The sequence below is a fragment of the Mesorhizobium sp. WSM4823 genome (assembly GCF_055811195.1).
Map to the genome: position 1 here is coordinate 114,796 of NZ_JBVVQL010000012.1, position 54,621 is coordinate 169,416.

Below are 54,621 nucleotides of genomic sequence, written 5' to 3' on the forward strand. Positions count from 1 at the left end.
GAAAGATCGTCGCCCAATCAACCTACGGCGCCCGGCCCGGCGACCGATGCGGCGACCTGAACGTCCTCCACGAGTTGGAGCAGAAACTGCATGCCCAGCCGATCCCTGCCAGCATCATCCGGGCGGCATATTATATGAGCAACTGGGATTTTGCTCTTGGAACTGCGGAGCAGGATGGTGTGGTGAACACATTTTTCCCGGCGGACTTCAGATTGCCGATGGTGGCACCGGACGACCTCGGGCGCACCGCCGCCCGCCTGCTGAAAGAGCCAATCGAACAGACAGGTATGCACTATGTCGAAGGCCCGGCGCGCTACACTGCGTCCGATGTCGCAGCTTGTTTGAGCGACGAATTGCAAAAAGACATTCAGGTGGTGACGGCTCCGCGCGAAAAATGGCAAGAAACTTTTGAGGGCATGGGCTTTTCCAAAGCCGCTGCCGAATCGTATGCGCGCATGACCGCCGTTACTCTGGACGAGCTAGAATTGCCCACAAATCCCGAGCGTGGCACGGTTTCCCTGCAACGCTACATTTCCGATCTGGTGGCCCGACGAAATTAGCGCCGCAAAAAACGGCGAATACCTCTGTATTCTCAATCCGTTACCGGAACAAACTACACTATTAAATCCTCTATTCTGATCGGCAGATCGCGGATACGCCTGCCGGTGGCGTGATACACCGCGCTTGCGACTGCGGCTGCTGTTCCGACATTGCCGAGTTCGCCCAAGCCCTTGACGCCGGCCGGGTTGACCGCGTGATCGACTTCCGGGACGAGGATCACCTCAAGCTGCTTTATGTCGGCGTTGACCGGCACCAGATAGTCCTGCAGGTCGCGGTTGACGTAGCGGGCGTGGCGCCGGTCGATTTCGGTCGCCTCGTGCAGGGCCTGGCCAATGCCCCAGATCATGCCGCCCATCAACTGGCTACGCGCGGTGCGCGTGTTCATGATGCGGCCGGCGGCAAAGGCGCCGACGATGCGGGGAACCCGGATTTCCCTGGTGTAGCTGTTGATGCGCACTTCAACGAATTCTGCACCATAGGCGTATTTCACCGAATCCTCGTCCTGATCGCCGCCGTGGAATTCCGGCTGCCCCGCGTAAAGTTTCTTCAGCGCCTCAGGCGACGAGCCTTTCGGTGCAAACTCGGCATATTCCTCGAGCGCGCCGATCTGCATCGCGTTGAAGACGTCGGACAGTCTGGCCGACTTGCCGCCATCGGTGACGACGGCCTCCTTTTCCATTTCCAGCTTTGCGTTGCCGGACCCCGCCAGCGGTCCGCCCTCCCCGACAGCAGCGGCGAAGAGTTTTTCGCGAATCGCGTCGCAGGCTTTCAGAACCGCCGAGCAGACACTTGCAGTCGAAATCGAGCCGCCCGAGACTGGCGCCGGCGGCAAGGTGCTGTCGCCCATCTCGACGCTCACCTTGTCGATATCGACGCCAAGCCGTTCGGCCGCCATCTGCCCCGCCACGGTGCGCACGCCGGTGCCGATCTCGTGCGAGCCGGACTGGACACGAACATGGCCGTCGTCGGTCAGGCGGACACGGGCTGCGCAGGGCGCTGCGGCGGTAGGATAGATGGCGGTCGCACAGCCCATGCCGACAAGCCAGTCGCCGTCTCGCATCGAACCGACCGCCGCTTCGCGCTTTGACCAGCCGAAGGCCTCTGCGGCCTGGTCATAACATTTGATCAGCGACCTGCTGGAAAATGGCTTACCGCCGATCGGCTCCTTTTCCGGCTCGTTGATGCGGCGGAATTCGACCGGATCCATGCCGAGTTCCACTGCCATTTCGTCCATGGCGTTCTCGAGCGCATAGACGTAGGGCGTCTCGGGCGGCGAACGCATGTAGCCGGGTGTGTTGCGGTCGGCATGCACCAGCGACACATGCGTCAGCACCGAGCCGTAATTATACATGCGGCTGGTTGCCGAGGTGCCGCCGACGACATAGGGATCCGGTCGCGAGGTCACTTCCCAGCCTTCGTGACCGAAGGCGGTGATGCGGCCATCCCTGTTCGCGCCGATACGGATGCGGTGACGGGTCTCCGCCCGGTAGGTTTGTGTGTCGTAAGCCTGCATGCGGCTGACCACGCAGCGCACCGGCCGGCCGACCCGGCGGGCCGCGACCGCCACGATCGCCGTGCGGGCGGTCATCGGCCCCTTGGAGCCGAAAGCACCGCCGATATAGGGACTGACGATCCGTACATTGGCCGGGTCGATCTTCAATTGCCGTGCCAGTTCGGTCTTCCAGCCGGTGACGTTCTGGCTTGGCTCGTGCACGGTGAGCTGATCGCCCTGCCACCACGCCGTCGTGGAAAACAGCTCGATCGGATTGTGGTGCTGGGTCGGCGTCGAGTATTTCTGATCGACCTTCACCGCAGCCGCCGCATAGGCTGCGTCGAAATCGCCGGCTTTAAGGTCGTCCTTGTACATCGGACTTTTGCCGGCGGCAGGCTCGATCGTGGTTCCCCGGGAATCGAAGCTGGCGCTGGGTGTTTCTTGCGCATAGTCGGCGCGGATCAGCATAGCCGCCTCCGCCGCCGCTTCGAATGTCTCGGCAACCACCAGAGCGATGATCTGGCCGTCATGGAAGATGGTCTTGTCGTGCAGCGGAGCGATCGAGCTTGCGCCGGTATTGCCGAATTCCGGCTTGTCGACCTGGTCCATGTCACCGACGCTGACGATATCGAGGACACCGGGCACCGCTCGAGCTTCCTTAAGCCGGAGACCGGAAATGCTGCCCTTGGCGATGGTGCTAGTGGCAAGCACGCCGTAGGCGACATTCGCGGTCGCAAGGTCGGCTGGATAGCCGGCCTGGCCGGTAACCTTCAGGCGGGCATCGATCCGGGGAACGGGATTCCCCATATTCTCTTTCGGCGCGGGGGCAGCTTGGTTCATGATGAGACCTTCATGTCGCGTGTTTCGAGCAAGGCTCGCACCAGGGTGCTTTTGCCGAGCGGGATCTTGAATGCGTTGTGTTCCCTTGGCTTCGCCTCGACGAATGCGGCTTCGGCAGCAGCCTCAGCGGCATTGCGATCGAGCACCTTGTCTTGCAATGCCTCTTCAGCCGCTCTTGCACGCCAGGGTATGGTCGCCACGCCGCCAAGCGCTATGCGGGCCTGCCTGACCGTGTCGCCGTCCATATCGAGAGCGACGGCCGCCGAGGCCAGCGCAAACGCATAGGATTCGCGGTCGCGTATCTTCAGGAAGCGGGAGCGGCGGCTCCAATCGCGGAAAGGCACATTGATGGCTACGATGACTTCGTCGGCCGCCAGATCCGTCTCTATGTTGGGCGTATCGCCGGGCAGGTGGTGCAGCTTGGCGAAGGGTATCCTGCGCAAGCCCTCCCTCCCCTCGGCTTCGACAACGGCATCGAGCGCGATCAAGGCCTGGGCGAAATCGCCGTGATAGGTAGCGATACAGGCGTCGCTGGTGCCGAGGACCGCATGCTGCCGGTTCAAGCCTTCCAAGGCAGCGCAACCGGACCCCGGCTCGCGCTTGTTGCACGGCCAGGATGTCTCGCGAAAATACTCGCACCGCGTCCGCTGCAGCACATTGCCGGCCAGGCTGGCCATGTTGCGGATCTGGCCGCTGGCCGCCAATTTCAGGCTTTCGGCAAGCAGCGGGCAACGGCGCTTGATCTCGGCCCTGTCTGCCGCTTCGCCCATGCGAACCAGCGCGCCGAAACGGATGGTGTCGTCGCTGATCCTGATCTGCCGCAAGGCCGGTTCGGCCAGACCGTTGAGGTCGAGCAGACGCTCGGGCTGCGCAACGCCAAGCTTCATGTAATCGGCCATATTGGTGCCGCCGGCGATGAATTGCGCGTTGGCCTGCGTCGGGGGAACGCGCGCATCGGTAGAATGCGAGGCGGCGGCGACGGCCGCGGAAACATTGGTCGGTCTTTCGTAAGCGAAGGGGCGCATCTCAAGCCCTCCTGGTCTCGTCTCGCGCCTGGACGATGGCCGCGACAATGTTCGGATAGGCGGCGCACCGGCACAGATTGCCGCTCATATATTCGCGGATGTCGTCTTCCGAACCGGCGTGGCCCTCGTTGACGCAGCCGATGGCTGACATGATCTGGCCTGGCGTGCAGTAGCCGCACTGGAAAGCATCGTTGTCGATGAAAGCCTGCTGCATCGGGTGCAGGGTCCCGTCCATGGAAGCGATCCCTTCCACGGTGGTGACTTCCCGGTCCTGGTTCATGACGGCGAAACTCATGCAGGAAAGCACACGCTTGCCGTCGACAAGCACCGTGCAAGCCCCGCACTGGCCGTGGTCACAACCCTTCTTTGTGCCCGTCAGGCCGACATGATCGCGCAGCGCGTCAAGCAGGCTCGTGCGATTGTCGAGGGCGAGATTGTAGGCTTGCCTGTTGATGCGCATCGAAATCGTCGACAGATCGCGCGGCCCGGTCGAACTTGCGGTTGATTGTTCGGCCGCTTTCACCGACTTCGCCAGCAACGGCGCAGCTGCGGCCGCCGAAACGGATCCGGTCATGAAGCCGCGTCGGCTGAGGACGGGCAGTGTGGGTTTGCTGGGGGATTTGGCATCGGACATGGCTGGCTCCAGGCTGGCTGCGTCTCAAGCGGGCCAAACCATCCGCTGGAGGCAAGGTTCCCTGTCTCTCACGCGCCTGTGATCGTTTCTCCTCCAGTCGCGCAATCCCATCGCCCGCCTCGAATTGGCATTCGGAACTCTCCAGCCGTCTTTTCGTTCACACTCGATCGACGAAAAGACGACAACCAAAAGCCGATATGGCGTCTGGAGTGAAATCATGAAATCGCAGCTTGTCGCCGAAAGCGCCGGACAAAGGACGTTCGTGGTGGTGCTTGATCCCGGCGAAGAAGCATTCGCGGCGCTTACCTCTTTCGCGGTCGATCAGGACATTGGCGGCGCCTCGCTGACCGCGCTCGGCGCCTTCGAAAGGGCGACCGTCGGTTGGTTCGACTTCAACCAAAAAACCTATCGGAAAATCCCAGTCCAGGAACAGTGCGAGGTGCTCAGCGCGATCGGCGATGTCGCGATCGGCGACGACGGCAAGCCCAGCCTTCACGTCCACGCGGTGCTCGGCTTGCGCGATGGCACCACGCGGGGCGGACATCTGCTCGACGGCATCGTTCGGCCGACACTCGAAGTCACATTGGTGGAAGCGCCTGGGCATATGCGCCGCAGGAAGCGTCCGGAACTCGGCATCGCCTTGATCGACCTGGACTCTTGAGATCCAAATGCGGACCAGCGCTGAAACTCAGGTCCGTCCTTTGTTTTTTGATTTCTCGGGCGCGGTCTCGGGTGCGGCTTCCCAGCCGAATACGCTGCGACCGCCGAGCAGATGCGACTGATCGAACTCCCCGGCAACGATTTCCTTCAGGCTGGGGCCGGTGACGTAGCGTTCGACCTGGCGTGATTGGTCGTCCAGCCGCTTCAAGGCACCGATTTCTTCGTCGCGGCCGAGCCTGGCCCTATGGACGGCGGATTTCAGCACGCCGATCGTCTCGTCATAGACCTTCAGCGGCACAGGAAATGGATGCCTGTCCTTGCCGCCATGCGCCAGCGAGAAACGACCGGGATCGGAAAAACGGCACGGCGCGCCATGCAAAACCTCGGCCACCAGCGCCAGCGCCCGCACCGTGCGCGCACCGACGCCGGGGACCAGAAGAAGTTCGGAAAAATCGGCCGCGCCACGTTCGGCAGCCGCCGCCATGTTCCCATGAAGACGGCGCATGACGACATCGCTTTCGCGAACGTCGTGGTGCGCCGGCATGATCAGGTGCGGCAGCATCGGCTGCTGTTGCGGCGCCTGCTCCGGAGCCGGGCCGGGTTCCAGCGCGGCGAATTCCCTCAGGATGCGATCCGGTCCGAGGTCTTGCAGCAGCTCCAGTTGTCCCTTGCGCGACGCGTCGGCGCGGCGGTCGGTCAGGTTGACGATCTCGCCCTGGTTGGCGCCCTCGATGGCGGCATGCGGCTGGTCGACAAAGCTCTTCAGGCCTTCCGACAGCCAGTGATAGCGGCGCGCCACTTTGCTGTCGCCGTTCATGCCCTGCTGCACCACGACCCAGTCGCCGTCATCGGTCACGATGAAGCCATGTAGATAGAGATCGAAGCCGTCCTGAACGGCGGCGCTGTCAACTTTGGCGACGAGACGGCTGGCCGTCGCCAGGCCTGTTCCGTCGAAGCCGACGCGCTCGCCGATGACGGCAAGCTCGTGCGGGGTCTTGCGTGAATGCGCCCCGCGGCCGCCGCACACGTGGATGCCGAGTTCGCCGGAGAGCGGAGCCAAACCGCGTTTCAGGGCACCGATGACGCTGGTGGTGATGCCGGAGGAATGCCAATCCATTCCCATGACGGCGCCAAACGACTGGAACCAGAACGGATGCGCCAACCGGCGCAGTAGCTCCTCGCGACCGTAGTGGTGAATGATCGCCTCGCACATGACCGCGCCAAGGCGCGTCATGCGGTCGCCGAGCCATTTCGGCACGCGTCCACCGTGAAGTGGGAGGTCTGCGCTTCCCGATCGTTGTGCCAAATCTTGCCGCCTGTTGCCGATCTATGCCTTGCGCTCAACAGATAGGTATCGAAAGCGGGGTGAAGAAGCGATAATGTCCGTTTCGAGCTGCCGATGCTGCCTGATTGGTGCCAGGCCCGCTTGGCAATCAGTGTAGCGGTTATCAGGTAGATTCGCTGACGAGATTAGGCCCATTCGGGTTCCATCGGCGGCGTTTGCCGGTTACCGGTCGGCTGGATTTCCGACCGCCGGATCGCGCCGCCTCGAATATCTCTCCACACGCGGCAGATCGTCACGAAATTCCACCCACGGCAGCTTCATGTCCCAATAGGCGTGAGCCTGCGGCGCAAAGCGTTCGGGGTGGTCGAAGAAGCCGATCGTCAGGTAGAGTTCTTCGGGAAGCCCGTGGTCGAGATAGGCAATGGATGTCCCGCAATCGGCGCAGAAGGTGCGGAGCACGCCTCGGGTTCTCGAGAACGTCTTCGGCGTGCCGGTCAGCAATCTGAATTGGGCCGGTCGATATCCGACCCAGACCGTCAGCGGGCTTCCTATGGCCTTGCGGCAATCGTCGTCGTGATCGGAGCAAATCCAGAACGGGTCGCCATGCATCTCAGCCGTTATCGAACCGCAAAAACAGGAGCCGGTCTCGATTCTGGTCATCGAACTATCGCTTCTGATCGAGGCGGCCGTTCGGCCGCAGGGTGCGCAGGGTGATCGAATAGCGGTGCGCGGCAACCGGAGGTATGCTGTGCTCCCATTCGGTACGCGCCGGACCCGTCATCAGGTAAGCCGACCTTGGCTCGACGATGATGGTCTCGCGGTCCCATTTCGTGCCGTTCTTCCGGCGGAGCCGAAAGCTGCATGGGGCAAGCAGGGAAACGCCGGCTACGGCATCGAAATGCGGCTTGTCGCGATGCCAGCCGATACCGGCGCCGGGTCGGTACTCGTTGATCAAAACCTGCACGAAAGCATCGACGGGCAGCCGCGCAAATGCCGCCACCTTCTCCCTGAGCGGCATCAGAAAAGCTGGGATCGCCGGCGCCTCGACGACTTTGCGCTGGTCAAAATCGTAGCGCAGGCCAAAACCGGCGACGCGCCGGTTTGCGAGATGGCCATGAAAATCAAAGGGCTGGAAGGCGAGACTTTCGAGCTGCCGCACCAGCTCAGCTTCTTCCTCGACGGTGATCAGCTCTGGCAGATAGTGAAATCCCTCCGGCAGACCATCTAGCGCATGAAAATCGGGCGCACGAAAATCGGGCGCGCCAAACAGGTCGCCTTGGCCGGCGCCTTCCGGCTGCTTGGTTTTGAGCGATGGCATCAACCCTAATTGGTGAAGCTGGCCGGCGACGGCAAGGCCTTGGAGGCGCGGAGCCGGCCGGACCCTCGCCTCTTATCTTGCGCTAGATGGAACCGGCTAGATGGAACCTGGCTTGCCAGGGCGGGTTATTTGTACAAACGCGTCGAGCATTAGGGTCGAGTGTCGGGAAATGCCTTCAACTGCTATCCAAAGCATAAATTACGATCCGGCGACGAGAACCCTCTCCGTATGGTTTGTCCCAAGCGGATACCGCTACGACTACGACGACGTGCCGCCACAGACCTACGCCGCATTCCGCAAAGCCACATCAAAAGGCCGGTTCTTCAACGCGTTCATCCGAGACCGGTACAGACACCATCTGGTCGAGCAGAGCCAGTCGGGGTGAGACCGGCGCCCTTGTCGCCGAGAATGCATCCGAAAAGCGATGGCTTGCTCGTAGAAACCGGCCGGTCGACCGCTCCTTCATTGTGCCGGCGGCGTACCTGGTTGATCGCCGCCCGTCGACGACTTGGGCGTAGGATCCTTGTCAACCTCGGGACTTTGCTCGACGGTATTTGTGTTGCTCTGTGTCGGTTCAGTGCTGCTGGTGCTGCCCTGTATCGGTTCCGCCTCGTTGCTGCAGCCCGCTAAAGCAAAAGCCGCCAGCAGAACCGACAAAAACGACAATCTCGTCAACCGCAATTTCGTCATGCCAACCGCTCCTTCCTGCTCGACAACGGCGGGTCGTGAATTTGGTTGCAGCGGAATGATTATCTGGGTTGGCCGAGGACCTTCTCATCGCCGTGAAGGAGCCAAGGAACAAATCTGCGCGCCGCCACGTTGCATTTCCAGTGCAAACGCTTGTGACAGTGAGGCTGTTGTCTTGGCGCCGAGAGCAAACTGGAAGGGCTTCCTGAAAATTGGAGAACTCAGCTGCCCGGTGGCACTCTATACGGCTGCCTCGACTTCAGAGCGGATCGCCTTCCACACGATAAACCGCGCCACCGGCCATAGGGTGCATCGCGCGTTCGTCGACAGCGATAGCGGCAAACCCGTCGAGAAGGACGATCAGGTCAAAGGCTATGAGATCAGCTCGGGCGACTACGTCGTGCTCGAACCCGATGAGGTCGCAGCCGCCGTCCCCGAGAGCGACAAGACGCTGTCGGTCTCGGCCTTCATCGGCTGTTCCGATGTCGACGACGTGTATTTCGACAAGCCGTATTACCTGGCCCCGCCGGACAAACACGCGGAAGAAGCATTTGGGCTGATCCGCGAAGGCATGCGCAGGAAGAAAGTCGCTGCAATCGCCCAGACCGTCCTGTTCCGGCGCGTCCGGACCCTGCTCATCCGGGCCTATGATGAAGGGCTGGTCGCAACGACGCTGAATTTCGACTACGAGGTGCGCTCGGCGGAAGAGGCCTTCGACAACGTGCCCGACATGAAGATCAAGGGCGAGATGCTCGAACTGGCCGAACACATCATCAAGACCAAGACGGGCAAATTCGATCCGACCAAATTCGACGACCGATATGAGGCGGCCCTGGCCGAACTTGTGAAGGCGAAGCTCGAAGGCAAGAAGATCGCTGTTCCGAAGCCGGCCAAGCGAGAAAAGGTCGTCGATCTTATGGATGCGCTGCGCCAAAGCGCCGGCGTTGGCGGCAAACAGCCCTCGACAAGAAAACCAGCGGCAAAGTCAAAGCCGGCGCGACACGCGAAGGCGAAGCAGACGGCGCCGCGTCGGAAGGCCGGCTGACCGATGGCGCTCGAGACCTACCGCAAGAAGCGCGATTTTTCGGTCACCCCGGAGCCGCAGGGCCGCAAGGCGGCGAGGACGGGGAACAGCTTCGTCATCCAGAAGCATGATGCGACGCGGCTCCACTATGATTTTCGTTTGGAAATGGACGGCGTCCTGAAGAGCTGGGCTGTCACCAAAGGGCCGAGCCTGATCCCCGGCGAGAAGCGTCTTGCCGTCCATGTCGAGGACCATCCCTTGGAATATGGCGGTTTCGAAGGTACCATCCCGAAGGGCGAATATGGCGGCGGCACCGTCATTCTGTGGGACAGAGGCACTTGGGCGCCGATCGGCGACGCGCATCGCGGCTATGCGAAAGGCCATCTCGATTTCGAACTTCACGGCGAGAAGCTCGGCGGCCGCTGGCATCTTGTGCGGATGGCCGGAAAGCCGAGGGAAAAGCGCGAGAACTGGCTGTTGATCAAGGGCGACGATGAGGCTGCACGCGCCGAAGGCGATCCTGACATTCTGGACGAGCGGCCGGAGTCCGTCGCCACCGGCCGTAAGATCGAGGATGTCGCCGGCGAGGCGCCCGGCTGGTCGTCGAAGACAGGACGCATCGGCAAGCGCCGCGGCCGCACGAGGGCCGCTCCACCGGAAAAACAGCCCGCCCCCGCCAACGTTCCGGAGCCATCAAAGATCAAGGGTGCCAAGAAGGCAGCGCTTGCCGATTTCGTCGAGCCGACGCTGGCGACTCTGGTCCCGTCAGCGCCGTCCGGAGAACGCTGGCTGCACGAGATCAAATTCGACGGCTACCGGCTGCAGGCCAGGATCGAAGCCGGCCGCGTCAAACTGTTGACGCGGAGCGGTCTCGATTGGACGAAAAAATTCGGCAAAGCGGTCATTTCGGCGCTGGCCGATATCCCTGTCGGAACGGCGCTGATCGACGGTGAACTCGTGGTCGAGACCTCCGCCGGCGCATCGGATTTTTCCGCGCTGCAAGCCGATCTCAGCGAGGGCCGCAGCGATCGCTTTCGCTTCTACGTCTTCGACCTGCTTCATCTCGACGGGTACGATCTGCGCGACGTGGCGTTGATCAAGCGCAAGGAGCTGCTGGAAAAGATCATCGGCGGGGATAACGGTATCATCAGCTACAGCGGACATTTTGAGGAGAACGGCGTTCTGGTCCTGCAACACGCCTGCCGGCTGAGCCTGGAAGGTGTCGTCTCCAAGCTTCGCGATGCGCCTTACCGCGCGGGCCGCAGCAAGAACTGGGTGAAGTCGAAATGCTCGGCACGGCAGGAATTCGTCGTCGCCGGCTATGTCCCCTCGACAACTTCGCGCAACGCGATCGGTTCGCTTGTCCTGGGTGTCTATGACGACGGCAAGCTTCATCATGTCGGACGCGTCGGCACCGGCTACACGGCAGCGGTCGCGCAGAGCCTCTTCAAGAAGCTCGAGCGGATCCGTATTCCGTCGAGCCCGTTCGACGAGCGGCTGACCGCTGAGGAGGCGCGGCAAGCCCGCTATGTCAGGCCGGAACTGGTCGCCGAAATCGAGTTCCGCGCCTGGACCGCCGACGGCAATCTGCGCCACGCCTCGTTCCGCGGGTTGCGCGAAGACAAGCTGGCGAAGGAGATCGTCCGCGAAACGCCGAAGACGAACAAGGCGGCACCCAAACCTCAGCGCCGGACCGTCAAGCTCACCCACCCCGACCGCCTTTATTGGCCGGACCAGGGCGTGACCAAGGAGGGGCTCGCCGACTATTATGCCGAAGTCTGGCGCCATGCATCGCCCTACATGGTCGGCCGGGCACTGGCGCTGCTGCGATGCCCGAATGGCATTTCGGGCGAGAAGTTCTTCCAGAAGCATGCCTGGAAGGGTCTCAATCCAAATATCGTTCTGGTCCACGATCCCAAGGACCCACCCGACGAGCGGCTGATCAGCATCAATGACCTCGATGGGCTGATCGGCCTTGTCCAATCGGCGGCGCTGGAGATCCACCCCTGGGGCTCGATGGTGAGCGATTGGGAGCGTCCGGACACGATCATCATGGACCTCGATCCCGGCGAGGGCGTTGCCTGGGAGGCGGTGATCGAAGCCGCCGTCGAGACCCGCGACCGGCTGAAGGATGCAGGGCTTGTCCCCTTCATCAAGACCTCCGGCGGCAAGGGTCTGCACGTCGTGGCGCCATTGAAACCGAAAGCGGAATGGCCTGAAGTTAAGGCCTTCACCAAGGCGATTGCCGACGCCATGGCCTCGGACAATCCCAGCCGCTACGTCTCGACCATCACCAAATCGAAACGACGCGGAAAAATCCTCGTCGACTATCTGCGCAACCAGCGTGGTGCGACCGCAGTCGCACCCTATTCGACAAGAGCCCGACCGGGTGCGGCGGTGTCGATGCCGCTTTCCTGGGACGAGCTCGGCCCCGGCATCGGACCGGCTTATTTTACCGTCGAGAACACACCCGTCCGGCTTGCCTCGCTATCGTCGGATCCCTGGCAGGATTTCCGCGCGGCCGCAGCGCCGATCGAAGAACCGGGAAGCCGGCGCAAGAAAGCGGCTTGAGGCCTGCCTTACGAAGGGCATGCATCGGGGCAATCAGGCGATCTGCTCAAACGTGCATTGTTCCGGCGCCTTGTCGGGCCGCCAGCGCAGGAATTTGGTGCCATGCCGGAAACGGTCGCCGGTAACGTGATCGAAGCGCACTTCCACCACCAATTCGGGACGGACCGGTTCCCATTCGCCGCTGCGCTCGGTGCTCCAGCGGCTCGGCCCGCCCGGCGCCTTTCCGGTGAAGCCGGGGGGCTCGCGCATGGCTTCGAGCTTGCGGGTAAGCTCGGCCCTGTCGTCCTTGGCAATAGTCGAGGTAAAGCCGACGTGATCGAGCTTGCCGGCCTGGTTGTACAGACCCAGCAACAGAGAGCCGACCTGCGGGCTGTTGCTGAGATAGCGAAAGCCGCCGACCACGCAATCGGCCGACCGCAACCGCTTTACCTTCACCATGGCGCGCACCCCCGGTTGGTACGGACCGTCCAGCCGCTTGGCGACCACGCCGTCTGTCGCCCCATGTCCGGCACCCCCTAACCAGGAGCGGGCTTCCTTCACATCGCGCGTACAGTGCGAAAGCACAATGTTCCTGCGGTTTGCCGAAGCGACGAAAGCCTCAAGGATCACTCGCCGTTTTTTCAGCGTCCGCGCCAACCAGATGGTTCCGTGCTCATCGCAGAGCATGTCGAACAGGACGATGTGCGCCGGGGTTTCGGCGGACAGCTTGCGGATCCTGCTCTCGGCCGGATGAAGCCGCATCTGGAGGGCGTCGAACGAAAACTTGCCGTCGACCGAGATGACGATTTCGCCGTCGACGATGAAACGGGACGACGGCAGTCCCTTCAACGTCGCGACGAGTTCGGGAAAATACCGTCCGAGCGGCTTGCCCGACTTTGCGCGCAACTCCACAGCGTCGTCCTGCCGGAATGCCAGGCAGCGAAAACCGTCCCATTTGCGCTCGTATTGCCATCCGTCTCCTTCAGGAATCGCATCAGCGGCCTTGGCTTCCATTGGAGGCGTATCGAGCGGCAGAGGGAAGCCGCCGTCGCGAGGGATGACCTTCATTGTGCTGCCTTTGTCCTCCCGAGCAACTCCGTGCGCCTATTTTGGCTTTCCGGCCTCCGAGCCGATGCTCTTGCGCAGCGCATCCATGATGTTGATCACGTTGCTGGGCGGTTGCTCGGGCTTGGCCTTCGCCTTGGCCGGCCGTTTCTTGCCCTTCTTCTTCGAGGCAATGATCTCCAGCAGCCGCGCCTGGACGGGATCTCCGGTCATGGCGGGATCCCACTGCCTGGTTCGCTCATCAATCAGCGTCGAGACCATGTCCATCATTTTCGGGTCGGGTTTGGCGTCGTCGATCTTGCCGAAATAATCCTCGGGATCGCGAACCTCGTCACCATAGCGCAGTGTCCACAACACAATGCCCTTGCCTCGGGGTTCGAGCATGACGGCGCGCTCGCGGCGATACATGACCAGTCGCGATATTCCGACCGTCCCTGTCGACTGCATGGCGTCGCGAATGACGGAGAATGCCTCCTCCCCGACCGGGTCGTCAGGGGTGAGGTAATGGGGCTTGTCGTACCAGATCCAGCCGATGGAGTCGGCATCGACGAACATGTCGATGTCGATGGTGCGGGTGCTCTCAAGCGCAACCGCGTCGAGCTCGTCGTCCTCGAGCAGCACGTATTCGTCCTCGCCGCGCTGGTACCCCTTCACCTCGTCGTCTTCAGCAACGGGCTTGCTGCTGACGGCATCGACATATTGGCTGACGACCCGATGCCCGCTCTTGCGATTGAGCGTATGAAACCGGACCTTTTCGCTCTCGGTGGTAGCGGGCGTCATCGCGACCGGACAGGTCACCAGCGAAAGCTTCAGATAGCCTTTCCAGAAAGGACGTGGCGCCATCAGGGAACCCCGGCAGATGTAAAACAGCCGAACGCACCAGGGGTATCGATTGTTCCAGCTGCGTTTCGTCGCGCCCAAGGCTCGCGAGCAAGATCGCTCGTCTTCGACCCTCAAGAAACCTGATGCCGTCGAATTCATCATTTTTCCGGTTCGGGAAGGAACCGATGGGCGCGAGCGCAGTTCGGGGCAGACAAACAGCTCGGCGGCAGCGAGGACCATTCGATGTCGGAAGCGATCCGGATCGCAATCGGCGCTCCCTTGTCGGGAAGTGCGGCAGCGCTTGGCGCCGAGATGAAGCAGGCGATCGAACTCGCGGTCGAGGAACAGAACGCGGACGGTGCGGGGCTTCCCATCTTGCTTGAGGCCGCGGACGATCAGGGCAAGGTCGAGACCGGACGGCAAATTGCGGACGAGTTTTGCAACCGGCCGGATCTGCTCGGCGTCGTCGGCCACTACAACAGCAATGTCACCATCGCTGCGGCGGAGATCTATGCTGCCCACGGCCTCGCGATGATCACGCCTATCGCTTCCGACACGGCGCTCACCGAGCGCGCTCTGCCGAATGTGTTTCGCTTCACCAACCGCGACGACCGGACCGGAGCAGCCATTGCCCGTCATCTCTACGACGTCATGGGCAAGCGCCGCGCCGTGCTGGTCGAAACCGAAACCATGTATGGCCACAGCATGGGCAGCGCGTTCTCGCGGGCATTCCTGTCGCTCGGAGGACGCATCGCGGAGCGGCGAACGGTTCGCGAAGGGAGCCGCGATTTTGAGCCCGTAGTCGCGTCCCTGCGGGCCGATTTCGACCTCCTGTTCTACGGCGGCAGTTTCGAGGGTGCGTTCATCCTGCGAGCAATGCGCCGTGCAGGTCTCGACCAGCTCTTTGCCAGCGGTGACGGCTGTTGGGACGCGGTGAATTTCCTTGGGCCTGCAGGAGAAACCGCGACATTGGGTGAAGGCGTTCTTGTGCTGTCCGCTACGCCCGAAGTGGGCAAGGTCGCGGGTTCGAGCGATTTCGCCGCCCGCTACGCGGCGCTGTTTGGACCGATCGGCAACTATGCCGTGAATTCCTACGATTCAGCCCGCGTGCTGATCGCCGCAATCAAGGACGCGATCACCGAATCCAAGAGAAATCCGAGCCGACGCGACGTTCTGATTGCGATGCGGAAGCTCCGTTTCCAGGGCATTGCTTATAGCGATCCGGTGCAGTGGGACGAAAAAGGCGACAACCTGGCCGCCGTCACGGCGCTCAACGTGGTGGAAAATGGCCGATTTCGACAGATTGCCGAAATCCCGCAGATGCAAGGCATCGGATAGACCCTCACGACGGCTGCGGCGCACTCGGAAACAACACTCGCAATTTGTGCTCCGCGGCTGCCCAGTTGCGCGTGTGATATTGCCAAAGGCAACCATTGCTCACCGCAAAGGCCAGCATTCCGACAACCACGGCGAGGCTGATCGTCGACCCAAGGACGGCATTGGTCATCACACCGGCAAAGACGCCGGCGATCGCACCGTTGACGACATTGACCATGCCGGCGGTGCTCGTGAACGACTGCCAAGAGGTAGGCTTGAGACCGACATCGGCAAGCAAGGCAAGCTGGTTGTCATGCGTCGAATGGACAAGATATCGCGCCATGGATGGCGCCAGCTCGGTATAGTAGTGCCTGATCCGCGCCATGCCGCGTGCGTGGACCATATCCTCAATTGCCACCTGCACGGCCCTGACAAAGGTGACCAGTCCGACGAAGTAGAGGCATGGCAGCAGGATCAGGCTGAACAGCACGAATGGCTGGCCCATCTTCGTCACCTGAGCGACGAAGGCGAGTGCAATCGTCGCGCTCGATACGGAGGTCAGGAACAGATTGGCGCGCTGGTTCGCCTCCTGAATCGTGGCTGCCCGGGCGGTTTGCAGCACGAAATGCTCTGTCGTCATCATCTGCAGGAGTTGCTGCCCGCTCTCGCTGTCACTTGTTTCTGTCATCGCGAATAGGTTTTCGTCGGTCGCGGTGTTGCCGGGTAAAGCCGCATCGGCAATGCCGGATGAGCCTCCCCTGGAGAGCAGGCGACCGCGCCATACGGCGAGTGGCTGTCAGTCCCGCAAACGATTGGCGGCGTGGTCCTGGCGTTGGTCGGTCGCGACCTGCTTGGAATCCAGACCGCGTTCCTTGGTATGTTGCGCCTTGTCGCGGTTGGACAGGACTTGGTTTTCCCCGATCTTATCCTTCGGGGTCGTGGTCATGGCGCCTGTACCAGAACCCTTCCCCTGTGAACCCGCTCCGATGTGCTTCTTGCTACCTTTTGCCATGGGCTTTCTCCAATTCGTGTGGGACGACGCGGTGGTTATTCCTCAGGGTTAGTCCTTGGGGCCAGTCGTCGAGGATCAGTCGTCGGGGCGGTTCTTGTGATGAACGCTCTCCTGATTTCTTCCCCGAAGGATGTTGCGGTCGTCAGGATCGACAAGATCGGGTGTGTCGGACCTGATTTCCGATCCCTTGCGCAGCGCTTCACGTTCCGCTGCCGATCGCTTCAGGTCCGCCTCTGCGTCGAAATCCTTGTCGGCGCCCTTCGTGTTCTCCCGCTTTTCAATGATGCGCATCTGCTGTTCATGGGTCCTGCGTCCAGCCATTGTTTCCTCCAAGGTGCCTCGCATTCGATTCATGCCCAGATCGCTGGCGGCAATCGTCGGATTCCCGGTGATTGCAGGCCGTGCCGAAGCCATTGTGCTCTCCACGAGCTGGGCCTGTTCCTATGGCGATAATGGCAGGGCGGCGGGATCGTTCCGAAATGGCGGTCGAATAAGCCGTCCTTCGCTCATCTCAGTCTTTCTCTTCGCGATACAAGCGCTCAGTCGCCCGCTCACTCTCCCTGCGTTCTGCGGGACCGCGGCGGCGTCGCGTGACGAGTGCGTAGGCGATCAGGATTGCCAGTATCAGGGGACCGCCTGCAACGACGAGCAACCACATGCTGTTCTCAAACATGGACTATCTCCTTTTCCTCACAACCGATAAGGCGCCGAAACCGTTCCTGGGTTCTGCCGCCAATTGCCGATGTTTACGATTGGCCAAATCGCTGGCGCCTTTGTCGTCGCAGGGCGGAGCGAACGCGAACCGGAGCATATGACCAGGAAGGATGTCGTTGCGAGTTCGCGATCCGTGGTTTCAACTTGACACGTGACGGCAGTTATGCTAGGAATTTATTCATGGTGCTGATTTGCGCCAACGACCCGCCGACAAGGCGGGTTTTTTGTTTCGGCGCTATCCCCACAGGACTGCGAGTAGCCGTTGACGGCGCGACGTGACCCTCGCCGGGTCACTTCCCGATCGGCTTCCGCTGTGCGCGGTTCGCAACGCCGCCGTTCCGATGGAACATCAGGCTATCTCAGTCGTTCGGCAACCGATCGCTGATTTCCACCGCTGGCGCCCGACGCCGCAGCGGGCGCGTAAATCTGCAGGGACACGCGTAAATCTGCAGGGACACGCCCAGACACACAGGAGGCAACCATGCCCAACACTGCCGAGATCCTTGTCGACACATTGATCGCCTGGGACGTACGCGTGATCTTCGGCCTGCCGGGGGACGGCATAAACGGCATCATGGAGGCGCTGCGCACAAGGCAGGACAAGATCCGCTTTGTGCAGGTGCGGCACGAGGAATCCGCGGCTTTCATGGCGACAGCCTATGCCAAATGGACCGGCAAGCTCGGCGTCTGCCTCGCCACCTCAGGGCCAGGAGGCACGCACCTGCTCACCGGTCTCTACGACGCAAAGCTCGACCAGGCGCCGGTCCTTGCCATAACCGGCATGCAGTTTCACGACCTGATCGAGACGTTCACGCAGCAGGACGTCGATCTCACCCGCGTCTTCAACGACGTCACCGTCTTCAATACGCAAGTGAGCGACGCAGCCCATATGGAAAACGTCGCCGGCCTGGCCTGTCGTTCGGCGCTCGCGGGACGCGGCGTTTCGCATCTTTCGATAGCCAGCGACGTGCAGGAACAGACGGCGGCAAAGCGCTCGCTGCGCAATCTTCCAAAACATACACCTGAGCGGTGGTTCGAAGGGGACAAGCGACCCGACGACGCCCAGCTCGCTCTTGCAGCGGACATCCTCAACACCGCCTCGAAAGTGGCAATCCTCGCCGGGCGCGGCGCGCTTAATGCGAAGGCCGAGCTCGAGAGGACGGCGGAACTCCTCGCCGCACCCGTTGCCAAGGCCTTGCTCGGCAAAGCCGTCCTGCCGGACGATCACCCGCACGTCATGGGCGGAATAGGAATATTGGGCACGCTGGCTTCGCAGGAGATCATGGAGGAATGCGAGGCGCTGCTGATCGTCGGCTCGACCTTTCCCTACATCGAATACTATCCCAAGCCGGGCAAGGCGCGCGGCGTGCAGATCGATCGCAATGCGCAGCGCATCGGCCTTCGCCACCCCGTCGAGGCCGGTCTGGTCGGCGATGCGGCCATCACCTTGCAATTGCTCAACGAAAGGCTGAAGCCAAAGCAGGACAGATCCTTTCTCGAGAACGCGCAGCAGAGCGTGCAACGTTGGCGCAAGATGATGGCGGAGGCGGAAAGCAGGGACGATGTGCCGCTCAAGCCGCAACGCATCGTCAAGGCATTCGGCGATCGAATGCCTGCGAACGCCATCCTCGCTACCGATTCCGGTCAGAATACAGAACTTGCCGCCCGTCATATCGATATCAAGGCCGGACAGGATTTCGCCGTCTCCGGCTCGCTGGCGTCGATGGCCTGCGGGCTGCCCTATGCGATTGCCGGCGGGATCGCCTTCCCAGGCCGGCCGGTTTTCGCGGTGGTCGGCGACGGCGGGCTGGCAATGCAGCTTGGCGAATTTTCCACCGCCGTGCATTACAAGATTCCGCTCAAGCTTCTGGTGATCAAGAACAACATGCTCAACCAGATCGCCTGGGAGCAAATGATGTTCCTCGGCAATCCGCAATTTGCCTGCGAACTCCAGCCAATCGACTTCGCCCTGGCCGCCGAGGCCATGGGCGGCATCGGCTACAGCGTCACTCGGCCGGAGGACGTCGAGGGGGTCCTCGACGCCGCCTTTGCCGCGGAAGGCCCGGTGATCATCGAGGCGGTCGTCGACGCATATGAACCCATGCTGCCGCCGCGCATGCCGGAGGAATATCGAAAGAACATGCGCACAGCGCTGCGGGAAACGCCGGGCCGCAAAGAGATTGAAGCAAACCTCGCTCGGGAGCCGCTGAAGACGATGATGGGTTGACTGAAGGTTCGCTAGCCGGGTCACTCCTTGACGTAGGCGCCTGGCTGGCGGCCGCTCTTCGGGGCCTTGGCATCCTTGGAACGCTCGGCGAGCGACGGACCGGCGCCGGACGTCTTTTCGGTCGCGGCACTGGGGGTGGACTGTCCGGGCGGATTTTTCCCCTCGGACTGATGGGTTTTGTCCTCCACCTCGTTTCTTGACCTTGTCAGGCCCATCCCCCCGGCAGGCTTCTTGTTGCCGGCCGCCTCTTGGGAGAATTGATCAGACGCGTCCGCATCTTTCTTGGCCGGGTACTTGGTCGCACCATGTTCGTAACGGGTCTCGTTTTCAGTCATGGCGTCTCTCCAATTGTCTTCTGCGGCGGTTAAACACTCCTGGGACGGTTCGGGTTCCAGCCGCCGCTGGCGCTCCGGACGGACGCCATATGCAACGCGCGGCACCGTGCCGTCAAACGGATGTCGCGCCCGCCGGCACGGCAACACTCAGGCGGCGTCCGCCAGTCAGACCTCTTGCCATGGCGTGTGCAGGATGTCGGCGCCCGGCTGCTCGTCGAACAGGACCGCGCAGCCGCGCTCCAGCGCCACCGGCGACAGGGCGTTGGCCACGGTTTCGTCCGGCGAGATGAAGTCACCGGTCAGCACCCGCAACTCTTCCACGGCTTTGGCCATCGACACCAATCGCCCTGCCGCGCGGCCGGTCGTGCAGGCATCGATGACGGAAACGAGATCGATCATATCGAAGTGGCCCATTATAGGCCTCCGCAAACAGCGTCCCTTCCCAGCTATGAACGCCGCAGCGATCGACAATGTTCCCGGCCGGGCCGAACAGAGCGTCACGTGCTAACCCTGGTCTATCTTATCCTTGAGCTTGCTTAGGAATGTCACCAGAGCGTCTTCTGGCCGATCGGCCTCCTCGGTCAGCATGTCGATGCCCCAGCGTCCGAGGACGGCTTCCTGGACGACGCTCGGTTGCGGCATGAAGACGAAAGATCTCGGACGGTTCTTTTCGTAGCCGGACCGGCGCCAGGTTTCCCACAGCCGATACAGCAACAACCGGATGTTCATGTCGGACATGCTGTAGCCGATGAACAGGATGGTGCGCCCCAGCGCGTCGGCGCGAAACTTCACGTCCAGCGGCGAATCGAACGACAGCCGCTCGAAATAGTCGGACTCGGCCAAAACCAGCGAGGCATCGTCGTCGAAATCCCCGTGGTATTTGATGATCTGGGTAGCCTCGCCGTTCACTTTGGCGATGTCCTTGGCGTTGGCCACTTTTACGAACGGCCGGTCGTGGAGTTCGAACGCAACCTCAAGATTTCGATCGTAGTTGGTGGTGTAGATGATCGGGAAATCGAGTGACACGATCAGCTCGTGGATCGCCGATCCTTTCACTTTTTTCCGCGAAACGCTCCATTCGCGATCCATCCAGCTGCGCAAGGAGCCGATACTGCCATGCTTTAGCCGGTAGTATTCGGCAAGCGCCTGATAGCTGGGTTCAGGCATATCGGCCGTAGCGCGGTCGAGGCCGAGTTCATCCTCCATATGCTCGATGAGCTTCTCCCAGGATGGCAGGCCGACGCTCATCGACACCCCCGCTCCAACGAACAAGATCGCTCGTCGCTTTTTCACGGATTGAGCCAGTTGCTCGAGTGCAGACGGCATAGCCAACTCACCGGGTAATGATCCAACACAACTGCGAAAGGCAGCGTCTGTTCCGGAGTGGCCGGATCATATCGGCGTTCAGCAATTCGGGCGCAGACTGGAACCGCTGAGGCAGATTGAAGTTTGGTTGCCAGGGAGACGATGATGGCCGCACAACGAGATCAGACGCCCGCCAAAGCGAGAGGCGATATTCAGGCGACGCAGGACAAAAACCCGGGATTCGACCCAGCGGCCGCACCTGAAGAGACCGATGCAGAAGCGGCAGATGCGCCAAACGCTGTCATTGAGGCTCGTCCACGGCGACAGCCAGAGTTCACGAACGAAGCGAGTTTCGCCGATGCTATGCGGCCGCTGGAAGGCGAGCCTGATCTTGAGCCCCGCAAGAACTGGCCGGTGTTGGTGATTGCCGCGGTCGTTCTCGTCGGGGCCGCGGTCTTCGTGATGGCAGCCATGCTGCGCTAGCAAGACATGCTTCCGGAGCTTATTCGTACCCGAGGGCCAAGTCGTTGTGAGCATCTGTTGCGGCTATCGCAGCCTGGCCGAAAGCGACTGCGATCTGGTTCAAAGCCTTGACGAGGTCGCCGATGGCATACACCCCCTCGACCGAGGTCCGCTGGTGCTTGTCGACGACGACGTAGCCGTCGTCGCAGCGTTTGACGCCCATTGCCAGCGCGAGCTCGGAACGCACCCGGCAACCCATCGCCGGATAGATGACGTCAAAATGGCGCACCGCGCCATCCCCGAGGAGGGCATCGTAGCCGTTGCCGGCAGGAACAAACCTTTCGAAGGCATCGCAAATGGCAATTTTTTCTTCCGCCGCCACGCGCCGCGTGCTGGCCGAAAAATCCGGAAGATAGCGAGCCAGCATTGTGACGTGCTGCGTATACTGCTTGAGGAACATGGCCTCTCGCAGTGCCTTCGCCTCCTCCCCGATGACGGCGACCCGATGATCAATGACTTCGTAGCCGTCGCAAACCGGGCATAGGCGTACGCTGCCTCTGGCAATGGCCTCGCGCAGGTCCGGAATAGCAGGTACAAGGTCGACAATACCCGTCGCCAGGAAAATCTTGCGGGCGCCGATCCGCCCTGCGTTTGTCTCGGCGCCAAACCCGCCTACGGTCGGCTCGATCGATGACACCTGACCCTCCACCAGTGTCGCTCCGTATTTGTCGGCCTGCGCACGAAGCCGGTGCAGAAGATCGGCGCCGCTGATCCCTTCCGGAAATCCCGGACAGTTGCGGCTTTCCGCAATCAGCATGGCGCGCGCCTCATTCGCGTCCACCACGACGACCCGATGGCGGAACCTGCCGAGATAGATCGCGGCCGCCAATCCGGCAGGCCCGCCACCAACGATGAGGACATCCGCGTCAGTCCAGGATGAGGCTGAATGTCGGCGTTTGCGTACGGCTTGATCCATCCGCGCCGAACGCACTCGTGGGAAAGATGTTCCGGCGCCGAAAATCGAAGCCGCACGGGCTGTCGCGGCAAGCGCTACCACTCGATCGCCGGCCGCGCGATCATCAGCCAGAATATCCCGAGGACGGCAGCAAAGGCGGGAAAGCCAAAGGCGAACCACAGCCAGAAAAGCCTGGTATACCGGGCCGGCAGCGGGGTGCCCGCTTTAGCGGCTGCGGATGCCAGATTGCGCATCTCCATCTGTATCCATACCACCGGCAGCCAGAAAACGCCGGTGACGATGTAGAGCGCGATCGAGAGTACGATCCAGCCTTCGGAGAGCGGGTAACCGACCTGCCAGGCAAGCGCGACGCCGGTTATCGGCTGCGCCACAACCGCGGTTGCCGTGAAGAGGAAATCGGCGATTACCACGATGCGCGCCACGGCCGCAATCGTTGCCGCATTGCCGGTCCTGTGGGCGAGAAGCATGAAGAAGGCGATGCCGGCGCCGGTGCCAAGCAGCACACTGGCACCGATGACATGCAGGTACTTCAGCACGAAATAAAGCATCAGCGCTCCTCCAGTATTGCCAAGGCAACAAAGTGCAGGACGATGATCGGCAAGACTTTCAAGAATGGCCCAAGCGGTTCGTTCCAAAGGTCCGGGCGCAGGAAGGTGCCCAGGATCAGATAAAACAGCGAGAGCGCAATTCCAGCGTAGAGGCCTTTTCGCGCCGTTGGCCGCCAGGCTATGAGCGCGCCGACAACGATGTCGGCGAGAGCGCCGGCGACTACGGTCGGCGCTGACAACATACCAGCCCCGGTGCTTTGCATGAGGCCGATGCCGTTGCCGAAGCCAGTGGTCAGCGACACAATCCCCGTCATGATCCAGAAGAAGGGCAGGACGACGAAGATCGCAGGTTTGGCGAAATAAAGCCCGGCAAACCATTTTTCCTGCACCGTCGCGGGATTGAGCGCGAGGAACTGCACCAAGCTTTGTGGCTGTATGCCGGTCAAGGAAATCCAGCCCGAGGGGTCTCCGACCGCCCCTCGTGTGATCTCCCTGGCGGCGTTGCTGCGCATTGGAGGCCGCCAGCCGAGCATCGCGGCAAGATCGCCGAGGCGGTAAAGAAGCCGCGCAACCCATCCCGGCAGGACAAGTCTCGTTGCTGGAGCCCAGCCGAGCCAGCCGCGGAAAGTGCCGACAATCTCGTCCAGGGTCAGCTGTTCGGGACCTGCAAGTTCCAGCGCAATACGGGACCGACTGCCGGGATCGAGAAAGAAGAGCACCGTCGAGACCACATCCTCGAGCTGCACAACCTGCAGCCGGCCGGTATCGGGCATCGACGGCAGGACCGGCAGCGAGGCCAGACCGCGAAACAATGCGCTGGCGCCAAACACAGGCCGGCCGAGCACCACGGACGGTCGAAGGATAATCCAGTCCAGATCAAGCGCCATCAGGGCCTGATCGCCGGCATATTTCGTCGTCGAGAACGACGAAGGCTGTGCCCGATCCACACCCATTGCAGAGAAGTGGATCACCTTGGCAACGCCGGCCCGCGCGCAGGCGAGAAAAAGAGCCGCCGCCGCATCGCGATGAACCTGCCCGGTGTTTTCGCGGGGACTATCCTGCAGAACGCCGGCACAATTCACGACGGCATCGATGCCGGTGAGATGCGGCAGCCAATCTTCAGGGCGTAGCGCGGTCGCCATGTCCAGCACCAATGATTGGTAGCCGCGAGCTCCATTGTCCCGAGGGCTGCGGACGATGCCGACCACCTCGTGGCCTTCGGAAACGAGGCGGGCGCAGACCGAAGCGCCGATCAGGCCAGTGGCGCCGACGACGAGGACTCTCATGGGATTTCGATCTCGGCCGCTGGAGGCATATTGTTCACTTTACTCTCCGGCCCGCGAATATTCGACGTGCTCTCTCGCGCGAGAACTGTCCGGGCAGCGCGGAACAAAACCATCGACCGCGGGATTTAGGACAGCAGCAGGAGATCCATCATGGACAGGGAAGAGCGTATCAGGCGGCGAGCCCATGAAATATGGGAACGTGAAGGCCGTCCGGAAGGGCGGGAGCGGGAGCATTGGGATCGGGCTGTCCAAGAGATCGAGGCAGAGGGTTCCGAAGCAGAACGAGGTCCGGTCGTTCCCGACCCGACCGTTGGAGCCGGCTCCGATCCCGCACAGGCGACGCGCGGAGCTAATCGCAAGCCGAAATCTTGACCGGCTGTCCGGCACGGAAAGGAAAATGCCCATGCCTCGTCTTATCTCCTTGGGAGTGATCGTAGTGGCGGTACTCTTCATCGTTTGGCTGTGGGCCGACCAGACCGGCCAGACCAGCGTCGAGACCCAGCCCGCGCCCCATGCCATAGACCAGGATGGATGACGCCCGCCAAATTCCATTCCGAACAGGGCCTGCAAGGCTCGCAGTTGACGCGATCCTGGCCTAGGTCGAGGGCGCGGCATCCTCATTCCTGTACTCCTGAATAAGGCCAAGGATTTGCGATCGAACCAACTCGCGAGCCTCGGGCTGAACGAACGGCATCAGGAGTTCGACCCTCTCCTCGATCTTCTCGGGAAGATCCGCGGCAGGATCGATGAGATCGTTACCGTGCGCGTAGAGATTGTCCGTCAGCTTCTTGTCGAGGTCGGAAAAAATACCCATCCATCTGCTCCAAGCCAGCTTCTCTGCTTTAATTGGGAGGCTGACGAATTGTTCCGCCGGGGCGGTCGCTAACTAAAGAGCTGCTTGCCCACCGAAGCGTGCTGGCATTGGCCCCGCAGGATCGCGATTATTGCTGGTCCGGCATCTCGGTATTCTCCCGGGGATTCTTCTTGACGCCCGCCGCAGGCGAGGTGTCGGCCGGGGCGTTGCCGCCTTGGTTCTGCTCAGGCACTCTTGTAACCGGCGAGGTTTGCCAGCCCATGTCGCCGTACAGAAAGCCTATGAGAAAGCCGACGATAATAATCGCGGCTATGGCCAGCGAAAGTATAGCGTTGCGTCGCTGCATATCCGGCTCCTTCCTGCGAGCCGAACAGCCGGTGGCGAAAATGGTTCCCATCTACAGGAATGCGCGTGCAGCATACGTTGCGCACCTGGGAAAACGCTTGAAGCTTCAGGCCGTGGAACTTCGCACCTCGCCGGCGGTTGACATGCGCGAGTGACGAGCAGCGAGCGAAATGAGCTGTTCACCGACACTCTCGCAGCAGGAAGGAGACACCATGGGCAAAGAGAATACGACATCGAAGCCGGTAATCCGGCAGGCGGATGCCGGCGGCTTGCCACATCCAAGGCGGGACGCCGACAATACGGATGCGGGCGCGAAGCCGCCGACGCCGAAGACCGCCGGGACCTCAAAGCCCTCGACTGCTCCGCTGGACAATCCGGTGGCGAACCGCAATGCGGGCCGGCCGCGCCAGTCAGGCACCACACCACGGCCGTCCGAAAAGCCGCTGGACTGAGGTCGATGGCCGGGGTCGAACGGGACGGCGGCTGCCTGTGTGGCGCCGTTCGCTTCAAAGTGAGCGGCGCTCCGCTGCGCGTCGGAATCTGCCACTGTCAGGATTGCCGACGCGCCAGCGGCAGCTTCTTCACGCCGTTCGGCGTCTGGCCCATTTCGGCCTATGAAGGCAGCGGAGAAATGAAGATATTCGCCAGACGCAGTTTCTGCCCGCAATGCGGTTCGCATATCGCCTGGCTGCGGGACAACGAGGCCGAGATCATGCTCGGCTCGCTCGACATGGCTCCCAGCGACCTCATTCCGGAGTATGAACTGTGGGTACCGCGCCGTGAGAACTGGCTCATGGCATTACCCTGGGCGGAGCAATTTAGCGGTGATCGCTTTCCGCCTTCCGATCCATGACGAGCTGCTGAAAGAAGTTAGGAAGTCCGGGCCAATTCAGCCAAGGCACTCAAAATGGCAGCCTGATCTGCCGGCTTGCGAACAAATTTGAAGGTGGCGAAGGCGGATGGAACATCGTGAGGGCCAAATCCGCTGAGACACGCGAACGGAATGTCGCGGGTTTGCAATTCTTCTGCAATTGCCAGGCTTGTCTCGCCATTCAGCTGAATATCCAGCAGCGCCACGTCGACATGATCTTCGCCGATAAGGCGAAGCGCCGCCGCCACCGAGGGGGCGGGGCCGACGACCTGATGTCCCGAAGCGCGCAGACAAGCAGCGACGTCCTCGGCGATGAGCCATTCATCTTCGACCACCAGAACGCGCAGCCGGTCGCTCACGACGTCTCCTTGCGCGTCATTGGAAATGTGACCTGGACCTCAAGGCCATCATTGTTGAAGGCGGTCTCGACGTTTCCGCCCAGCCTGTAGCCGATCTCGCCCTGCAACAGGGAAAGCCCGAAACCGTTTACTTCGGGCTTTCTCACCGGCGGGCCGTCTCTCTCGCGCCAGGCGAGCGTGAAGACATCGCCCTCGCCTGACCATTTCACTACGACCCTGCCCTGGGGTTTCGACAGCGCACCATATTTGGCGGCGTTGGTCGCCAGTTCATGGATGGCCATGCTGAGGGAAAGGCCCTGTTGCGGACTGAGCTTCACTTCAGCCCCGTCAAGCTCGAACCGGTCGATGCCGAAAGGTTCGAGTTCCTGTCGCAACAGTTCGTTGATAGCGGCTTCTTTCCAGCGCTCCTTCGACAACAGCCCGTAAGCCCGCGACATGGCATGCAAGCGACCGATCAACGCCTCGGCGAACTCCTCCTTCGTTTCCGAATTTTCGCGGGTGCGGTTGGCGATGCTGGCGACGACCGCCAGCATGTTCTTGACGCGATGGTTCAGCTCCGAAATGAGCACCTGGTTTTGCTTTTCCGCCTCGGCCAAGGAGGTGACGTCGACCAAAGTGACCACGACGCCCTGAATTCCATCGTCCTTGTCGCGATAGGGATTGATGCGAACCATGTGAAACCGGCCCTGGGCGTCGCGCGCCGGATGATGGTTCAGGGTCTCTCCGGTTTCGAACACGGTATCGATGTGCTGTTTCAGCTCGGGATAGTCGAGCTGACTGGAAAGCTCGGTCAGCGGCCGGCCGATGTCGGATGGACGCAGGCTGAAGAACGACGAGGCCGCCGGAGTAAAGGTGCGCACCACCAGGTTGCGGTCGAGAAAAATGGTTGCGATCTGGGTGCTATCGAACAGATTCCGCAAGTCGCTGTTGGCGTGATCGAGCTCCTCTATCTTGCTGGTCAGTTCCGAATTTATGGTGTTGAGCTCCTCGTTGAGCGACTGCATCTCCTCCTTCGACGCCTCAAGCTCCTCGTTGGTCGACTGCGCCTCCTCATTGACGGAGACGAGTTCCTCGTTCGACGATTTCACCTCCTCCAGCGCGGTCTCGTACTCCTCGATCGTCGACTGCAGTCGCTCGCGCGTGTCGCGCAGATCCCGCTCGAGATCCGCAGTGCCTTCGCTATCACGATTTTGGCGCCCCACGTCCGACCGCGCCTGCACCGGGCCCGATGGTTCGAATAGGACAAGATACAGTCGTTCGCCCTTGCCGCGTTCCGCCAGGGGCTCGACAGTGAGTTTGATCGGCTGGGCCTGTTCGTCGTCCTCGTCGACGACGACATTTTCCCGCACCACAGTGCGGCGCGTCGTGGCGGCTTCCCGCAACGCCGCGCGAAGGTCGAGCCTTAGCCCGGCGCGGGCCAAAGTCAGCACTTGCCGGCTCGGAATGCCTTGCGGCGCTTCGAGATATCCGCCGGTCCGGGCCGAATAGTAGACGACGTCACCATCGCCATTCACCACGACATGCGGAGGCGCGAAACGCTCCAGCACCTGCGCCTCGACAGCCTGCCGAAGCGGATAGCTGGAAGTTCCTTTCTTCGACCCCGTGCCTTCGGGCATGAAGGCGCCTGAACGGCCATCACCGATCAGCATCGGCAGCCTTATATGCGGCGAGGCATGTTCCCGCGCCTGAAAAATGCGCTGCTTCTTGTCAACGGTGGCGAAGAGGTTGTCGTGCTGGCCGACGCTTTCGGAGGTGCCGAGAAAAAGATAACCGCCCGGCTTCAACGCGTAGTGAAAGATCGGAATGACCCGGTTCTGGATGTCCGAGCCGAAATAGATCAGCAGGTTGCGGCATGAAACCATGTCCATCCGTGAAAACGGGGGGTCGCGGACGACGCTGTGAGGGGAAAACACGCACAGCTCCCGTACCCCGTTGACAAGCACGTAGCTGTCGCCGTCGCTGCTGAAAAAACGCTGCTTGCGTTCGGGCGAAAGCCCCCTTAGCAAAGCTGCCGGGTAACGCGCCGCGCGCGCTACCGCAAGTGCCGGCTCATCGATATCAGTCGCAAATATCTGGACTCGCGGCTGGACCGGAAGCGTGTCCATGTGTTCACGCACCAGCATGCCGATCGAGAACACCTCCTCGCCGGTGGCGCAGCCAGGCACCCAGATCCTGACGGCGTCGCTGGCGGTCTTGCCCTCGAAAAGCTGCGGTACGATCTTCTCCTCGAGCAGCTTGAACGCTTCGGGATCCCGGAAAAAATCGGTGACGTTTATCAAAAGATCACGAAAAAGGTTCGTCACCTCGCGAGGGTCCTTTTTCAGCCATTCAACGTAGTTTTCAATCGAATCAAGCTGTGCGATCTGCATGCGCCGCTTTATGCGACGCAGGAATGTCTTGGCCTTGTAGCCGGAGAAATCATGGCCGGACTGGCCCTGCAGAATGCCGTAGATCTCGTCGCGGAGCCGACCCATGTCTGCCGTCTCCTGCTCGCCGTCTCCGCCAACCCCGTTCAGCATATCGAAGCTGCGGGCGAACCCTTCGAGCTTCGCACCGATGTCCTCCGCAGGCGCCGCAATATCGATCAGCCCGCTGGAGATCGCACTTCTCGGCATGTCCGGATTGCGCGGGCCGTAGCCGTCGGGTGCCTGGGCGACAGTCAGTCCGCCACGCTCCTTGATCGCCTTCGCGCCAAGCGTGCCGTCAGAATCGCCGCCCGACAAAATGACACCGACCGCATATTCGCCCTGATCCTCGGCAAGCGCGCTGAAGAAGATGTCGATCGGCTTACGCTCGCGGCTGAGCACGTTGGCTTGCCGCAGTTGCAGCACTCCCTTCTCAATCGTGAGAACGACGTTTTGCGGCATAACATAGACCTGGTCAGATAGGACTGTCATGCCGTCCTCGGCGATGATGACCGGCATCTGCGTGTAGCGCCCAACGACTTCGTGAAGCAGGCTTTCGCGCTCGGGACTGAGATGGGTGACGATGACGAAGGCCATGCCGGGCCGGCCGCTGACGCCCTTGAACAGGCCTTCCATAGCGGGAATGCCGCCTGCGGAAGCGCCCACGCCCACAATAGGAAATCTCTTCATCCGGGATGTCACCGCCAGCCCTCGGTTGAACAGCCTAGACCACAAGGCCGCCAATCGACCCAAAACCCACGACCGGGCTGAACCCGACGCCATCATATAACGCGCAAGAGGGCCGGAACAAGTCCGTGCAGACGGCGTTAAGGTCGGGACCAATTGTGGAACTTCAATGTCAAAACGCACACTTGACCTAAAGCTGACAAAACGAGCGTTGTTGCGCTCTTCGGATTTACTGTGCTTGCCGGCAAACGAACCCATTCCTCCCCGGATGCTGGTTTTGGCGAAACGATTGCAGGCAGCCTTGCAGGAACATTCTGAACCAGCCCGTGCGGATCGGAAATCTCGCTCCAAGAAGGGACGATGAGGTGCGCGATCTGCGAGGGGTGCACATCCTGATCGTCGAGGACGACTGGGTATTGGCCGGCGATCTTGCCAGGTACTTCGGCAATATGGGCGCGGTCGTCCTCGGCCCTGCGGCGACAGTCGAGCAGGCCTCTGCGCATACCGAGACGGCAGAGGCGGCGATCCTCGACGTCAATCTCAACGGCCGGCGGGTGTTCCCGATCGCAGACGAACTGATGCGCCGCGGCGTGCCTTTCGTCTTCTTCAGCGGCGACGAGGATATCGTCATCCCCGAACGCCTGCGCCACGCCAGCAATCTTCGAAAATCATCGGATAGCTACGCAATCTTCGATGCCTTGTTCCCCCCGGAAATGTCGGCCGTGGCGGGCAGCCCGCCCGTGAATCTGTCAGACAACGTCTTTTCACTCTTGCCGAAGCTCAGGCTCGCAGCGCGCCTGCTTCTGGGCGACGTGAGCGCTTCGGACCGGCTGGTCGAGCGAACGCTGGAGCGAGCCATCGGCGAGATCGACAGGAGGCGGGCCGGCGTGTCGACCGAAGATTGGCTGAACGGCATTATGCGAAGTGTTGCCAGATCGAGCGGAACGAGCCTGTTGCATTGAAGCGCGACCGACCGCGGACGGCCGAGGCTGGTCTCCTCTATTGATTCTCTTATCTGCCCATCGGGCCGGACTACTCGATATCCGATGCACGACTCCGAAAAAGCACGCTAATACAGCGGACTGGGGTGAAACTCTCCATCGGAATGCAAGGTGCCTAAGAGCTATCGGGGCACCATAGACGCGGCGGCCCTATCAGCCGCCCTGGTTTCGCTCGACGAACTTGTTGAACCGGCTGGTTTTTCCGCCACCGGTTTCGTCCTGGTAGAGGAAGGCCAGATCGTTCTCGTCGAAAATCCGGAAGAACTCGTCCCATTCGACGGCTTCGAACTCCTCCTCGGGTTCGCCAAAATCGATCCGCAGGATGCCGCCCTCGCCCCTGGTGCGTATCACGGCAGGTCGGCCGCCCCGATCTTCGGCCCACTGGCGGATCTCGTCGTGATTGGTGGTCGTCTTCGAGTCAGACATTGAAATCTCCTTTCGATCCGGGCTTTACGAGCTTCACGGCCGGGTCTGGCGCGCCACTGCTCGATGACAGCTACCTGTCTGTCCGCTGCTTCCGACCACGGCCGGATCAGCGCCCTAACCCCGAACAAGCTGCAATGTTCCGAAGGTCCAAGGCCTGTTCGCGATGCGTTCACCTCGGTTTGAGAGATCCCAAAACCATCTTTGTTGAAGGATAGGGAACAAACCTTTTGCCAAACAGTTCGGGGCGCCAAGGCCATCTGCGCAAGGAGTTGTCGTGAAACGCATATTGGTTACCGGGGGCTGCGGTTTCATCGGCCGCCACGTCGTTCAGGAACTCGTCGAACATGGTTATGCCGCCTGCATTCTCGATGCGCTGCTGGAACAAGTGCACGGGGGCGAGGCGATCAGCCTGCCGGCGGGAGCCGAACTGATCAAGGGCGACGTTCGCGACCGCGACGCCGTCGCCGAGGCGCTCCAGGGCGTCGACGCCGTCATCCATCTGGCGGCCGAGGTCGGCGTCGGCCAATCCATGTACGAGATCGCCCGCTATGTCGGCGCAAACGACCTCGGCACCGCCACCCTGCTTGAAGCGCTGATCAAACATCCGGTCGAGCGGATCGTCGTCGCTTCATCGATGAGCGTCTACGGCGAGGGCCTCTATGCGACGCCGGACGGTCGGCGGGTCGACAATGCAAGGCGGCAGACGAACGACATCAAGAGCAGCCAATGGAACCCGCTGTCGGCGGCGAATGAAAGCCTGTCGCCGCTGCCGACGGACGAGGAAAAGCCGGTCGATCTCGCCTCGATCTATGCGCTGACGAAATATGCCCAGGAGCGCGCGGTGCTAATCTTCGGGGACGCTTATGGCGTCGATGCGGTGGCGCTGCGCCTGTTCAACGTCTTCGGCGCCGGACAGGCGCTCTCAAACCCGTATACCGGCGTCCTGGCAAACTTCGCCTCGCGGCTCGCCAATGGCCAGCGGCCGATGATCTTCGAAGATGGCGAACAGAAACGCGATTTTGTCCATGTGCGCGACGTCGCCCGCGCGTTTCGCCTGGCCTTGGAACAGCGCCAGGCACGGAGCCACGTCATCAACATCGGCAGCGGAAAGGCCTATGCGATCAGCGAAGTCGCCCGGCTGCTCGCCGATGCAATGGGTGTGCCGGAGCGGCAGCCTGAAATCCTCGGCAAGGCGCGCTCCGGCGATATTCGCAACTGCTTCGCCGACATCTCGAAGGCGCGTGAATTGCTCGGCTTCGAACCGCGGCACCGGCTGGAGCATTCCCTCGACGAGTTCGTCGCTTGGGTTCGCAACACGGTTGCCATCGACCGCGGCGCCGACATGAAACGGGAGCTCGAAGAGCGGGGACTGGTGTCATGAGGCCCGATGGTTTTCGCGAAGCGCCGGTCACCATCGTCGGCGGCAGCGGCTTCATCGGCTCGAACCTCGCCGACAGCCTGTTGTCTGACGGCGTGCCGGTGCTGGTCATCGACAATCTCAGCCGTCCGGGCGTGGAGCAGAACCTCGCATGGCTGGCGCAGAAGCACGGCGATCGCCTTGCCGTTGAGACCGTCGATGTCCGGAATGCGGACGTTCTGGCGCCGCTTGTGGCGCACTCCAGGGCGATATTCCATCTTGCCGCACAGACCGCCGTCACCACGAGCCTCGTCCAGCCAAGCGAAGACTTCGACATTAACCTTCGCGGGACGTTCAACATCCTCGAAGCCGCCCGCCGGAGCGGCAACCGCATCCCGGTGATCTTCGCCAGCACCAACAAGGTCTATGGCGGCCTGCCCGATGTCACGGTGCGCGAAGAGCACGACCGGTGCGTGCCCTGCGACGCCGGCATCCGCGCCAACGGCATAGACGAGACCTGCGGCATCGATTTCTGCACGCCCTATGGCTGCTCCAAAGGCGCGGCCGATCAATATGTGCTCGACTATGCCAAGTCGTACGGCCTGCCAACCGCGGTCTTGCGCATGAGCTGCATTTATGGACCGCGCCAGTTCGGCACGGAGGACCAGGGTTGGGTCGCCCATTTTCTGCTCAGCGCGCTTTCCGGTCGGCCGATCACAATCTACGGCAACGGCAAGCAGGTGCGCGACATACTTCATGTCACCGATGCCGTTGCCGCCTATCGCGCGGTACTTGCGGGGATTGAGGACATCGGGGGCCAAGCATTCAATCTCGGCGGCGGACCGGACAACGCCGTCAGCCTGCGCATGCTGCTCAAGGAGATCGGCGAGCTGACCGGGCGGAGCCTTTCGATCCGCTACGACCGAGAACGCACCGGCGACCAGCCGTTCTTTGTTGCCGATACCCGCAAGATAGAAGCGAGGCTCGGCTGGAAAGCGCAGGTCTCCTGGCGCGACGGCATCCGCGATCTCGCCGACTGGCTGCAGCGTCATCGCCTTGAGCCGCAAGCCGAAGCAGCGAGGTACGTGGCATGAAAGTCGCCCTGGTCAATCCGTTCTGGACCTACGAAGACAGCATCTATTTCGGCTGCCGCCAGCCGCATCTGCCGCTGGAGCTGGGCTACTCGAAGGCTTTGCTGGAGGCTGACGGCCATGAGGTGCTGATGCTTGACGGGCAAATCCAGAAGCTTGACAACGCAGCGCTTGCCGATCGCGTCGCCGCCTTCGCACCGGCCATGACCGTCGTCAGCACGGCGCCGACCTATTTGTTCTGGCGCTGCGCGCCACCCGAGCTGCGCGTGCCCGCCGATTTCCTTAACCGCCTCGCCGGGCGCGGCGAGCGCACCGTCGCTGTCGGGCCGCACGGCTCGGCGACGCCGGCGCCGACGCTGCGCAAGCTTGGCGTCGACGTCGTCGTGCGCGGCGAATGCGAAGAGGTCGTCGCCGAGCTCGCAAGCCGTGACGATTGGAGCACCGTGCCCCACACCGCCCATCTCGACGGGGGAAAACTGGTCGGCAATGGCGGCGTCCACGCCAGTTCCTTTGTCGGTCATCCCCCCCTCGAATGGCCGTCCGATTGGATTGCCGCCCATCGACACCATCACCACAGGTTCGATGACAACCAAGCGGGTTACGGAGCGGAGGTCGAGGCGTCCCGCGGCTGCCCCTACAATTGCAGCTTCTGCGCCAAGATCGATTTCCGCGATGCCTACCGCCGCCGGAACCACGATGCGGTCATGGCGGAAATCGACCGCCTGATCGGACAAGGCGTCGGCTACATCTATTTTATCGACGAGATCTTCCTGCCGCAGAAAGCGCTGCTGGAAGCATTGGTCGATCGCGACGTCAAGTTCGGCGTGCAGACCCGCATCGATCTCTGGAAGCCGGAGCTCCTCGAATTGCTGGGCGCCGCCGGCTGCGTTTCGATCGAGGCCGGCCTCGAAAGCCTGACCGTGGAAGGCCGGGCCATGCTGGCAAAGCGTTGCCGGCTGGGCACCGAGGAACTGGCTGCGCTGCTGGTCAATGCACGACGTCACGTTCCGTTCGTCCAGGCCAATCTGATCGGCGTGGTCGAGGACGATCCCGCGCTGGTCGATCATTGGCGCAAGCACCTCATCGACCGTGGTGTATGGGCCAACGAACCGGTGCCGCTCTATCCCTACCCCAGTTCGCCCAGCTACCGCGAGATCTGGGGCGAGCCGGATGATCTCGCCTGGGAGCGCGCCCATGAGCACTATCTGGCCTCGTTCCGGACATTCAGCGACATCCAGGAGAAGCGTCCACGTGCGCTGGCCGAGTTGGAGGCCACATGTTGCAGTCACTGATCCGGCGTTCGCGGCGAATCCTGATGACCGTCGATGCCGTCGGCGGCGTCTGGCGCTACGCGCTTGATCTGTCACGAGAATTGGCTCAGGGCGGCGACAGCATCGTGCTCGCCGGATTGGGTCCGGAGCCGTCCGAGGAGCAGGCGAAGGAGGCGCAGGCTTTCGCAGCCCTGGTGTGGCTCAAGACACCGCCGGACTGGACCACCAAGAATGAGGCCGATCTGGACAGCTTGCCGCAGGAACTAGGGCCACTTGTTCGTGATTATGCGATCGACCTCGTCCATCTCAATGCGCCAACGCAGGCCGTGGGACTTGATGTGCCGTGCCCTGTCGTGGCGGTCTCGCATTCCTGCGTCGTGACGTGGCTCCGCGCTGTCAAAGGACTGGCCGCGGACGGCGAATGGGGCTGGCAGAAGGATCGCAACAGACGCGGTTTCGATTGGGCAAATGCTGTAATCGCCCCCAGCCGCAGCCATGCCGACATGCTCGAAGCCTGCTACGGACCGATCGCCCGCCTGAGCGTCGTCAGCAACGGCACGCGGCCGGGTCCAAAAGCACAGAGGCGCGAAGCAGTGGTTCTCGCCGCCGCGCGCTGGTGGGATGAAGGCAAGAACGCAGCTACGTTGGATCAGGCGGCATCGCTGACCAAATGGCCGGTCTTTGCTGCCGGGCCGCTGCAGGGCGCCGATGGGCAACGCGCCAGGTTCAGCAACGTCATCCCTCTTGGCTCTGTCTACTACGATGAGGTGCGTCTGTTGATGGGGCGGGCCGGCATCTTCGTATCGCCGTCAGTCTACGAACCCTTCGGCCTTGCCGTTCTGGAGGCAGCCACATCGGCAACACCTCTGGTGCTTGCCGACATGCCAACCTATCGCGAACTATGGGACGGCGCCGCCATGTTCTACGACGCCCATGATCCACGCGATCTCGCCAGATCTATCGATTGTCTCTCTTGCGACGCCCAGCATAGGCGCCGGCTGGGCGAAGCCGCCGCACGCCGGGCGCGCAAGTTTTCACCGGCAAGACAAGCGGCCGCCATGCGCGACATCTACGATCGGGCCGCGCTGGCCGTTGCGGAACGCTGACGATGCGGTTTGTGTTCTATACCCATTCCGTCGTTTCCGACTGGAACCACGGCAACGCACATTTCCTGCGCGGCATCATGCGGGAGCTCGTTACGCGCGGCCACCAGGCGATCGCCCTGGAGCCCGCGGACGGCTGGAGCCGTTCGAACCTGTTGGCAGAGAAAGGCCCCTACGCGATCGAGCGCTTCAGGAAGGATTTTCCGGAGCTGATGCCGGTGACCTACGATGCCTCCTTCGACCATGAAGGCTGGGTTGCCGACGCCGATGTGGTGATCGTCCACGAATGGACGGACCCGGCCCTTGTCGCGCGCATCGGCAGGGCCAAGGCCAACGGAGGCGGTTTCACGCTTCTGTTCCACGACACCCATCATCGCGCCGTCTCGGCGACGCAGGCGATCTCGGCTCTGCGGCTGGAACATTATGATGGCGTGCTCGCCTTCGGCGAAGCGTTGCGGCAAAGCTATCTTCGCGCCGGCTGGGGCAAACGTGCCTTCACCTGGCACGAGGCGGCGGATGCGCGCCTGTTCAAGCCGCACCCCGAGATCGACCCCACATCCGACGTCATCTGGATCGGCAACTGGGGCGATGACGAGCGCAGTGTCGAAATCAAGGAATTCCTGATCGGTCCGGTGGAAGAACTTGGCCTGAGCGGCACTGTTCATGGCGTGCGCTATCCACGCGAAGCGCTCGCCGATCTTGCCGCCGCCGGCCTGGGCTACGAAGGCTGGATCGCCAATGCCGACGTGCCTAAGGCATTCGCAGCCCATCGCGTTACCGTCCATATTCCGCGGCGTCCGTATCGGGAGAGTCTGCCCGGAATTCCGACGATCCGCATGTTCGAGGCGCTCGCCTGCGGCATCCCGCTCGTTTCGGCGCCTTGGGCCGACGTCGAACAACTCTTCAGGCCAGGCATCGACTTCCTTTTCGCCCGCGACGGAGCCGAGATGGGCCGTCATCTGCGCAATGTGCTGGACGATGCTGACCTGGCCGCCTCTCTCGTAAAATCCGGTCTCGAAACCATCCGGACGCGACACACATGCCGGCATCGGGCGGACGAGCTGTTCGACGTGCTCGCCGAATGCGGCAATCGCCAAGCCGCCAATCCCATCGCCATAGAGGAGACAGTTGCATGAAGATTGCTTTTTACGGATCGAGCCTGCTGTCTTCCTATTGGAACGGCGCGGCGACCTATTACCGCGGATTGCTCAAGGCTCTTTCCCAGCTCGGCTACGAGATCACATTCTACGAACCGGACGTCTACGACAGGCAGAAGAACCGCGACATCGAGGCACCGGACTGGTGCAATGTCGTCATCTACGAGGCGACCCCGCATGCGCTGATGCAGGTGGCAGCAAGCGCCGGCGAAGCCGACATCGTCGTCAAGGCGAGCGGGGTAGGCTTCGAGGACGAGGCGTTGCTGCGCGCGGTGCTCGACCATGCCCGCTCCGATGCGCTGACGGTGTTCTGGGATGTCGACGCACCGGCCACTCTGGGCCAGTTGCGCGACGAACCGGACCACCCCCTGCACCGCGCGTTGCGGGAGATCGACCTTGTCCTCACCTATGGCGGCGGCGACCCCGTCGTCTGGGCCTATCGTGCGCTGGGGGCGGCCGAGTGCGTGCCGATCTACAATGCACTCGATCCCGAAACGCATCATCCGGTGGCGAAGGATAAGCGCTTCGCTTGCGACCTCGCCTTCCTCGGCAACCGCCTGCCGGACCGCGAAGCGCGCGTCGAGGCGTTCTTCCTCGAACCGGCCAGCCGTTCGGGCGAGCAGCGTTTCCTGCTCGGCGGATCGGGTTGGGGCGACAAGCAGCTTCCGGCAAATGTCGCCTGGCTCGGCCATGTCGGGACGCGCGACCACAATGCGTTCAACGTCACCCCCAAAGCGGTACTGAACATCAGCCGCGACAGCATGGCCGCCAACGGCTTTTCACCTGCCACGCGCGTCTTCGAGGCCGCGGGTGCCGGCGCATGCCTCATCACCGACGCCTGGCTCGGCGTCGAATTGTTCCTGGTCCCTGGCGAAGAGATCCTGGTGGCGCGCGACGGCAACGATGTCGCCGAAATCATGCGGACCCTCACACCCCAGCGGGCAAAGGCGATCGGCGCAGCTGCGCTTCGGCGTGTTCTCGCCGAGCATACTTATGCGTTAAGGGCAGATGTGGCCGACGCTGTCTTCAGGCGTCATTTCGAACGCCCCACCGTGGAGGCAGCGGAATGACCAAGCGGCTCGATATCGTCTTCCTTGGCCTGTCCTTGTCCTCTTCGTGGGGAAACGGCCACGCCACGACCTTTCGGGGGTTGCTGACGGGCTTGCACGAGCTCGGCCATCGCGTCACCTTCCTCGAGCGCGACGTGCCTTGGTACGCAAACCATCGTGATCTGCGCGACCCGGATTTCTGCACGTTGCGCTACTACGAGACGACGAACGATCTTCGGGGGAAACACGCCCGCTGCCTGAAGCAGGCCGACGTCGTGGTGGTTGGCTCCTTCGTTCCGGAGGGGCGAGCAGTCGTCGACATCGCCGCTTCGTTGTGCACGGGGCAGTTCTGCTTTTACGACATCGACACGCCGGTCACGCTGGCAAAACTCGCCGCGGACGATTGCGATTACATCTGCCGGCGGCAGATTCCGTATTTCGACGTCTATTTCTCATTCACCGGCGGGCCGACGCTCGCCCGTTTGGCGGCGGACTTCGGTGCACGGCGCGCCGAGCCGCTCTACTGCTCCGTCGATCCGGAGCGGCATCGCCGAACGGCCGATCCGATCTGCTGGGATCTTGGCTACCTCGGCACCTACAGCGCGGACCGGCAGCCGACGCTGGATACTCTCCTGCTTGAACCGGCAAGACGCATGCCGGACCGTCGCTTCGTCGTAGCCGGCTCCCAGTTCCCGTCCGAGACCGTCTGGCCGAGCAATGTCGATCGGATCGAGCATTTACCGCCCGCGGACCACGCCGCCTTCTACAGCCGCCAGCGCTATACGTTGAACGTCACACGCAGCTCCATGATAGCGGCTGGATGGTCTCCCAGCGTACGCCTCTTCGAGGCGGCTGCCTGTGGCACGGCGATCATCAGCGATCGCTGGCCAGGTCTGGATAGCTTCTTTCCGGCAGCCATGATCAACACCGCCGGCCAAGCCGAAGACGTGATCGGTATCCTGTCCAGGCAATCCGACCGCGCCAGGCTGGCCATGGCCAAGCGGGCACGCGAAACGATCCTGGCAGCACATACCGGCGCCGCGAGAGCTCGCGAATTCGTTTTGCTGCTGGCGCGATCAAGATCGGCACGTTCGGCCCTCGATCTGGACGTCGAAAGTGCAGCATGACTGGCAGACAGGAGAAAATAGAGATGCGGCAATCAAGAAGGACGCAACGGACCAAAACGGCGCTTGTCGCCGGCGGCGCGGGTTTCCTCGGTTCGCATCTTTGCGAAACACTGCTTCAGGCCGGCTACCGCGTGATCTGTGTCGATAACTTCCTTACCGGCCGGATGGAAAACATCATATCGATCATGGACCATCGGCGTTTTCTGTTGATCGAGCAGGATATCTGCCGACCGTTGGACGTTACCGAGCCGGTGGACCGCATTTTCAACCTGGCATGCGCGGCATCGCCGCCGCGCTACCAAGCCGATCCGGTTCACACCACGCGAACCTGCGTAATCGGAACCCTCAATCTGCTTGAGCTCGCCGCCCGAAACAATGCACGCTTCCTGCAGGCATCGACGAGCGAAGTGTATGGCGATCCGGAACAGCACCCGCAACGGGAGGACTATGTCGGCCACGTGAACTGCACCGGTCCCCGCGCCTGTTATGATGAAGGCAAGCGAACCGCAGAAACCTTGTGCTTCGATTATTTGAGAACCGAAATGGCCGACATCCGGGTCGCGCGCATCTTCAACACCTACGGTCCGAGGATGGATCCTGCTGACGGCCGGATCGTCTCGAACCTGGTGATGCAGGCTCTCGAGAGGAGACCCCTGACGATATTCGGCGACGGGCTGCAGACCAGATCGTTCTGCTACGTCTCGGATCTGGTCGACGGTTTGATCCGCCTCATGGATATCGACCCCAATCCGCGCCAACCGGTCAATCTGGGCAATCCCGGGGAATTCACCGTTCTTCAGCTAGCCGGATTGGTGAGAGATATGACCCGCAGCAAGTCGGTGTTCAAATTCCTGCCACTGCCGCAAGACGACCCTCGCCGGCGGCAGCCGGACATTTCCCGTGCAAAGACCCTTCTCAACTGGTCGCCAAAGGTGCCGCTCAAGCAAGGCCTGCTGCAAACGATCGGCTATTTTACGGAGCTCGAGGCCAGCCGTAACGAGGATCGAATTCCTCCGATTGCAACAAGCGTGAGGTCCGCTCCAGGCCGACTGCAAAACCTGCCGGCCTAAAGTCAAGGAGAGCTGCGTGGTCGTGCATGGTCATGCGAGACCATGACGTGCGACGCGCGCTCTCACTTTTTCTCATTTTGGGAACATCCAGTCGAGCTCGCGGTTGGGCGAGGATACCGGCATGGAGAACGGACAGGTGCATCGAAAACGATCCGCCAAGGACATCGAGCAAATGGCCGCAAGGGAAACGGCTGCCTTTCTGCGCCGTGCCTCGATCACCTACCTTGAATGCTGTGTGAGCCTGATGATGACGCATCTTGAGCGCGAGGAAGTGGCCACCATCCTGGAAAAAGAAGCGGATATGCTGCGAAAGCTCGACTGAGGCTGCACGCTCCGGCCGTCGATCGCTCAGACAGCCTCAAACGCGGCGCGCAGCTTGGATCCCGCCACGGAGTTCGTGATTTTTCCGGGTCGCAAGGAACATTCCTGGCAACTGGCAGTTCGGCGCGAGGAACTTACCTTTCAACAGCGATGGCGGCAGTTTCGTGGGATCGAAAAAGGTACGGATTGGAATAGCCGGCGTCGGCAATTGCGCGTCTTCCCTTGTCCAGGGCCTCTCATATTATCGGGACGCCAGAGGTAATGAGCCGATACCGGGCCTGATGCATGCCGATCTCGGCGGCTATCACGTCGATGACATCGAGGTGGTCTGTGCTTTCGACGTCGCCAAGGGCAAAGTCGGAAGCGATGTGGCGGAAGCCATATACGAGGCACCCAACAACACGTTCCGCTTTGCCGACGTGCCGGCTACCGGCGTTCGCGTCCAGCGCGGACCGACGCTTGACGGCATCGGCAAATATCTGCGCGATGAGATCGAGGAGGCCGACGAGCCGGTCGCGAATATCAGCGCGGTGCTGCGGGAAAGCGGCGCAGACGTGCTGGTCTCCTATCTGCCGGTCGGCTCGGAAGAGGCGACGCGTTTTTATGCCGAATGCGCGCTCGAGGCCGGCTGCGCATTCGTCAACTGCATACCGGTTTTCATCGCGTCGCGTCCGGAATGGCGCCAACTCTTCGAACAGCGCGGCCTGCCGCTGATCGGCGACGATATCAAAAGCCAGGTCGGCGCGACGATCGTGCACCGGTTGCTCGCCAACCTGTTCCGCGAGCGCGGCGTCCGTATCGACCGCACCTACCAGCTGAATTTCGGCGGCAACACCGATTTCCTCAACATGCTGGAACGCGAGCGGCTGGAATCGAAGAAAATCTCGAAGACGCAATCGGTGACCAGCCAACTCGACGTTCCCCTGGAGGCCGGCAACATCCATGTCGGCCCCAGCGACCACGTGCCTTGGCTCACCGATCGAAAATGGGCCTACATCCGTGTCGAAGGCACGACGTTCGGCGGCGTGCCGCTGAATGCAGAGCTGAAGCTGGAGGTGTGGGATTCGCCCAACTCGGCGGGCGTCGTGATCGACGCTGTCCGCTGCGCGAAGCTGGCGCTTGACCGCGGCATCGCAGGAGCGCTGACCGGCCCATGCAGCTATTTCATGAAGTCACCGCCTGAGCAGTTCACCGACGCCGAGGCACGCCTGCGTACGCTCTCTTTCATCGCCGGGAGGGACGAGCCGATGCTCGATGCCGCGGAATGACGACGACGTTCTTCTTGATCCGCCATGCGGCGCACGACAATGTCGGCGACTATCTTGCCGGACGCATGGCTGGAGTTTGCCTTGGCGAAACCGGCAGGTCACAAGCCTTGCGGCTGGCCAGCCACATGGCGTCGGAGCCGCTTGCAGCCATCTGCTGCAGCCCGCGCGAACGAACATTGGAAACCGCAAAACCGATCGCAATCGCCTGCAGCCCCGACAAGGTCACAATCTGCCAAGAGCTCGACGAGATCGACTTCGGCGCGTGGTCGGGAAAGTCCTTCGAAGAGTTGAACCGGGACGCCGACTGGCAGGTGTGGAACAGTCAACGTCAGGAGGCGAGGACGCCCGGCGGCGAGACCATGCTGGACGTTCAGCAACGTATCATGTCGCTGATGCAGAAGCTTCACACTCGCTATCAGAACAAGTCCGTGGCGCTGGTCAGCCATGCCGATGTGATCAAGGCTGCCGTCTGCAAGGTGCTCGGCTTGCCGCTGGGAGACTGTTTTCGCTTCGACATCGACCCCGCTTCGATCACCACGATCGTATCCGGTGACTGGGGCTCCAAGCTGATCCGATTAAACGAAGCCGCCTGACGAGGACTGCCGGATGCGAATGGTCATTTTCGGTCTCACCGTCACCTCCTCGTGGGGAAACGGACACGCAACGCTGTGGCGCGGGCTGATCCGGGCGCTCGGCAAGCTGGGCTGGTCCGTCACCTTCTTCGAACGCAACACTCCCTATTATGCCGGGGCGCGCGATCTTGATCATCTCGATGGCGGCAATGTCGTTCTCTATCCGGATTGGGAAGACATCCGCCATGTCGCGGAACAGGCGATCGGACAATCGGACGTCGTCATCGTCACGTCCTATTGCCCCGACGCCATCGAAGCATCACGCCTGGCGCAGCAGGCCTGTCACGGCCTGAAGGTCTTCTATGATCTTGACACCCCGGTGACACTCGCCCGGATCGAACAAGGTCAACGGCCGGCATATTACGGGCCCGAAGGCCTTCGCGATTTCGATCTTGTCCTGAGCTACACCGGGGGAACCGCAATCGACGCGCTCAAGTCCCTTTTGGGCGCGCGCCATGTCCTGCCACTCTACGGTCATGTCGATCCCGAGCGGCACCGCCCGGCGCAGCCCCGGGCCGAATTTGCCGGGGATCTATCCTATCTCGGAACCTATGCCGCAGATCGCCAGGCCGGCGTCGAAAAGCTGCTGGTGCACACGGCAGCGCGCCTGCCGGACCACCGCTTCGTAATCGGCGGCGCCCAATACCCGCACGAATTTCCATGGAGCGACAACATCTTCTTTGTCAGGCACCTTCCGCCTGCGGATCATCCGGCCTTCTTCTGCTCATCGCGTCTGACGCTGAACGTGACCCGCGAGGCGATGGCAAAGAGGGGCTGGTGTCCTTCGGGCAGGCTGTTCGAGGCGGCAGCCTGTGGCGCGGCGATCGTGAGCGACACATGGCCCGGTCTGAGCAGTTTTTTTCAACCCGGCAGCGAGGTCATCCTGGCGGACACCACCGATGACGTGGTCGCGGCAGTCTGCCTGCCCGACAGCGAAATTGACGCAATCCGGGGTCGTGCGCGCGAGCGGGTGCTGGACGAGCACACCTCTGCGCAGCGCGCCATGGAACTGGACCGCCTTCTGTCCGATTCACTGCAGGGCTCGACGGCGGGCGAGCCGTTGAAGGAAGCAATCTGATGTTGGGCATCGTCCCTGCTGCCGGGCGTGGCAGCCGCATTCAGCCGCTCGGCTTCTCGAAGGAATTGCTGCCGGTCGGCAGCCGCATCGACGGCCAGACCGAGCGTCCCTGCGCGGTGAGCGAATATCTGGTGCGTCGCATGGTGCGCAACGGCGTCGACAAGATCTGCTTCGTCATCGGTTCGGGAAAATCGGATATCCTCGAATATTATGCTGCCGGCTACAGCGACGCCTCCGCACTGTTTGTCGTGCAGCCCACTCCTACCGGTCTTTGCGATGCGATCTTCCGCGCCGCGCCGCTCGTCGAGCCGGACGAGACGGTTCTGATCGGCCTGCCAGATACGATCTGGTTTCCGGAAGATGGCTTTTGCCGCATGCCGGACGACCGGCTGTCGTTTCTACTCTTCCCGGTGGATCGCCCGGAACTCTTCGATGCCGTCGTTCTCGACCAGGACGACCGGGTGAGAGAGATCCAGGTCAAGCAGCAGGACGCGGCAACGAACTGGATTTGGGGTGCATTCAAAATGCCCGGCCGCATCTTCCATCAGCTTGCGACGCTCTGGCGCGAGCGGGACCGCTATGACGAATACATCGGCACGTTGATCAACGCGTATCTAGCAACCGGCGGCGAAGCTTATGGCGTCAAGGCAGGCACCGCCTATGTCGACGTCGGCACTTTCAACGGCTACCGCACGGCACTTCGGCTGCTTGAAAATAACGACACTATTTTGGAGGACCCGAAAAACCTCATGTTCGTGCCGCCAGGGCAGTCGCCGGTACCAAGCCATCCAGGCGAAGGAGGCTAGCGATGCTGCATTCCAATGCCGAAATCCGCCGCCGCATCGATGCCCTGGGCCCGTGGTTCCACAATATGGAGTTGGCGGGCGTCGAAACCGCCCCCGACCATTTCCTCGGCAATTACCCATTGATCAAATGGCGCAAGTTCGCCGACGCCATTCCTGCCGATTTGTCCGGCAAGGCCGTGCTCGATATAGGCTGCAACGCCGGCTTCTACTCGATCGAGATGAAGCGACGCGGTGCCGGCCGCGTCCTCGGCATCGATTTCGATGAAGCCTATCTGGCGCAAGCGCGCTTCGCCGCCGAGATCGCGGACTGCGACATCGAATTCCAGCAGCTGTCGGTCTACGACGTCGGCGTGCTGCGGGAGAAGTTCGACATCGTCCTGTTCATGGGTGTGCTGTATCACCTGCGCCACCCGCTGCTCGCTCTCGACCTGATCCGCGAGCACGTCGCCGGCGACCTGATGATCTTCCAGTCCATGCAGCGCGGCAGCACCGATCTGCCTGCACTCGATGAGAATTATCCCTTCTGGACACACGATCTGTTCGACCGACCGGAGTTTCCGAAGCTGCATTTCATCGAGCATCGCTATGCCGACGACCCGACCAACTGGTGGGTTCCCAATCGCGCCTGCACCGAAGCGATGCTGCGCAGCGCCGGCTTCGAGATCGTGCTGCACCCGGAGCAGGAGGTCTATTTCTGCCGCGCAGCCGATGAGCCGGCCGGCGGCGGCGCCGTCTACCCTGGGAAAGGACAACTTCATGATTGAAGCTGCGATGATCTGGAACGAGCCAAACAACAAATCCCATTGGGATCCCGAACTCGACCCCGACTGGAGCCGCTTCGCCAATATGGCAACACTGGCCGCCGATGCGATCGCAGCGGAAAACCCCGCCATGATCAAGATCCTCGGCGGCATTTCGCCGATCGATGCCGATTTCATGGGGCTCATGAAGCAGTATGGCGTGCTGGATCACGTCGATGCCGTCGGCGTGCATGGCTTCCCGCTCGACTGGAACCTTTGGCAGATTCAGGAATGGCCGCAGAAGATCGGCGAGATTTCGACCGTCACCGATCTTCCCGTATGGGTCAGCGAAGTTGGCGTGTCGAGCTTCGGTGCCGAGGAGGTCCAGCTCTGGGGCTTGCGCCGGACCGCCGAACTGCTGCTCGGCAATGCGCCGCGCATACAATGGTATAGCCTCTACGATCTTCCGCGCGAATGGGGGGCAACGACGCGTCACCGCGAAGCGGAAGGCTCCTCCTACTATCGCCACTTCTACATGGGCCTGCTGCGCGAAGACGGCACACCCAAGCCCGCGCTCGAGGAATTCCTGCGTTACACCCCGGCCATGGGACTGGCGCAGTGGTTTCATTTTGAAGATCCCCGGCTGGACGACGCCGTCGCCTGGCTGAAGCGTTTGGGCGTCACCAGTCTGCGCACCGGGCTTTCCTGGGCCGATAGTTTCAGGCCGAATGCGCTGGACTGGTACGACCGGCAAATGGAAGCGCTGGCCGATTTCGACGTGACCGTCACCTTCTGCTTCACGCCCGAGCATCGCGGAATGATGCCGCATCACACCAGTCCGCCCCTGGTGCCGGAGGAGTTCGCGGAATTCTGTGCGACGATGATCCGTCGCTACGCTCCCGGCATGGCTGTCTCGCCGGTCAGATCTGTGCGAGCTTCGGCAGCATGAGTGTGTCATGCAACACCAAGCTGACAGGTCCGGAACGCTTGCCGAATTCGCGGCTCTGTTGCTAGGCACCGCACCGCACTCGTCGGACGGTGCCGAAATCATGATCGTTGTCGCGCATCCTGACGACGAGACCATCGGCATCGGCGGGCATCTTGCCGGATTGCGTGGATCTCGCATCGTTCATGTCACCGACGGCGCGCCGCGAGATCTTGACGACGCGCGGGCGCACGGCTTCGAGACGTGGCAAGACTACGCCGCGGCCCGCCACAGGGAGTTGGAGACGGCGCTGTCGGCAGCGGGTTTTCCGTCGAAGGGACTGATCAGCCTCGGTTATCCCGACAAGCAAGCCGCCGGAAACCTTAGCTCGCTCGCACGGGAACTGATCGGCCTTTTGGCCGATCGCGATGTCAGCTTCGTCTGTACGCATCCTTATGAAGGTGGTCACCCTGATCATGACGCGACCGCCTTTGCCGTCCATGCGGCCTGCCATTTACCGCGCCGCGACGGACGCCAGGCGCCGGCCATCATCGAAATGGCGTTCTATTGCGCCGGACACGAGGGCGCGGTCCTTCAGGACTTCAACAGTGATCCCGACATTGAGTGCATCGAACTGCACCTTACGGAAGCCGCTTTCGAACGCAAGCAATGCATGCTGGCCTGTCACCGGACGCAACAACGGACGCTGGCGCCGTTTGCAGCGCGCGTCGAACGTTTCCGGGTGGCGCCCGCCTATGATTTTTTGGCGCTGCCGAACAACGGCAGGCTTTATTACGATGCACTGCCGCTCGGCTTCGAGCCGGCGGTTTGGCTCCACGCCGCGGCGGCTGCGTATGAGGAGCTTCGGCTCGACCGGCCATGACCCTCACCGTCCTCAATGTCGCCTACTCTCTCGCGCCAGTCGGCCCGGATGCGGTTGGCGGTGCCGAGCAGGTCCTATCGACGCTCGATCAGGCACTCGTGCGCGCGGGACACGGTTCGATCGTGATCGGCTGCCAAGGCTCCAAAGCGGCGGGGGCCCTCATCGAGACACCTGCTGAACCAGGCGTGCTCGACGATGCGGCGAAGATACGTGCACAGCGCTCCCACCGCGCCGCGATAGAAGTCGCACGCGCCCGTTGGCCAATCGACGTGATCCATCTGCACGGCATCGATTTTGATGCCTACCTGCCTGATCAGGGTCCGACACTGGTAAGCCTGCATCTGCCGCTCGACTGGTATCCGGCCGATGCTTTGCGCCCGCTACGCGACGATCTATGGCTTCATGCCGTTTCAGAGGCCCAGCAGAGAACCGCACCACCAGGCGCCAGGCTGGTCGCCCCCATTCCAAACGGCGTCGACATCGACGCGCTGAGCGGTCGGCAGTCCAAGCGCAACTTCGCGCTGGTGCTCAGCCGCATCTGCCCGGAAAAGGGCATCCATCTGGCGCTGGACGCAGCCAAACAGGCTGACGTGCCGCTGGTCATCGGCGGCAAGGTCTACCCTTATGAAACGCACACGCTGTACTTTCGTGACCAAATCCAGCCGCGTCTCGACAAGCGGCGCCGCTTCCTCGGTCCGCTCGGCTTCACCGCGAAGCGGCGCTTTCTCAATGCCGCCCGCTGCCTGGTCATTCCCAGCCTGGCCGCGGAAACCAGCTCGCTGGTCGCGATGGAGGCGCTGGCCTGCGGTACGCCAGTCGTCGCCTTTCCAAATGGCGCGCTGCCGGATGTGGTCGAACACGGCAAGACGGGATTTCTGGTAAACGACTTAGATGAGATGGCTGAGGCCATCGTCGCAGCAACCAGCCTGGACGCCGAGACATGCCGGGCCGAGGCGCGCCGGCGCTTTTCGCTCGATCGCATGATTTCGTCTTATCTGGATGCCTATCATGCGCTGGCAGGGCTTGGTAGCGGCCGCAGGCGCCTCGCGGCGGTGCAGTGAGGCTTCCATGCTCCGCTCGGAGATCCTCAACGATCCTGCCGCCCTTAAGGCCCTGGAGCCGCGTTGGTGGGAACTCTGGGCGCACAGCCGGACGGCGACGCCGTTCCAATGTCCCGCCTGGCTAATACCCTGGTGGCGCGCATTCGCGCCGGGAGAGCTGGCGGCGATCGCCGTCTGGCGTGGCGACGATCTGGTGGGATTGGCGCCGTTTTACCTGGAGGATACGCCTTCCGGTCCGCGACTGCTTCCGGTCGGGATTTCGTTGAGCGACTATCTGGATGTCCTGTGTTCCCCCGGTATCGAAGCGGCGGTCGCCGTCGCCATCGCCGACCAGGTTCTTGCGATCGAGTGGTCGCAATGGATTCTATCGGACTTGCCGGCAGACGCTGCCGGTCTCACTATTACGCACCCTGCGCTGGTGGCGGGTGAACTCATCGATCATGCGGCTTGTCCCGTGCTCCCGATCACCGGTGAAGATGCGCTTGCGGTCTGCATTCCGGCGCGGAGAAGACGCCAGCTACGCCGCGCGCATAAAGCCGCATGCAGGCGCGGCTGCGTCTCTATCATGCCGGCGCATGCCGATCCCAAAGCATTCTTCGATCACCTGATCCGCCTTCACGGCGCGCGTTGGGCCGGGCACGGCGACGGCGTGCTGGCCGATCCGGCTGCAAAAGAATTCCATCGTCAGGCGCTTCCTCTGCTTGCCGCACAAGGCCTTGCCCGATGCTGGCTTGTCGCCATCGACGATGCGGTGGTCGGCGCCTATTACGGATTTCACCATCGGCACCGGGCCTATGCCTATCTCGGCGGTTTTGATCCGGCCTATGCCGAGGAAAGCCCCGGCGCAATCCTGATCGGTCACGCGATTGCCGAGGCGGCTCGTGAAGGGGTGCGGGAGTTCGATTTTCTGCGCGGCCAGGAAACCTACAAGTATGGTTGGGGTGCCGTCGACCAATGGACGATGCGAAGGGTCTGGACGCGGGGCATGGCTCAATGAGCGCTACTGGACGAAAACCATCGCCACTGGCGTCGACAGTGAGGTTCGTAATCGAGGAGTGCATGGCCGACGGCGCCTGCGTCGAAGCCATCATTGCGAGGCTGGCGCTTCGCTTCGAGACGGGGATCGATGCGGCAGAATTGGCCGATGTGGCGTTGGGCATGTATTCCGCCGACGTTCGAAAACGCGACAGACTGGAGCGGATCTCCGAGCTGCTACGTCACAGGCCTGACATCTTTGCCATGCTGCGTGAAACAGGCGCGGCCGTTCGCCACGAACGTCATGAGGAGGAAACGGATGCAGCCGTCGTCAGGCGGCTGGCCTCCGGCTTTGATGCCGCGGCGGCGATTTCGCTGGCGGCGAGCGTTCAGCTTTCTTCGTTGGGAGATGAGGAGAACCTCGCCGCAGCGACCAACGAGGTAGTAGCGTGGCTGGAAGCACAGGGCTTCACAGGCACCGACCGTGATATTCTGGACATTGGTTGCGGCATCGGACGTTTCGAAAGCGCGCTCTGCGATGCAGCGCATCGAATCGTCGGCATCGACATATCCTCAAAGATGATTTCGATCGCTCGTCATCGATGCGCCAGTCTGCGCAATGTCGAACTGCGGCCGACCTCCGGTCTCGATCTTGCCGATTTCGGCAATGCAAGCTTCGATTGCGTGCTGGCTGTCGACAGCTTCCCCTACCTGGTACTAGCCGGCTTGGCGGAGCAGTATTTCAAGGAAATTGCCCGTGTTCTGAAGACGTCAGGCATGGCGGCACTTCTGAATTACTCCTATCGCGGATCGCCGGCGCTGGATCGCGCCGATGTTCACCGCCTCGCCAAAGTCCACGGCATGCAGGTGGTGGTGAACGGCGAGAAGCCGTTCCGGCTTTGGGATGGCAATGCCTTTCTTCTTGCTGCATCCGACGGAACATTCCGGCCCAATAACTGTTCGGGCGTCAAATAGAAAAGGCACCTGTGAGTGCCCACAATCCGAAGGAGGACTAGGTGGCATACGGCGGCAAGAGACGTCACCTCGGCCGTCAGAGCCAAAGGCTCCGGCGACGGCGCGATGACCGGCTTTCTCAAGGATTAGGCTGAGGAAAAGCGGTTGCGTCCGCCAGAGCCTAGAAGCAAAACACCGAGCAACGCAGGCTCGATGGCAATCGGGTCAACTCCGATCAGTATCATGCCGCAGATCGGCTCGGTTAAAACCGAACGTTGAAATCGCAGACGCGATCATGACCGGCGACCAGCTGAGGTCGCGAGAGTCGAATTTGTCGAGCGCGCCCGAGGATATTGCCCCGGGGAGGATTGGAGGGAACGCATAGGCTTTCCCGACGATACCAGCGGCTTCGAAACAATGCTGTGCAAGGCTCGGCGCTCACTGTGAGAACGGCGCGTGAATCCTTGCAAACTCTGATTGCTGACACCACACTGGTGAAGGGACCAATTCGTTAAGAGAACACGATGTCTCGCTCGAACGACGATACCATCAGCCCGCGAAACCGGCTGGCAATAGACCGGAAGATCGCATCTCTGCTGACTGCGATCGAGCAGGAAAAGGTCCCCGACCGATTGATCAACCTTGCGGTGCAATTACAGAACGCACTGGTCGAAAAGCGCGAATGCAAGGCACAGAAGGAGGACTAGCTATCGACGCCTCTCGACTGCCAAGTTTCCCTGTGCTTCGGACAGGTGATTGCGTCTTTCCACCAATGTATGGAGCGAACTTTCGCCGAGGTATTCCAGGACTCCGGCGCGCGCTCGGTTGAGGCGGCTCTTTACCGTCCCCACCGCGCAACCGCAAATTTCGGCAGTTTCTTCATAGCTGACGCCAAGAACCCCGATCAGCATCAGGACCTCGCGCTGATGTTCCGGCAGCTTCTGGACCGCGCCATAGACTTCCTTGCTCTGGACGGTCCACTCCTGAGAAGCTTCAGAAATCGGGATCAGAGAGGCACAGTCAAGCAGGCCGGGTTTTTCCCTGTCGGCGGCCTTGATGCGCGTATAATAGGTGTTGCGCATGATAGTGAAGAGCCATGACTTCATACGCGTTCCGGGCTCGAACTTGTCGATGTTGGCGAGCCCTTTGGTCAACGTCTCCTGGACAAGGTCATCGGCATCGTCAGGAACACGGCAAAAGGTGCGGGCGAAGGCTCGCAAGGCAGGTATCAGGTCAACGATGGAAACTTCATCCGTTTCCTGGTTGGCCAAGGCGTGGCCCCTGGAGGACAATGGTCCAGCTCCCAGCAAGAACGAGTTGATGAACGTAGACCTAGCTAAATGCATGAAGGTTTGGATCGTTCCGGACATTGAAATAAGTCGCTAGAAAATCTCGGATGGGCGAACTATGCACGGGCGCACCTGTGCGGCCGAGTTCCTGTTGCGACGAATCCCGCCGGTTCGATTGAGACATCGCGCGCGCTTCCGGTCGTCCTGTCAGGTCCTATTCTCCGATCCGCATTGTCACGGGAATGTTCCGTCCATGTGGGCAGGCAGCGACTTCGATCGCCACTATTCGGCAAGCAAAGCCGACAGTTCTTTTGCTGGAACAAAGCTGCGCACCGACAGTTCGACGGCTTGAGCCGGTGGTTCCGGCCTTCACCCATCGAGGAGCGATAATCATGGCCCAATCCCGGCAACGTTCAGAAGGTCGGCCCGCGAGCAGTCGCGACCAAAATGTCGGGCGAGCAAGCGGCGGTGAGCTTCACCAAACCGCGGAAGGCGAAATCCCCGTCCTCACCACTGCGCTCGGCACCCCTGTCTCCGACGATCAGAACACGCTGAAGATCGGCGAGCGTGGCCCGTCGCTGATCGAGGATTTCCACTTTCGTGACAAGATCTTCCATTTCGATCACGAGCGGATTCCCGAGCGGGTCGTTCATGCTCGCGGCTACGGCGCACACGGTTATTTTGAAACCTATGAATCGCTCGCCAAATACACGCGCGCCGACATCTTCCAGCGAGCCGGCGAAAAGACGCCGGTCTTCGTGCGCTTCTCGACAGTCGCCGGCAACAAGGGCTCGTTCGACCTGGCCCGCGACGTGCGCGGCTTCGCGGTAAAGCTCTACACCAAGGAAGGCAATTGGGACCTGGTCGGCAACAACATCCCGGTCTTCTTCATCCAGGACGCGATCAAGTTTCCCGACCTGATCCATGCCGCCAAGCAGGAGCCGGACCGCGACTTCCCGCAGGCTCAAACCGCGCATGACAATTTTTGGGACTTCATCAGTCTGATGCCCGAATCGATGCACATGATCATGTGGATCATGTCGGACCGTGCGATCCCTCGCTCCTTCCGGTTCATGCAGGGTTTTGGCGTCCACACCTTCCGCTTCGTCAACGCCGACGACGAATCCCCCTTCGTCAAATTCATCTGGAAACCAAAGCTGGGCATGCAGTCGGTGGTCTGGAACGAAGCAGTCAAGATCAATGGCGCCGATCCGGATTTCCATCGCCGCGACCTGTGGGAGGCGATCCAGTCTGGCAACTTCCCGGAGTGGGAACTTACCGTACAGCTCTTCGATCAGGATTTTGCGGACAAATTCGACTTCGACGTCCTCGACGCCACCAAGATCATTCCCGAGGAGATCATCGAGCCGATCCCCGTGGGCCGACTGGTCCTGGATCGTATGCCCGACAATTTCTTCGCCGAGACCGAGCAGGTTGCGTTCATGACACAAAACGTGCCGCCCGGCATTGATTTTTCCAATGACCCGCTGCTGCAGGGGCGCAATTTTTCATATTCGACACTCAGCTGAAGCGGCTCGGCAGCCCGAATTTTACCCACCTTCCGATCAATGCTCCAAAGTGCCCGTTTGCTCATTTTCAGCAGGACGGGCACATGGCCATGCGTAACCCGGTAGGCCGCGCCAATTATGAGCCGAATTCGTGGGGCATGGGTCCGCGCGAAGATCCCCGGCGCGGCTTCCGTTCTTTTGCCGATGCCGAGCAGGGGCAGAAAGTGAGGCTGCGGGCAGAGAGCTTCGCCGACCACTACAGCCAGGCGCGGCTGTTCTTCAACAGCCAGACGCCTCCGGAACAACGCCACATCGCCATGGCTTTGACGTTCGAGCTGAGCAAGGTCCAGACACCGGCAATCCGTGAGCGAATGGTCTCCCATCTGCTCAACATCGACGAGGCGCTGGCGGCCAACGTCGCCGACAAGCTTGGCATGCGAAAGATGCCCAATCCGGCGGACACTGCCGTGCCGCCGCGGGACGACCTGGAGCCCTCGCCGGCACTTAGCATCATCGAAAACGGACCGGAGAGCTTCAGAGGCCGCAAGGTTGGCGTGTTGGTCAGCGACGGGGTGGATGCTGCGCTGTTCGAGCAACTCCGATCCGCGATCGAAACGGAAGGCGCAGTTATGGAGGTTATTGCCGCAAAGGTCGGCGGCGTAGATGCGGCCGACGGGACGCAAATCGAAGCGAAGCACATGATCGACGGCGGACCATCGGTCCTGTTTGACGCGGTCGTGCTTATGCTCTCGGAACCGGGCGCCCAACTGCTGGCCAAGGAAGCCGCAGCAAAGGATTTCGTCTCCGACGCCTTCGCGCATTGCAAATTCATCGGTTTCACGTCGGGAGCCGAGCCGCTGCTGGCCAAGGCAGGTGTCGATGCGGATGCGGACGAAGGGCTGATAAGGCTGGAATCAAAAGAGGCAGCTGAGGAATTTGTACAGGCCTGCCGGAGGTTGCGGCTGTGGGCGCGAGAGGCAGCCGTCAAACTCTGAGGCCGGTGCTTTCCCGCCATCTGTTTGGAGGCGCGGCAATCAACTGGACGGAAGCGTCCCTTCCATTCGGATATCTATGGCCGGCTGTTCGTCTTAGCCGCCCTCCTCTCGCTGCTTTTTCAGCACTTCATCAGTCCCGACAAGCTTTTTCGACCCGCCGGGGATCGCTGTGGACACCACGGCGGGCGGGTCGCTCGCGGGGAAGGAATCCTCAAGGCCGGCCTGCAACTGGTCTTCCAGGGTTTCCGGCTTTTGGGATCGACCAGGCGTCCTTCGGGTTTCGGTGTCCTCCAGCGGCTGTTTCATGTCGGGTGAAGACTTGACCTCTCGAACACAGGCATAAAGCTGTTCGATGCCAAATTCCTTCAGCGTTTCGAAGTTGGCTTTATCATTATCTTGCATTGCCTCTATGTGATCGACCATTGCTTTCTCGAACCGGTCGAGGCTATCGGTTCCGCAAGCCCGGCAAAGGCGCAATAGTGCCTTTTTGAGCAGTTTCGGGCCAAAGTAAGCCGACGCCTCAAGCTTAAGCCGTTGCAAGTCCTCTGGAGTTGCCGCCTGAAGTTTTGACATGTGCGCCCCTTTCGCCTGGTGAGCATTATCAACGGCAATTGTCGGCAGATGTTCCATTCATCCGGCCAAGCAGGCGCTTTGTTCCTTCGGCAGGCCATGCCGCATTGACCGTGGCGGACAGGGCCGGATGCACAGAACGGCCTCGCGGATTGCCGGCAAGTGGAACAGGAACCTTTTTTGAAACTCGCCGTTTGCCAGCAGGTCGCTGCATTAGCGGTCGTTAATCAACGGAAAGGGTCTTGCCATGAACTACAAGATGATCTGTTTAGGTGCGATGGCGCTTTCGATGATAAGCGGCGTTTCTCTCGCGGCAGGCGCCGATACGGGTACGTCTG

General features: G+C 61.6%; 59 protein-coding genes and 1 pseudogene (2 of these 60 cut by a window edge). 35 read left to right on the forward strand and 25 right to left on the reverse strand.

What is annotated here, in order from left to right; all coding sequences use genetic code 11:
- Positions 1–560 carry the 3' portion of an NmrA family NAD(P)-binding protein gene (locus tag AC0L26_RS24810; RefSeq protein WP_352929202.1) on the forward strand. 301 nt of this gene lie to the left of the window's left edge, so the window shows 560 of its 861 coding nt (coding positions 302–861); the start codon falls outside the window, past its left edge; its stop codon occupies positions 558–560.
- A 53-nt stretch (positions 561–613) separates the two neighbouring features.
- Here AC0L26_RS24810 and AC0L26_RS24815 read toward each other — a convergent pair whose 3' ends face one another.
- The 3 genes from AC0L26_RS24815 to AC0L26_RS24825 are packed head-to-tail and all read right to left on the reverse strand — an operon-like array spanning position 614 to position 4,552.
- Complete coding sequence (locus tag AC0L26_RS24815; protein ID WP_473634955.1) at positions 614–2,893, reverse strand: xanthine dehydrogenase family protein molybdopterin-binding subunit; 2,280 nt, start codon at positions 2,891–2,893, stop codon at positions 614–616.
- The gene (locus AC0L26_RS24820; RefSeq protein WP_473634956.1) at positions 2,890–3,918 is read right to left on the reverse strand and encodes an FAD binding domain-containing protein; all 1,029 of its coding nucleotides are present in this window, start codon (positions 3,916–3,918) and stop codon (positions 2,890–2,892) included. Before AC0L26_RS24820 ends, AC0L26_RS24815 begins: the two co-directional genes overlap by 4 nt.
- Position 3,919: 1 nt before the next feature.
- On the reverse strand, positions 3,920–4,552 hold the full coding sequence (locus AC0L26_RS24825) for a (2Fe-2S)-binding protein (RefSeq protein ID WP_473634957.1): 633 nt from the start codon (positions 4,550–4,552) through the stop codon (positions 3,920–3,922).
- Between the two features lie 217 nt (positions 4,553–4,769).
- On the opposite strand from AC0L26_RS24825, the gene AC0L26_RS24830 reads away from it, so the two are divergent.
- Entirely contained in the window at positions 4,770–5,213 is a 444-nt protein-coding gene (locus AC0L26_RS24830) for a PPC domain-containing DNA-binding protein (protein WP_473634958.1), read from the forward strand.
- A gap of 27 nt (positions 5,214–5,240) precedes the next feature.
- On the opposite strand, the gene AC0L26_RS24835 is transcribed toward AC0L26_RS24830, so the two are convergent.
- The 3 genes from AC0L26_RS24835 to AC0L26_RS24845 form a co-directional block, all read right to left on the reverse strand.
- The gene (locus AC0L26_RS24835) at positions 5,241–6,518 is read right to left on the reverse strand and encodes a DUF763 domain-containing protein (protein WP_473634959.1); all 1,278 of its coding nucleotides are present in this window, start codon (positions 6,516–6,518) and stop codon (positions 5,241–5,243) included.
- A gap of 201 nt (positions 6,519–6,719) precedes the next feature.
- Positions 6,720–7,157, reverse strand: coding sequence for a GFA family protein (locus AC0L26_RS24840; RefSeq protein ID WP_473634960.1), 438 nt, complete (start codon positions 7,155–7,157; stop codon positions 6,720–6,722).
- Positions 7,158–7,161: 4 nt separating this feature from the next.
- Positions 7,162–7,815: an alpha-ketoglutarate-dependent dioxygenase AlkB gene (locus tag AC0L26_RS24845; protein ID WP_473634961.1), complete on the reverse strand. Its 654-nt coding sequence runs from the start codon at positions 7,813–7,815 to the stop codon at positions 7,162–7,164.
- Positions 7,816–7,984: 169 nt separating this feature from the next.
- On the opposite strand from AC0L26_RS24845, the gene AC0L26_RS24850 reads away from it, so the two are divergent.
- The 3 genes from AC0L26_RS24850 to ligD all read left to right on the forward strand — a co-directional run bounded on the left by AC0L26_RS24850 (position 7,985) and on the right by ligD (position 12,097).
- A complete protein-coding gene (locus tag AC0L26_RS24850; protein ID WP_473634962.1) occupies positions 7,985–8,200 on the forward strand; it encodes a KTSC domain-containing protein in 216 nt (71 codons plus the stop codon).
- A gap of 477 nt (positions 8,201–8,677) precedes the next feature.
- Positions 8,678–9,547 carry a non-homologous end joining protein Ku gene (gene ku, locus AC0L26_RS24855; RefSeq protein WP_473635036.1) on the forward strand — a complete coding sequence of 290 codons (870 nt, stop codon included), beginning with the start codon at positions 8,678–8,680 and terminating at the stop codon, positions 9,545–9,547.
- Between the two features lie 3 nt (positions 9,548–9,550).
- Complete coding sequence (gene ligD, locus AC0L26_RS24860; RefSeq protein ID WP_473634963.1) at positions 9,551–12,097, forward strand: DNA ligase D; 2,547 nt, start codon at positions 9,551–9,553, stop codon at positions 12,095–12,097.
- A gap of 33 nt (positions 12,098–12,130) precedes the next feature.
- On the opposite strand, the gene AC0L26_RS24865 is transcribed toward ligD, so the two are convergent.
- On the reverse strand, positions 12,131–13,144 hold the full coding sequence (locus tag AC0L26_RS24865) for an ATP-dependent DNA ligase (protein ID WP_473634964.1): 1,014 nt from the start codon (positions 13,142–13,144) through the stop codon (positions 12,131–12,133).
- A 36-nt stretch (positions 13,145–13,180) separates the two neighbouring features.
- Positions 13,181–13,984 carry a non-homologous end joining protein Ku gene (gene ku, locus AC0L26_RS24870; RefSeq protein ID WP_473634965.1) on the reverse strand — a complete coding sequence of 268 codons (804 nt, stop codon included), beginning with the start codon at positions 13,982–13,984 and terminating at the stop codon, positions 13,181–13,183.
- A gap of 222 nt (positions 13,985–14,206) precedes the next feature.
- On the opposite strand from ku (AC0L26_RS24870), the gene AC0L26_RS24875 reads away from it, so the two are divergent.
- Positions 14,207–15,301, forward strand: coding sequence for a branched-chain amino acid ABC transporter substrate-binding protein (locus AC0L26_RS24875; protein WP_473634966.1), 1,095 nt, complete (start codon positions 14,207–14,209; stop codon positions 15,299–15,301).
- Positions 15,302–15,305: 4 nt separating this feature from the next.
- On the opposite strand, the gene AC0L26_RS24880 is transcribed toward AC0L26_RS24875, so the two are convergent.
- From AC0L26_RS24880 to AC0L26_RS24895, 4 genes are all read right to left on the reverse strand, one after another.
- Positions 15,306–15,968, reverse strand: a complete 663-nt coding sequence (locus tag AC0L26_RS24880; RefSeq protein WP_473634967.1) for a hypothetical protein — start codon at positions 15,966–15,968, stop codon at positions 15,306–15,308.
- A gap of 108 nt (positions 15,969–16,076) precedes the next feature.
- The gene (locus AC0L26_RS24885) at positions 16,077–16,292 is read right to left on the reverse strand and encodes a hypothetical protein (protein WP_352929241.1); all 216 of its coding nucleotides are present in this window, start codon (positions 16,290–16,292) and stop codon (positions 16,077–16,079) included.
- A 75-nt stretch (positions 16,293–16,367) separates the two neighbouring features.
- A complete protein-coding gene (locus tag AC0L26_RS24890) occupies positions 16,368–16,613 on the reverse strand; it encodes a hypothetical protein (RefSeq protein WP_473634968.1) in 246 nt (81 codons plus the stop codon).
- A 190-nt stretch (positions 16,614–16,803) separates the two neighbouring features.
- The gene (locus tag AC0L26_RS24895; RefSeq protein ID WP_352929245.1) at positions 16,804–16,965 is read right to left on the reverse strand and encodes a hypothetical protein; all 162 of its coding nucleotides are present in this window, start codon (positions 16,963–16,965) and stop codon (positions 16,804–16,806) included.
- A 522-nt stretch (positions 16,966–17,487) separates the two neighbouring features.
- On the opposite strand from AC0L26_RS24895, the gene AC0L26_RS24900 reads away from it, so the two are divergent.
- Positions 17,488–19,233, forward strand: coding sequence for a thiamine pyrophosphate-dependent enzyme (locus tag AC0L26_RS24900; protein WP_473634969.1), 1,746 nt, complete (start codon positions 17,488–17,490; stop codon positions 19,231–19,233).
- Between the two features lie 20 nt (positions 19,234–19,253).
- Here the strand turns inward: AC0L26_RS24900 and AC0L26_RS24905 are convergent, their stop codons facing one another.
- From AC0L26_RS24905 to AC0L26_RS24915, 3 genes are all read right to left on the reverse strand, one after another.
- Positions 19,254–19,568 carry a hypothetical protein gene (locus AC0L26_RS24905; RefSeq protein ID WP_473634970.1) on the reverse strand — a complete coding sequence of 105 codons (315 nt, stop codon included), beginning with the start codon at positions 19,566–19,568 and terminating at the stop codon, positions 19,254–19,256.
- Positions 19,569–19,733: 165 nt separating this feature from the next.
- Entirely contained in the window at positions 19,734–19,982 is a 249-nt protein-coding gene (locus AC0L26_RS24910) for a hypothetical protein (RefSeq protein ID WP_473634971.1), read from the reverse strand.
- 90 nt (positions 19,983–20,072) lie between these two features.
- A complete protein-coding gene (locus AC0L26_RS24915; RefSeq protein WP_473634972.1) occupies positions 20,073–20,894 on the reverse strand; it encodes an SIR2 family NAD-dependent protein deacylase in 822 nt (273 codons plus the stop codon).
- Positions 20,895–21,038: 144 nt separating this feature from the next.
- Here AC0L26_RS24915 and AC0L26_RS24920 point away from each other — a divergent pair, with 144 nt between their 5' ends.
- Positions 21,039–21,356, forward strand: coding sequence for a hypothetical protein (locus AC0L26_RS24920; protein ID WP_473634973.1), 318 nt, complete (start codon positions 21,039–21,041; stop codon positions 21,354–21,356).
- 19 nt (positions 21,357–21,375) lie between these two features.
- Here the strand turns inward: AC0L26_RS24920 and AC0L26_RS24925 are convergent, their stop codons facing one another.
- From AC0L26_RS24925 to AC0L26_RS24935, 3 genes are all read right to left on the reverse strand, one after another.
- A complete protein-coding gene (locus tag AC0L26_RS24925) occupies positions 21,376–22,311 on the reverse strand; it encodes an NAD(P)/FAD-dependent oxidoreductase (RefSeq protein WP_473634974.1) in 936 nt (311 codons plus the stop codon).
- Between the two features lie 74 nt (positions 22,312–22,385).
- Positions 22,386–22,859, reverse strand: coding sequence for a DUF2269 family protein (locus AC0L26_RS24930; protein WP_473634975.1), 474 nt, complete (start codon positions 22,857–22,859; stop codon positions 22,386–22,388).
- Positions 22,859–24,145 carry an SDR family oxidoreductase gene (locus tag AC0L26_RS24935; protein ID WP_473634976.1) on the reverse strand — a complete coding sequence of 429 codons (1,287 nt, stop codon included), beginning with the start codon at positions 24,143–24,145 and terminating at the stop codon, positions 22,859–22,861. Before AC0L26_RS24935 ends, AC0L26_RS24930 begins: the two co-directional genes overlap by 1 nt.
- A gap of 150 nt (positions 24,146–24,295) precedes the next feature.
- Here AC0L26_RS24935 and AC0L26_RS24940 point away from each other — a divergent pair, with 150 nt between their 5' ends.
- Complete coding sequence (locus AC0L26_RS24940) at positions 24,296–24,517, forward strand: DUF2934 domain-containing protein (RefSeq protein ID WP_352929268.1); 222 nt, start codon at positions 24,296–24,298, stop codon at positions 24,515–24,517.
- Between the two features lie 31 nt (positions 24,518–24,548).
- The gene (locus tag AC0L26_RS24945) at positions 24,549–24,680 is read left to right on the forward strand and encodes a hypothetical protein (protein ID WP_352929271.1); all 132 of its coding nucleotides are present in this window, start codon (positions 24,549–24,551) and stop codon (positions 24,678–24,680) included.
- Between the two features lie 60 nt (positions 24,681–24,740).
- Here AC0L26_RS24945 and AC0L26_RS24950 read toward each other — a convergent pair whose 3' ends face one another.
- Together AC0L26_RS24950 and AC0L26_RS24955 are read right to left on the reverse strand one after the other, a co-directional pair.
- Positions 24,741–24,959, reverse strand: a complete 219-nt coding sequence (locus AC0L26_RS24950) for a hypothetical protein (protein ID WP_352929274.1) — start codon at positions 24,957–24,959, stop codon at positions 24,741–24,743.
- Positions 24,960–25,086: 127 nt separating this feature from the next.
- Positions 25,087–25,305, reverse strand: a complete 219-nt coding sequence (locus AC0L26_RS24955; RefSeq protein ID WP_473634977.1) for a hypothetical protein — start codon at positions 25,303–25,305, stop codon at positions 25,087–25,089.
- A 211-nt stretch (positions 25,306–25,516) separates the two neighbouring features.
- Here AC0L26_RS24955 and AC0L26_RS24960 point away from each other — a divergent pair, with 211 nt between their 5' ends.
- Positions 25,517–25,756, forward strand: coding sequence for a hypothetical protein (locus tag AC0L26_RS24960; protein ID WP_352929280.1), 240 nt, complete (start codon positions 25,517–25,519; stop codon positions 25,754–25,756).
- A 5-nt stretch (positions 25,757–25,761) separates the two neighbouring features.
- Positions 25,762–26,157, forward strand: coding sequence for a GFA family protein (locus AC0L26_RS24965; protein WP_473634978.1), 396 nt, complete (start codon positions 25,762–25,764; stop codon positions 26,155–26,157).
- 17 nt (positions 26,158–26,174) lie between these two features.
- On the opposite strand, the gene AC0L26_RS24970 is transcribed toward AC0L26_RS24965, so the two are convergent.
- Both AC0L26_RS24970 and AC0L26_RS24975 read right to left on the reverse strand, forming a co-directional pair.
- Complete coding sequence (locus tag AC0L26_RS24970; protein WP_473634979.1) at positions 26,175–26,534, reverse strand: response regulator; 360 nt, start codon at positions 26,532–26,534, stop codon at positions 26,175–26,177.
- Positions 26,531–29,629 carry a CheR family methyltransferase gene (locus AC0L26_RS24975; protein ID WP_473634980.1) on the reverse strand — a complete coding sequence of 1,033 codons (3,099 nt, stop codon included), beginning with the start codon at positions 29,627–29,629 and terminating at the stop codon, positions 26,531–26,533. The genes AC0L26_RS24970 and AC0L26_RS24975 overlap by 4 nt, the downstream gene beginning before the upstream one ends.
- A 362-nt stretch (positions 29,630–29,991) precedes the next feature.
- On the opposite strand from AC0L26_RS24975, the gene AC0L26_RS24980 reads away from it, so the two are divergent.
- Positions 29,992–30,588 carry a response regulator gene (locus tag AC0L26_RS24980; RefSeq protein WP_473634981.1) on the forward strand — a complete coding sequence of 199 codons (597 nt, stop codon included), beginning with the start codon at positions 29,992–29,994 and terminating at the stop codon, positions 30,586–30,588.
- Between the two features lie 192 nt (positions 30,589–30,780).
- Here the strand turns inward: AC0L26_RS24980 and AC0L26_RS24985 are convergent, their stop codons facing one another.
- Positions 30,781–31,053, reverse strand: a complete 273-nt coding sequence (locus AC0L26_RS24985) for a hypothetical protein (RefSeq protein WP_352929293.1) — start codon at positions 31,051–31,053, stop codon at positions 30,781–30,783.
- A gap of 274 nt (positions 31,054–31,327) precedes the next feature.
- On the opposite strand from AC0L26_RS24985, the gene AC0L26_RS24990 reads away from it, so the two are divergent.
- The 20 genes from AC0L26_RS24990 to AC0L26_RS25085 all read left to right on the forward strand — a co-directional run bounded on the left by AC0L26_RS24990 (position 31,328) and on the right by AC0L26_RS25085 (position 50,628).
- Positions 31,328–32,434 carry an NAD-dependent epimerase/dehydratase family protein gene (locus tag AC0L26_RS24990; RefSeq protein ID WP_473634982.1) on the forward strand — a complete coding sequence of 369 codons (1,107 nt, stop codon included), beginning with the start codon at positions 31,328–31,330 and terminating at the stop codon, positions 32,432–32,434.
- Positions 32,431–33,504 (forward strand): NAD-dependent epimerase/dehydratase family protein, encoded by a 1,074-nt coding sequence (locus AC0L26_RS24995; protein ID WP_473634983.1) that lies wholly within the window; start codon positions 32,431–32,433, stop codon positions 33,502–33,504. Before AC0L26_RS24990 ends, AC0L26_RS24995 begins: the two co-directional genes overlap by 4 nt.
- Positions 33,501–34,793, forward strand: a complete 1,293-nt coding sequence (locus tag AC0L26_RS25000; RefSeq protein ID WP_473634984.1) for a TIGR04295 family B12-binding domain-containing radical SAM protein — start codon at positions 33,501–33,503, stop codon at positions 34,791–34,793. Before AC0L26_RS24995 ends, AC0L26_RS25000 begins: the two co-directional genes overlap by 4 nt.
- 23 nt (positions 34,794–34,816) lie before the next feature.
- A complete protein-coding gene (locus tag AC0L26_RS25005; protein ID WP_473634985.1) occupies positions 34,817–35,878 on the forward strand; it encodes a glycosyltransferase family 4 protein in 1,062 nt (353 codons plus the stop codon).
- 2 nt (positions 35,879–35,880) lie between these two features.
- Positions 35,881–37,011 (forward strand): CgeB family protein, encoded by a 1,131-nt coding sequence (locus AC0L26_RS25010; protein WP_473634986.1) that lies wholly within the window; start codon positions 35,881–35,883, stop codon positions 37,009–37,011.
- Positions 37,008–38,102: a CgeB family protein gene (locus AC0L26_RS25015; RefSeq protein ID WP_473634987.1), complete on the forward strand. Its 1,095-nt coding sequence runs from the start codon at positions 37,008–37,010 to the stop codon at positions 38,100–38,102. Before AC0L26_RS25010 ends, AC0L26_RS25015 begins: the two co-directional genes overlap by 4 nt.
- Positions 38,099–39,208: a CgeB family protein gene (locus AC0L26_RS25020; RefSeq protein WP_473634988.1), complete on the forward strand. Its 1,110-nt coding sequence runs from the start codon at positions 38,099–38,101 to the stop codon at positions 39,206–39,208. The genes AC0L26_RS25015 and AC0L26_RS25020 overlap by 4 nt, the downstream gene beginning before the upstream one ends.
- Positions 39,209–39,231: 23 nt before the next feature.
- Positions 39,232–40,278: a UDP-glucuronic acid decarboxylase family protein gene (locus tag AC0L26_RS25025; protein WP_473634989.1), complete on the forward strand. Its 1,047-nt coding sequence runs from the start codon at positions 39,232–39,234 to the stop codon at positions 40,276–40,278.
- Positions 40,279–40,399: 121 nt separating this feature from the next.
- A complete protein-coding gene (locus AC0L26_RS25030; RefSeq protein ID WP_352929318.1) occupies positions 40,400–40,600 on the forward strand; it encodes a hypothetical protein in 201 nt (66 codons plus the stop codon).
- A gap of 163 nt (positions 40,601–40,763) precedes the next feature.
- On the forward strand, positions 40,764–41,867 hold the full coding sequence (locus AC0L26_RS25035) for an inositol-3-phosphate synthase (RefSeq protein ID WP_473634991.1): 1,104 nt from the start codon (positions 40,764–40,766) through the stop codon (positions 41,865–41,867).
- Complete coding sequence (locus AC0L26_RS25040) at positions 41,864–42,460, forward strand: histidine phosphatase family protein (protein WP_473634992.1); 597 nt, start codon at positions 41,864–41,866, stop codon at positions 42,458–42,460. The genes AC0L26_RS25035 and AC0L26_RS25040 overlap by 4 nt, the downstream gene beginning before the upstream one ends.
- A 13-nt stretch (positions 42,461–42,473) precedes the next feature.
- A complete protein-coding gene (locus AC0L26_RS25045) occupies positions 42,474–43,577 on the forward strand; it encodes a CgeB family protein (RefSeq protein ID WP_473634993.1) in 1,104 nt (367 codons plus the stop codon).
- A complete protein-coding gene (locus AC0L26_RS25050; protein ID WP_473634994.1) occupies positions 43,577–44,383 on the forward strand; it encodes a nucleotidyltransferase family protein in 807 nt (268 codons plus the stop codon). The genes AC0L26_RS25045 and AC0L26_RS25050 overlap by 1 nt, the downstream gene beginning before the upstream one ends.
- Positions 44,384–44,385: 2 nt before the next feature.
- Positions 44,386–45,147, forward strand: a complete 762-nt coding sequence (locus tag AC0L26_RS25055; protein WP_473634995.1) for a TIGR04290 family methyltransferase — start codon at positions 44,386–44,388, stop codon at positions 45,145–45,147.
- On the forward strand, positions 45,140–46,072 hold the full coding sequence (locus AC0L26_RS25060; protein ID WP_473634996.1) for a glycoside hydrolase 5 family protein: 933 nt from the start codon (positions 45,140–45,142) through the stop codon (positions 46,070–46,072). Before AC0L26_RS25055 ends, AC0L26_RS25060 begins: the two co-directional genes overlap by 8 nt.
- A 7-nt stretch (positions 46,073–46,079) precedes the next feature.
- Complete coding sequence (locus tag AC0L26_RS25065; protein WP_473634997.1) at positions 46,080–46,931, forward strand: PIG-L deacetylase family protein; 852 nt, start codon at positions 46,080–46,082, stop codon at positions 46,929–46,931.
- Positions 46,928–47,992 carry a glycosyltransferase family 4 protein gene (locus tag AC0L26_RS25070; RefSeq protein ID WP_473634998.1) on the forward strand — a complete coding sequence of 355 codons (1,065 nt, stop codon included), beginning with the start codon at positions 46,928–46,930 and terminating at the stop codon, positions 47,990–47,992. The genes AC0L26_RS25065 and AC0L26_RS25070 overlap by 4 nt, the downstream gene beginning before the upstream one ends.
- Positions 47,993–47,999: 7 nt before the next feature.
- Entirely contained in the window at positions 48,000–48,989 is a 990-nt protein-coding gene (locus AC0L26_RS25075) for a GNAT family N-acetyltransferase (protein WP_473634999.1), read from the forward strand.
- A gap of 38 nt (positions 48,990–49,027) precedes the next feature.
- Positions 49,028–49,942, forward strand: coding sequence for a methyltransferase domain-containing protein (locus AC0L26_RS25080; RefSeq protein ID WP_473635000.1), 915 nt, complete (start codon positions 49,028–49,030; stop codon positions 49,940–49,942).
- A 503-nt stretch (positions 49,943–50,445) separates the two neighbouring features.
- Positions 50,446–50,628 carry a hypothetical protein gene (locus AC0L26_RS25085; protein WP_473635001.1) on the forward strand — a complete coding sequence of 61 codons (183 nt, stop codon included), beginning with the start codon at positions 50,446–50,448 and terminating at the stop codon, positions 50,626–50,628.
- On the opposite strand, the gene AC0L26_RS25090 is transcribed toward AC0L26_RS25085, so the two are convergent.
- Positions 50,629–51,192, reverse strand: coding sequence for a sigma-70 family RNA polymerase sigma factor (locus AC0L26_RS25090; protein WP_473635002.1), 564 nt, complete (start codon positions 51,190–51,192; stop codon positions 50,629–50,631).
- 473 nt (positions 51,193–51,665) lie between these two features.
- Between AC0L26_RS25090 and katE the strand changes: the two are divergent.
- Positions 51,666–53,713 (forward strand): annotated as a pseudogene (katE, locus tag AC0L26_RS25095) (catalase); the annotation flags it as partial.
- 93 nt (positions 53,714–53,806) lie between these two features.
- Here the strand turns inward: katE and AC0L26_RS25100 are convergent.
- Complete coding sequence (locus AC0L26_RS25100; RefSeq protein WP_473635003.1) at positions 53,807–54,343, reverse strand: hypothetical protein; 537 nt, start codon at positions 54,341–54,343, stop codon at positions 53,807–53,809.
- A gap of 187 nt (positions 54,344–54,530) precedes the next feature.
- On the opposite strand from AC0L26_RS25100, the gene AC0L26_RS25105 reads away from it, so the two are divergent.
- Positions 54,531–54,621, forward strand: partial view of a hypothetical protein gene (locus tag AC0L26_RS25105; RefSeq protein WP_473635004.1) — the start only. The gene runs 221 nt beyond the window's last position; 91 of the gene's 312 nt are visible here — the first part of the coding sequence; the start codon lies at positions 54,531–54,533; its stop codon lies beyond the right edge, outside the window.

What these genes read in the sequence shown, in the direction of transcription:
- AC0L26_RS24815 (WP_473634955.1), bottom strand. Translation starts at nt 2,893, where the DNA reads ATGAACCAAGCTGCCCCCGCGCCGAAAGAGAATATGGGGAATCCCGTT.
- AC0L26_RS24950 (WP_352929274.1), bottom strand. Translation starts at nt 24,959, where the DNA reads ATGGGTATTTTTTCCGACCTCGACAAGAAGCTGACGGACAATCTCTAC.
- AC0L26_RS25040 (WP_473634992.1), top strand. Translation starts at nt 41,864, where the DNA reads ATGACGACGACGTTCTTCTTGATCCGCCATGCGGCGCACGACAATGTC.
- AC0L26_RS24920 (WP_473634973.1), top strand. Translation starts at nt 21,039, where the DNA reads ATGGCCGCACAACGAGATCAGACGCCCGCCAAAGCGAGAGGCGATATT.
- AC0L26_RS25030 (WP_352929318.1), top strand. Translation starts at nt 40,400, where the DNA reads ATGGAGAACGGACAGGTGCATCGAAAACGATCCGCCAAGGACATCGAG.
- ku (WP_473634965.1), bottom strand. Translation starts at nt 13,984, where the DNA reads ATGGCGCCACGTCCTTTCTGGAAAGGCTATCTGAAGCTTTCGCTGGTG.
- AC0L26_RS24840 (WP_473634960.1), bottom strand. Translation starts at nt 7,157, where the DNA reads ATGACCAGAATCGAGACCGGCTCCTGTTTTTGCGGTTCGATAACGGCT.
- AC0L26_RS25065 (WP_473634997.1), top strand. Translation starts at nt 46,080, where the DNA reads ATGCAACACCAAGCTGACAGGTCCGGAACGCTTGCCGAATTCGCGGCT.
- ligD (WP_473634963.1), top strand. Translation starts at nt 9,551, where the DNA reads ATGGCGCTCGAGACCTACCGCAAGAAGCGCGATTTTTCGGTCACCCCG.
- AC0L26_RS24880 (WP_473634967.1), bottom strand. Translation starts at nt 15,968, where the DNA reads ATGACAGAAACAAGTGACAGCGAGAGCGGGCAGCAACTCCTGCAGATG.
- AC0L26_RS24915 (WP_473634972.1), bottom strand. Translation starts at nt 20,894, where the DNA reads ATGCCGTCTGCACTCGAGCAACTGGCTCAATCCGTGAAAAAGCGACGA.
- AC0L26_RS25025 (WP_473634989.1), top strand. Translation starts at nt 39,232, where the DNA reads ATGCGGCAATCAAGAAGGACGCAACGGACCAAAACGGCGCTTGTCGCC.
- AC0L26_RS25050 (WP_473634994.1), top strand. Translation starts at nt 43,577, where the DNA reads ATGTTGGGCATCGTCCCTGCTGCCGGGCGTGGCAGCCGCATTCAGCCG.
- AC0L26_RS25070 (WP_473634998.1), top strand. Translation starts at nt 46,928, where the DNA reads ATGACCCTCACCGTCCTCAATGTCGCCTACTCTCTCGCGCCAGTCGGC.
- AC0L26_RS25020 (WP_473634988.1), top strand. Translation starts at nt 38,099, where the DNA reads ATGACCAAGCGGCTCGATATCGTCTTCCTTGGCCTGTCCTTGTCCTCT.
- AC0L26_RS24910 (WP_473634971.1), bottom strand. Translation starts at nt 19,982, where the DNA reads ATGGGCCACTTCGATATGATCGATCTCGTTTCCGTCATCGATGCCTGC.
- AC0L26_RS25000 (WP_473634984.1), top strand. Translation starts at nt 33,501, where the DNA reads ATGAAAGTCGCCCTGGTCAATCCGTTCTGGACCTACGAAGACAGCATC.
- AC0L26_RS24940 (WP_352929268.1), top strand. Translation starts at nt 24,296, where the DNA reads ATGGACAGGGAAGAGCGTATCAGGCGGCGAGCCCATGAAATATGGGAA.
- AC0L26_RS24875 (WP_473634966.1), top strand. Translation starts at nt 14,207, where the DNA reads ATGTCGGAAGCGATCCGGATCGCAATCGGCGCTCCCTTGTCGGGAAGT.
- AC0L26_RS25100 (WP_473635003.1), bottom strand. Translation starts at nt 54,343, where the DNA reads ATGGAACATCTGCCGACAATTGCCGTTGATAATGCTCACCAGGCGAAA.
- AC0L26_RS25005 (WP_473634985.1), top strand. Translation starts at nt 34,817, where the DNA reads ATGACCGTCGATGCCGTCGGCGGCGTCTGGCGCTACGCGCTTGATCTG.
- AC0L26_RS24985 (WP_352929293.1), bottom strand. Translation starts at nt 31,053, where the DNA reads ATGTCTGACTCGAAGACGACCACCAATCACGACGAGATCCGCCAGTGG.
- AC0L26_RS24825 (WP_473634957.1), bottom strand. Translation starts at nt 4,552, where the DNA reads ATGTCCGATGCCAAATCCCCCAGCAAACCCACACTGCCCGTCCTCAGC.
- AC0L26_RS24995 (WP_473634983.1), top strand. Translation starts at nt 32,431, where the DNA reads ATGAGGCCCGATGGTTTTCGCGAAGCGCCGGTCACCATCGTCGGCGGC.
- AC0L26_RS24905 (WP_473634970.1), bottom strand. Translation starts at nt 19,568, where the DNA reads ATGACTGAAAACGAGACCCGTTACGAACATGGTGCGACCAAGTACCCG.
- AC0L26_RS24845 (WP_473634961.1), bottom strand. Translation starts at nt 7,815, where the DNA reads ATGCCATCGCTCAAAACCAAGCAGCCGGAAGGCGCCGGCCAAGGCGAC.
- AC0L26_RS25075 (WP_473634999.1), top strand. Translation starts at nt 48,000, where the DNA reads ATGCTCCGCTCGGAGATCCTCAACGATCCTGCCGCCCTTAAGGCCCTG.
- AC0L26_RS25085 (WP_473635001.1), top strand. Translation starts at nt 50,446, where the DNA reads ATGTCTCGCTCGAACGACGATACCATCAGCCCGCGAAACCGGCTGGCA.
- AC0L26_RS24830 (WP_473634958.1), top strand. Translation starts at nt 4,770, where the DNA reads ATGAAATCGCAGCTTGTCGCCGAAAGCGCCGGACAAAGGACGTTCGTG.
- AC0L26_RS24890 (WP_473634968.1), bottom strand. Translation starts at nt 16,613, where the DNA reads ATGGCTGGACGCAGGACCCATGAACAGCAGATGCGCATCATTGAAAAG.
- AC0L26_RS24900 (WP_473634969.1), top strand. Translation starts at nt 17,488, where the DNA reads ATGCCCAACACTGCCGAGATCCTTGTCGACACATTGATCGCCTGGGAC.
- AC0L26_RS25055 (WP_473634995.1), top strand. Translation starts at nt 44,386, where the DNA reads ATGCTGCATTCCAATGCCGAAATCCGCCGCCGCATCGATGCCCTGGGC.
- AC0L26_RS24960 (WP_352929280.1), top strand. Translation starts at nt 25,517, where the DNA reads ATGGGCAAAGAGAATACGACATCGAAGCCGGTAATCCGGCAGGCGGAT.
- AC0L26_RS25015 (WP_473634987.1), top strand. Translation starts at nt 37,008, where the DNA reads ATGAAGATTGCTTTTTACGGATCGAGCCTGCTGTCTTCCTATTGGAAC.
- AC0L26_RS24975 (WP_473634980.1), bottom strand. Translation starts at nt 29,629, where the DNA reads ATGAAGAGATTTCCTATTGTGGGCGTGGGCGCTTCCGCAGGCGGCATT.
- AC0L26_RS24945 (WP_352929271.1), top strand. Translation starts at nt 24,549, where the DNA reads ATGCCTCGTCTTATCTCCTTGGGAGTGATCGTAGTGGCGGTACTCTTC.
- AC0L26_RS24865 (WP_473634964.1), bottom strand. Translation starts at nt 13,144, where the DNA reads ATGAAGGTCATCCCTCGCGACGGCGGCTTCCCTCTGCCGCTCGATACG.
- AC0L26_RS25045 (WP_473634993.1), top strand. Translation starts at nt 42,474, where the DNA reads ATGCGAATGGTCATTTTCGGTCTCACCGTCACCTCCTCGTGGGGAAAC.
- AC0L26_RS24850 (WP_473634962.1), top strand. Translation starts at nt 7,985, where the DNA reads ATGCCTTCAACTGCTATCCAAAGCATAAATTACGATCCGGCGACGAGA.
- AC0L26_RS24885 (WP_352929241.1), bottom strand. Translation starts at nt 16,292, where the DNA reads ATGGCAAAAGGTAGCAAGAAGCACATCGGAGCGGGTTCACAGGGGAAG.
- AC0L26_RS25010 (WP_473634986.1), top strand. Translation starts at nt 35,881, where the DNA reads ATGCGGTTTGTGTTCTATACCCATTCCGTCGTTTCCGACTGGAACCAC.
- AC0L26_RS25060 (WP_473634996.1), top strand. Translation starts at nt 45,140, where the DNA reads ATGATTGAAGCTGCGATGATCTGGAACGAGCCAAACAACAAATCCCAT.
- AC0L26_RS24930 (WP_473634975.1), bottom strand. Translation starts at nt 22,859, where the DNA reads ATGCTTTATTTCGTGCTGAAGTACCTGCATGTCATCGGTGCCAGTGTG.
- AC0L26_RS24895 (WP_352929245.1), bottom strand. Translation starts at nt 16,965, where the DNA reads ATGTTTGAGAACAGCATGTGGTTGCTCGTCGTTGCAGGCGGTCCCCTG.
- AC0L26_RS24965 (WP_473634978.1), top strand. Translation starts at nt 25,762, where the DNA reads ATGGCCGGGGTCGAACGGGACGGCGGCTGCCTGTGTGGCGCCGTTCGC.
- AC0L26_RS24820 (WP_473634956.1), bottom strand. Translation starts at nt 3,918, where the DNA reads ATGCGCCCCTTCGCTTACGAAAGACCGACCAATGTTTCCGCGGCCGTC.
- AC0L26_RS24925 (WP_473634974.1), bottom strand. Translation starts at nt 22,311, where the DNA reads ATGGATCAAGCCGTACGCAAACGCCGACATTCAGCCTCATCCTGGACT.
- AC0L26_RS24935 (WP_473634976.1), bottom strand. Translation starts at nt 24,145, where the DNA reads ATGAGAGTCCTCGTCGTCGGCGCCACTGGCCTGATCGGCGCTTCGGTC.
- AC0L26_RS24955 (WP_473634977.1), bottom strand. Translation starts at nt 25,305, where the DNA reads ATGCAGCGACGCAACGCTATACTTTCGCTGGCCATAGCCGCGATTATT.